This is a genomic window from Tessaracoccus coleopterorum (assembly GCF_011174705.1).
GTDB lineage: Bacteria > Actinomycetota > Actinomycetes > Propionibacteriales > Propionibacteriaceae > Arachnia > Arachnia coleopterorum.
Map to the genome: position 1 here is coordinate 109987 of NZ_JAANIJ010000001.1, position 56988 is coordinate 166974.

Genomic DNA, 56988 nt, shown 5'->3' on the forward strand with positions numbered 1-56988 from the left:
CGGTCGTGTCAATGGTGGCGCATCCCGTCACCGCGAGGAGCACCAGCGCTGCCACCGCCGCAACTACGCGTCTCATCGGCTCGGCCTCGCGGCATCGTCTGCGGGGATCACGGCCAGTGGTGACCCGGACAGCTCGTGCTCCGGCAGGCGGGCAGCGTCAGCCGGAACTGGGCTCCCCGGCCCGGTCTCCCCCACGCCGTCAACCAACCGCGGTGGAGTCGCGCGTCCTCCATCGAGATGGACAGGCCGAGCCCGGAGCCTCCGATGAGGCGGGTCCGGCTGGGGTCTGCCCGCCAGAACCGGTCGAACACGTGTGCCGCGTCCTCCGCCTCGAATCCCACCCCGTAGTCGCGCACGGTGACCGCGACGGCGACGTCATCGGAGGCGACCGTGATGCGCACCGGGCGCCCCTCCGCGTGCTCGAGGGCGTTGGTGAGCAGGTTGCGCACGATGCGCCGGATGCGACGCGAGTCGACCTGGGCGCTGTTGTCGGTGGTGCGAACATCGGCGGTCAGTTCGACCCCCAGCCGATCGGCAAAGCCCCGGTTGACCTCAACCTCGGCGAGTACCAAGGTGGCGACGTCGGTCTCGTCGAGCGCCAGGACGGCCGCTCCCGCGTCGAACCGGGAGATCTCGAGCAGGTCCGCGAGCATCAGGTCGAAGCGGTCGATCTCGGAGCTCATCAGCTCGACGGAGCGGCGTTCCATTGGTTCGAACGACTCCTTCGACTCGTAGAGCACGTCGGAGGCCATCTTGATGGTGGTCATCGGAGTCCTCAACTCGTGGCTGACGTCGCTGACGAACCGTTGCTGCAGGGTCGAGAGCGTCTCGAGCTCCCGGATGCGCTGCTGCAACTGGGCCGCCATCCGGTTCATCGACTTGGCCAGCGACGCCAGGTCGTCGGTGCCACGCACCTTGAGGCGCAGGTCGAGCTCACCGGAGGCCAGCTTCAGGGCGGCCTGGCTCGCCTTCCGCACGGGCCTGACGACCTGGGCGGTGACGAGGTATGCGAGCATCGACAGGGCACCGGTCATCGCCGCACCCGTCAGGAGGACCGCCGTCTGGAGCGACCTGAGAGTCCGCACCTCCGCGGTCATCGGAAAGATGTAGTAGACGGGTACCTCTCGCCCGTAGGGCCGATCAGCGACGTGCCGACCGCCCAACCCGGCTCGGATGCGGCGTCGGGATCAGTGAACACGACGCGGGTAGGACTGACGAACATCCCCTCACGCTGCTCCACCTCGGCGCGGAGGTCGGCGGGGACCGACTCGTCCCTGATGCCGACGGACACGAGGCTGGAACTCGGCCCCTGGATCACCACCCGGTACTGGGCCGCCTGCGCGTCGGCGAGGTCGGCAAGGCGGTTCAATGTCTCGTGGATGGCCACACCGCGCACGCTGGGATCCCGCAGCTGTGCCTGCATGAACCCATAGACGCCGGCCGCCTCGTTGAGGGAGGTCTCCTTCTTCGTCTGCACCACGCCCGCGGTGGCCTGGTTCATGAGAAGCACCCCGCCACGAGCAGGAGGAGGATCGACAGGGAGAGCGTGCTGAACAGGACCCTCAGCGGCAGGGAGCTCCACCACAGTTGGGCCCATCCCCGCGAGCTGTTACGCGACCTTCTCACCGGCGCGATATCCGATCCCTCGGACCGTGATCACGATCTCAGGCTTCTCGGGTCACGTTCCACCTTCGCCCTGAGGCGCTGAACGTGGACGTTGACGAGGCGGGTGTCCGCCGCGTTGCGGTAGCCCCACACCTCGTCGAGGAGGGCCTCGCGGGTGAAGACGTGGGAGGGCCGCTTCGCGAGGGCGAGGAGGAGGTCGAACTCGAGCGGGGTGAGGAGAAGCTGCTGGGTGCCGCGACGCACGACGTGTGAGGAGACGGAGATGCTCAGGTCGCCGATGAACAAGGTGTCGGTGCCGCTCTCACCGGAGTCACGCCGCAGGCGGGTGCGGATCCTGGCGATCAGCTCCTTGGCCTTGAAGGGTTTGGCGACGTAGTCGTCGGCGCCGGCCTCGAGGCCTGAGACGACATCGGCGGTGTCCGACTTGGCGGTCAGCATGATGATGGGCACGCCGGACTCGGCGCGGATCTCCTTGCACACCTCGACGCCGTCCCGGCCTGGCAGGTTGAGGTCGAGCAGCACGAGGTCGGGACGCGACGTCCGGAACTCTGTCACCGCCACGTCGCCGGTCGCACAGCGCACCGTGTCGAAGCCCTCCTGTCGAAGGACGATCTGCAGCATCTCGGACAGCGCGGCGTCATCATCGACGACGAGAATCCGGGCCCTGCCCTTTGCATCGCTCACTGGTGCCCCTCCCTAAAGCTCCTGAGTCACCATCGTAGCCAGACAGCCAAGGGAAGGGCCGCTGCGTGCGGCTACTTCCTGAGTGCTCCGCTCAGAACATGGGCATGGCCGCGAACCTGGTGAGCCTGAGCCTCGTCACGAGATCGGAGAGCTGGGCCCCGTTCTCGGTGAAGATGTCCGCCAACCCGTCGGCCTGGCCACTCCACCCGCGCCCCCGCGGACGGCCTCATACTCGGAGGCGGCGCGCTCCAGGCGGAGGCGGTGGACCTGACCCGCGCGTTGAGCGCGAAGATCCCGTCCAGACCGACGGGTTGCGGCGGGCGGAACCCCGCGCGCTGGTGAGTTCCTGATCGAGCGTCAGCCGGAGGTCCTGGAAGACGGCCTTCATCACGGTGCGGGTCTTGGCGCAGCCGTGGCGCAGTGCGCCCGTGATCTCGACGAGTTGTTCCTGCGAGGCGAGCTGCCTGGCGGCGCGTCCGCTCTGCTCCTCGGCGCCCCTCCGGTCCACTCGCGCGACTGCGAGACCACGCCACGCATGGCGTCACGGGCGTTGACGGCGCCCTTGTTCGCCGTGGCCCACGCCTCCACTCCGCGCTGGAGTGCGTCGAGCGACTCCTCGGACTGGCTGAACCACTGGTGACAGGACCTGAGCCTCGAGGTGGCGTCCTGGGTGCGGGCCCACGCCTGCTGGGCGTCGTTCCTGGCGTAGCCGGCGTAGATCTCGACGCCGGGAAGCTTCGCGGCGCGCGCAGCCTGGATCACGAGGTACGACTCGATCGCGTCGAGGTTGCGGGCCTCGTGACGAAGCGCATCCAGCTTGGAGAGGGTCCCCGTCAGGCTCGTGTAGCTGATGGCGCTCACTTGTTGATCCCTTCTGCGATCTGGACTGCGAGTTCCTCCTGCTGGTCGAAGTTCGCGGCGGTCTCGGCGAGCCGTTCGGCGATCTCCTCCTGATGGTCGCTGGACTGCTCGACGAACGTGCGCGAGTTGTCGAAGGCCACCTTGTAGGCCGGAACCGGGGCCCGCATGTGGCCGAACATGACGGCGGGGCGGGTGCGTCGAGCATCGCGTCGACGATCGGTGCCGAGAGATCGGCGACCTCGGCCCACTGCTGCGAGTCGCGGCGCAGGTCAGACGAGGCGACCGTGTAGCCCGCTCCAGGGCCGCCGTTGTAGGTCGGGGTCCCTTGGGTGAAGGTGGGCCGGAGCCCACCGTGGAGGTGTCGTCCCAGCCGGACGGCGACGGGCCATTGGTGGTGGGGTCCACCCACCGGTGTCGCTCCCGTTGGATCCGTTCGAGCCGGTGCTGCCGTTCGACCCGGAGGAGCCCGTGCTGCCCGACGTGCCGGTGCTCCCGCTCGTGCTCGGCCCGGTGCCGCCGTTCGAGCCGGTCGCGCCGGTGCTCCCGCTCGTGCTCGGGCCACCGCCGCCACCGGTCGAGCCGCCGGGGCTCCCACCGGGTCCCGTCACGCCCGGATGGCTCCCGCCGGGGCCGGTCGAGCCGCCCGGGGCGCTCCCCACGGGGAGGCCGGGAACGGCACCGCCCGTGGCGGTCGACCTGGAGTCTTGGGCGCGCCGCGGGTCGCCCTCTTCCCCGACGGACTCCCCGGCCGCCGAGGTGGGTCCGCCTCGTCCACTCCGAACCCGTTCTGGTGCAGGGCCTGTCGCACGAGCTCGGGATCGTAGGCGCCGGGCGCAGCGCTCGCCGCCTGCAGGCCGCCCGAGAGCGGTGGCGCGAAGGCCGGGCCCGCAGCGACGCGGCCCGAGCTCTGGGCGTTGCTGATCAGGGTCACGGGCATGGAGCCGGCGGCGCTCTGGACTGCACCCGCGGACTGCAGCGCCGACGCGGGGCACCCGGCAGCATGCCACCTGGGGCCATCGCGCCGGGCGCTCCGGCCGCGGCGGGCGATCCGACGCCCCGACGGAGGCCGCGGGCGCCATCATGGGCGCGGGTCCTCCCGCAGCACCGCTGCCTCCGCTCCCCCGCGGGTTCCGGAGCCACGCACCGCGGCGCCCTGCCTGGCGCGTCGCTTCCTCTCCTCCTCGGAGTCGTCGGCGCGCGTGACGGCGCCGGGCACGAGGTCGGCATCGTCACCAAGGCCCCACGGGTCATCCTCGGCGCAGCGGAGACCGACGCGTGGAGGTCCTGCTCCATGAACACGACCGCCGCGGTGCCGGCACCTGCGCTGGCCATCTGCACCCCGTCGACCGGCAGGAACGGCCTGCCGACGCTCTTCGGGTGCTTCTTCTCCGCCTCGGCGACCCGCTTGTAGTGCAGCACCGCCTCGTCGGTCAGACCGTCGTCGACGGCGTCATCCCTCTCGTCTGCCACGTCAGATTCCCTTCGACATGATCGAGCGGAGCGCGCCCCGCGCCTCCGCCAGTTCCCTGGCCAGTTCCTCATGTTCACCGGGCACGAAGACGGGCGGCCGGTATCTCGCGTATGCCTTCTCGTGGGCGCTGAGCACGGCCTCGGCGATCTCGCCCATGCGGGCGTGCTTCAGCCAGGCCTTGTCGAGCTTCAGTGTGTCGGTCAGGCCCGCCAGTGAGAGTGTGACGGTGGCATGGCCGTGGGCGCTGGTGGCGGTGACCGTCTCCCCGCGGAAGTCGGCCCAACGGACCTCCTCCGCAGGTCGGTCGGCCAGCTCGGCGGAGCGGTCCAGCAGCTCCTCGATCCTGGCGCTGATCCTCGGGTGGTCGTCCCAGGTGAGCGTCGGATCCCCTCGGGGACTTCGATGGTCGGGGCCGCGAGATCGTCGATCCCACCGACCCTCGCATTGGCAAGGAAGAACGCCTCCGCGAACGCATCCTCCAGGCGTGCAGTGCCGAGCCGCTCGCGCCACCGGGTGGACAGCCGGACCCTCCGGAGCCGCCTGGTGTCCTCATCGACCCAGATCCGCACTGCGCGGCGCGTGTCCGGGAACCCGTGCGCCGGCTGCCAGTCGCCGGCGAACTCGTCGGCGTCATCGTCCTCGGCGCCTGTCGCGACACCCTTCGGTGCCAACAGGTCGTCATCCTCGATCGCGTCGTACTGCACTGCACCCTCCCTCATACCAGGGCAAGTCTTTCAGAGACGGAGGTCAAACCGATGGGCGTTCGACGCGTCGGGTTGAGCCAGGAATCAGTTGAGGACGGGCTGCTCGGCCCAGGTCGACCACCGTCCGGTCGTTCCCCCATGCGCCGGAGCACCCGCCGCCACAGACCCTCGGGATCACCGAACACATCTTCGGGGCGCACCGTTGTGCGGAACCATGATCCGCGGATGAGTTCGCCCTCCAACTGGCCGGGCGACCATGCGGACAGCCCACGAAGATCCTGAGTTGCGTGAAGGACGATGCGAGCAGCTCGCTCGGGTAGTTGACGTCGACCACCCCGATGTCGCCGGTGATGGGCTCCCAGCCCGGAGGGTGGACTCCGATGCGGGCTCACCCAGGGCAACCACCACGTCCTGATTGACGGGCCTCCCTCGAAGACCCGGGCAGGCGGGCTCATCAACTCGGTGAAGTCGGCGAGCACGTTGTGGACGGGGATCTCGGAGACGACGTTGAGGCAGACTCCCACGGTCGCCTCGCTCTGATGCTCGATCAGGAGGACGACGGCGCGGTCGAAGTAGCCGCCGCGCCCGGGCTGGGTGGCGACGAGCAACTGGCCGACGGCCAAGGCTCCGGTGTGGTCCACAAGGCTCACTCTACAAGCCGGAGCAGGCTTTCCCGGGGAACATCTCGCTCCCACCCGGCGGCGCCGGACGGTGCGGGCCGGGGCCCGATCGGCGTGTCCGGTGCCGTGCTGACGTTGACCGCCACTGGCCCGACCCGGTGCTGCCCGCCTGCGCACACGGGCACGTGGAGGTTGTGCACCGCCCGGCAGCTTCTGCCCCATGAGTCAACTCTGACTTGGGGCTTTATCCTCACAAGGCGAGTAGATTGGCCTCATGACCGGATTTACCCAACTTTCCAGTTCTTCCGTGATGCGCGCCACCGGCGCAGCCTTCGTGATCGTCGGCGGGATGATCGCAGCCGCCACCGGACCTTTGAAGTGGCCCTGGGGAGCTGGGCGGCCGCCTTCACCGTGCTGGTGCTGGGCGTCGCCCAGGTCGTGACGGGCTCCGCGCGGGCCTACTGGCAGGGTCGCGACGCCCAGCCCGGAGGCTGGTGGGAGTTCCTCGTGTGGAACCTCGGTGGCCTCACCGTGATCGCGGGCACCCTTCTCGGCTCCGTCGCGACCGTGGCCATCGGATCCGCGCTGCTGGTGGCCGGCCTGGTGTTGGCCCTGCTCGCCACACTCCACCCGACAAGCGGAGTTCGCGGAGGCTCCTGGTCGCGTACCGCATCCTGCTGGCTCTGTTGGCCGTCAGCGCATGCATCGGCATCGCGATCTCGGTGGTGAGCAACTCCTGACCCACCGCCAGCTCGCGGGTCGGATGCGTTCCCAGATCCGGCCTCGAGCGGCACTCTCACAAGAGGCCGCGCAGGCCGGTGTGCTCCCGGAGCGCACGGATGACGTGGAGGATGACGGCCCATCGGAGCGCCCTTCAGCGTCATCTTCAACCCGGACATGAAACGACTCGTCCTCCGCCCAGGGGCAGAGGACGAGTCGGGTGCTGACAGCTCGTCCGTCGTCGGTCGGACGACGAACCAGGGGTGGAGGTGATCGGCGCTTCGCGCCTCAAACCTCAGCCTCGGCAGAGCGAGCTCGCTCTGCTCTCGGCTTTCGTGGAGGTGGCGGGAATTGAACCCGCGTCCTCAAGAGATGAACCAGGGCTTCTCCGGGCGCAGCCGACCAGGCGTTTTACTCGGTCCTTGCACTCACGTCGGCATGTCGCAAACGGACCCAGTATCAGTTAAGTCCCGAACCGCCCCTGACACACAGGCGGCTCAGCAAGCCTTCTAGATGAGGCCAGGAATCAGAGGGAAGGCACCCCTGAGCTGACCCTTCGATCGCTGATCAGGCAGCGAGAGCGAAGTTAGTGCGGTTGTTGTTGGCACTTATTGGTTTCCACGCAGCGTTTACGAGATAAACGTGGATCCTCGGCCCGCTTCTCCTGGGACTACCGTCCCGAGTCGAAACCAGTCACCCCTGTTGAGTTGTCGCCACCCAGTCTAGCGGGTGATGGAGGGCGGCTGCACCGGCAGATGCGGCCGCGCCAGCAGGAAGGGCTCCGCGACCCCCGTCGAGGGCTTGCCGTTGAAGGCACGAACCGACGCCCAGATGGTCGCGCCGAACCAGGCTGCCCAGGCGAGGAACGCCAACTGCCCGATCCCGGTGATCCAGCCCACGACCGTGAGCGCGACCCCGATGGCCAGGAAGGTGAGCTGCAGGCTCATGGCCCGCCCGGCCTCCCACCAGAGCCGGCTGCCGGGCTTGCTGGCCGTCTTGACGATGGCGGGCCGACGAAGGACGTCATGAGCCCCGACAGGTTCACCAGCCCCGCACCCACGTTCTCGGCCGGAGAGGGCTGGCCGGGTGCGCGGGGCGTGAGCATCACCGGCGCCATCCGGGCCAACCCCTGCAGGGAACGACTCAACTCGACCCGGTCCCGTGCCCCGAGCACCTTGTCGAGCCGGCGATCGAGCTCCGACTCGTTGATCAGGTTCCTCGCGTAGAGATCGTTGAGGTGGGCGATGGCACGGTCGCGCATCTCCTCGGTGAAGCCTGCGAATGGGGACTGGCCTGGAACGCTCATGCATCCATTGTGCTCGGCCCACGGGCCGGGCCAACGGGGCAGTCCCTGATTCGTCCCCGACGCCGGGTCAGCGGCGGTTGTACCGGTTGCGCACGGCGAGGGCACGCTCGGCCTCGCGTTTGGCGTCGCGTTCGGCGAGGTCGCGGCGCTTGTCCCAGTCCTTCTTGCCGGTCGCGACGCCGATCTCGACCTTCGCGTAGCCGTCCTTGAAGTACAGCGACAGCGGGATCAGGGTGCGCCCGGAGTTCTCGAGGGCCCGTGTCAGCTTCGCGATCTCCTGCCGGTGCAGCAACAGCTTGCGGGTCCGACGCGCGGAGTGGTTGCGCCAGGTGCCGAACTCGTACTCAGGGATGTTGGCGTTGATCAGCCAGGCCTCACCGCTGTCGTCGATCGACGCGTAGGCGTCCCCGATCGTCGCGCGACCCAGCCTCAGGGTCTTGACCTCGGTTCCGGTCAGGACGAGCCCGGCCTCGTACGTGTCACCGATCTGGTAATCGTGCCGGGCCTTCTTGTTCTGAGCGACGAGCTTTCGTCCGATCTCCCTGGGCATCGCCCAGTATGGCACCTGCCGACTCAGCCGAACCACTTCGCCATCGGGTTGACCAGCCTGCCGTTCTCCCACACCATCAGGTGCAGGTGGCACCCGGTCGAGTATCCGGTGGACCCGACGTAGCCGATCAGCTGGCCCTTCTTGACCTTCTGGCCGACGCTGACGACGTACCGGTTCGCATGGTTGTACCCGGTCGTGACGTACGAGCCGTTGACGTAGCCGTGGTCGATCATGAGGCGGTTGCCGTAGCCACCGTTGTAGTAGCGCTCCTCCACCACACCGTCGGCCGCGGCCTTGATGGGGCGTTGCAGCCGGCCCCGAAGTCCGTGCCGTCATGGAGCTTCCAGTACCCGAGGACCGGGTGGAGACGCATCCCGTACCTCGACGTGATCCGACCCGAGACCGGGTAGACGAAGCCGGAACTGCTCGAGCTGGAGCCCCACCGCTTGAACCGCCGCTCGAGCCGCCGGTGGAGCCGGACGGCTTTTCGGGCTTCTTCGCTGCCGCGGCAGCGGCCGCGTCACGGGCGGCCTTGTCTGCGGCGGCCTTCTTCGCGGCCTCGATCCGCGCCTGGATGCGCTGCTCGACGCTCTGGTTCTCCGCCTCGAGTTCCCGCTGACGGTTCTCCTCGTCGGCCACCTCGGTGGCCGCGGCGCGTTGGGCGGCCTCGGCCGCGGCCGCCAGCCTTGTCACATCGGCCTCGAGATCCTCGGCCCGCTGGGTCGCGTTCTGGGATGCGGCGAGCTGTTCGGCCGCCGCCTGGCGGGCCTCGGTGGCGGCATCCTCGGCCGCATCGGCCTCCGCCTCGGCGTCCTCGAGGGCCAGCCGGCGGGTCTCCAGCTCGTCGAGTTCCTTTGCCGACGAGTCGAACAGCGTCTGGGCGAGCTGGGCACGCTGACTGAGGTTGGTCGCGTCGACGTCGGTGAAGATCAGCGCGAGGTTCATGAGTCCGCTGCTCTGCTGTGTGGTGACGAGGATCTCCTCGTTCAGGCGTCGGTCGACCGATGCGAGTGCAGCCCTGGCCGCGGCCACGTCTGCCTCTGCCTGCTTGAGCTTGTACTCGGCCGCCGCGAGCTCCGCGGCACGCTGCTCGTCGAGGTCCTCTGCGACCCGCTGGGCCGACTGTGCCTTGGCCAGTGCGGCCTGGGCGTCGGCAAGCTTCGTGCGAGCCTCGGCGGCGGCGGCGACGGCGCCGTCCATCTTGGCGTGGGCCTCGTCGACGACCTCGGCCTGCGCCGCGATCTGGCGTTCGAGGTCCTTCTTTCGGGCATCCAGATCGTCGGCCTGGGCCGGTGCCCAGGTTCCGCAGACCATCGTGACGGCGCACGCGGCGGCGACGATGCCGCGCACGATGCGGTTGGTCAGTCTGCGACGAACGGGCGCCGGGGAAGATCCCTGTCCACGCTGAAACTCCAATCGGTCCTAGATGCGAAGGTACTTGCGGGTAGCGAGCAGTGTGGGTACGACGGCGAGCGCGACGCCCACGGCCGCAATGACAACAATGGCAGTTGCGAGATCGCCCAGCCAATCCATGGTAAAGCGGTGATCGAGGTTTGAGCGTTCTGAACCACGACGAAGTAGTAGCCCGCGGCGAGCGATCCCGCTGCGATGACGACCCCGATCAGGCCGGCCACGAGCGACTCGAGGAGGAACGGCAACAGGATGTAGATGTTCGAGGCACCCACCAACCGCATGATCCCGATCTCGCGGCGCCGCGTGAACGCGGCCATCCGGATCGTGTTGGCGATCTGCAGGGCACCCGCGAGCAGCAGAAGAGCGCTCATGGTGATGGTGGCCCATTGGAGCGCGCCCAACCATTTGAACATGGGTTCGAGGACGGTATGGAGGTCCTGGACGGCCTGCACCCCTTGGAGCCCTTCGCCTCGGACACGACACCCGCATAGTTCTCGGGGTTCAGCAGACGCACGCGGAACGAGTCCTGCATGTCGTCGACGGTGCGCGAGTTGAGCACCGGCGAGTCGGCGAAGACGCGCTGGAACTCCTCGAAGGCGACCTCCTTCGAGTCGTAGATCACCTCACTGACCTCCGGGTTCGCCTCCAAGGTCTGCTGGATCTGGGCCCGTTGGGCCTCGGTGGTCCCTTGTCCGGGGTGCACCGTCCGCCCTTCGTGTTCTCGGTGCAGAGGAACACGGAGATCTCGATCTTGCCGTAGAGGCTCGACTTCGCGAGATTCACCTCCAGGGCGGTGAGGACCCCGGCGCCGAGTAGCGAGAGGGACACCGCCATCGTGACGATGACGGCGATGGTCATGGCGAGGTTGCGCCTCAGCCCGGACCAGGTTTCGCGGAGTGTGTGTCGCATGCTTGGTTTCTGTCTCCTGGTCCTACGCCGTGCCGTAGACGCCCTCGGCCTGGTCCCGCACGAGCTGGCCGGAGCGCAGCTCGAGGACCCGGCGACGCATCTGGTCGACGATGGACGAGTCGTGGGTGGCCATGATGACCGTCGTGTCAGCCTTGTTGATCCGGTCGAGCAGCTTCATGATGCCGATCGAGGTCTCGGGGTCGAGGTTGCCCGTCGGCTCGTCGGCGATCAGGATCTTCGGACGGTTCACGAAGGCCCGCGCGATCGCGACGCGCTGCTGCTCACCGCCCGAGAGTTCGTCGGAGGGGCGGTCGCCCTTGCCCTCGAGCCCGACCAGTTCGAGAGTTTCCGGGACGATCCTGCGGATCTCCCTGGCAGGGCGTCCGATCACCTGCAGCGCGAACGCGACGTTCTCGTAGACGGTCTTGCCCGGAAGGAGGCGGAAGTCCTGGAAGACGGTGCCGATCTGGCGGCGCAGCGCCGGTACCTTCCACTGGTTGAGCGTGCCGAGGTCCTTCCCAGCCACGTACAGCGTGCCGCTGGTGGCGCGGTACTCGCGCAGGATCAACCGCAGGAATGTCGACTTGCCGGACCCCGACTGGCCGACGAGGAAGACGAACTCCCCTTGCCGATCTCAAGGTTGATGTTGCGCAGGGCTGCGCGCTCCTGCCCTGGGTAGAACTTGGTGACGTCCTCGAACGTGATCACTCGGTGCACTCCGACAAGCTTGGGGAAGACATCTGAGAAACTCTCAGACGCATGAAGAGTCTAGGTGCTCCCCTGACGGGCCACCTAACGCGACACGCGCCGCGCCGGATTCCTCAGGCGTGGGTCTCCGCCGTCTTGCGCCACCGGATGCCCGCGTCGATGAAGCCGTCGATGTCGCCGTCGAAGACGGCGTCAGGGTTGCCCACCTCGTGCTCGGTGCGGAGATCCTTGACCATCTGGTACGGGTTCATCACGTAGGACCGCATCTGCGCACCCACGAGTTGCCCCGTCGCCCTTGAGGGCGTTCATCTCCTGCTCACGCTCCTGGCGGACACGCTCGAGCAGGCGGGACTGGAGGACGCGGAGCGCAGCGGCCTTGTTCTGCAGCTGCGACTTCTCGTTCTGACAGCTCACCACGATGCCCGTGGGCAGGTGGGTGATGCGCACGGCGGAGTCGGTGGTGTTGACCGACTGCCCCCGGGACCGGACGAGCGGAACACGTCGATGCGCAGGTCGCCTTCGGGATGTCGATGTGGTCGGTGTCCTCGGTGACCGGGAGCACCTCGACACCGGCGAACGACGTCTGCCGTCGCCCTGGTTGTCGAACGGCGAGATCCGCACGAGCCGGTGGGTGCCCTGCTCGACCGAGAGGGTGCCGTAGGCGAAAGGAGCCTTGACTGCGAACGTCACCGACTTCAGACCCGCCTCCTCGGCGTATGAGGTGTCGTAGATCTCGGTGGCATAGCCGTGACGGTCGGCCCAACGCATGTACATCCGCATCAGCATCTCGGCAAAGTCGGCGGCATCCACGCCGCCGGCCTCGGCCCTGATCGTGATCAGCGCGTCGCGCGGGTCGTACTCACCAGAGAGGAGGGTACGGACCTCGAGGGCCTCGATGTCGGAGCCGAGCTTCTCCAGGTCGTGGGCCACCTCAGCCCGGGCGTCGGCGTCGCCCTCCTCGTCTGCGAGTTCGAGCATCACCGTCGCGTCCTCGAGGCGTGAGCGCAACCCGACGATGCGGTCGACCTCGCTCTGCTTCGCAGAAAGCTGTGAGGTGACGCGTTGTGCGTTGTCCTGGTCGTCCCACAGATCGGGGCGGCCACCTGCTCCTCCAGCAGGGCAATCTCGGAGCGGAGCTTTCCGAGGTCGGCGACGGCCTCTATCGACTCGAGGGAGTGATCGAGTTCGGAGATGCGAGCGGTCAGGTCATCGTTAGCCACAATCCACGATCTTAGCGCCGCAGGTCCGATCCCCACCCTCGCGCGGAGGGGTGCCAGAATGGACACCTAGAGAAGGGACCCCATGGGCTCAAGCAAGGACCGTCTGAAGAAGGATCTGGCAGCGGCGATGCGCGCGAAGGATGAGGCGGCGAAGTCGACCATCCGCATGGTGTTGGGCGCGATCGGGGTCGAGGAGGTCGCCGGCGCCACGCCCCGCATACTGAGCGACGCCGAGGAACTGGACGTGATCCACAAGGAGCTTCGCAAGCGCCGTGACTCGGCCGAGACCTATGCGGCCGCGGGACGCCGGGAGCTGGCCGACAAGGAGACCGCGGAGGCGGAACTGATCTCCGGGTACCTCCCTGCACCGCTGACCGCAGACGAACTCGCGGCGCTGGTCGAGGAGGCCTTCTCCGAGTTGGACGAGGCCCCGACGATGAAGCAGATGGGCGCCATCATCCGCACTGTCACAGCGAAGGCCGACGGGCGCGCCGAGGGCAAGGAGATCGCGGCTCTGGTCCGGCAGCGTCTCTCCTGAACCGCACGGGAACCTCAACCCCTCCTTCAGGGCGCACTTCCGCTCCGGGAGGGGTTGATTAGCCTCAGGGACACCCGATCCCTAGGAGTGTCGACGTGATCCGTCGCTGGTTGGCCCTGACCACCGCAGCCCTGCTCGGCGCTGTCGGCGCACTGACCGCGGTTCCTGCGAGTGCCGACTTCGACGTGTACACGACGCCCGGCACCCACACCGTCAACGGCAGGCAGTGGAAGACCGACTGCTCCATGTACTCCTCGAACGTCGAGCGGTGCACCACCGACATCTGGGCCACGACCATCCGCTTCGACGGTCGCGCATATGTGCAGTCCAACGGCTGGGTGTTCAACAACCTGACCTACAAGGAGAGCAACCGCACCACCTGGCAGGAATGGAACCCGCTGGTCACCCGGGCACCCACATCATCGACGGGCGCACCTGGAAGACGGAGTGCGACACATCCTGGACCGGCGGCAACGGATGCCGTTCACAGATCATGGCGACGGTGATCGAGAAGACCCCACCGGTACAGGACCGTCAACAAGTTCGTGTTCAACAACATCGTGCGCATCACCCCGGTGGCGTGTCCCGTCAGCCAGGCCCAGGTCCGCACGGCGACCGGCCAGGCGGAACCGTCGTCCAGTCGTGCGAACGCTCAAAGCAGAACAACACCTGGACCGCGACCGACTTCGTGGTGACGCACCCCTCCGGCGAGCAGTTCTACTCGACGGCGTTCTTCAGGCTGTCAGGCGGCAAGTGGACCTACGCGGCACATGCCGGGGCCAGCACCTCCACGATCTGCGACTGGGTCAGCCGGGCCAACGTGCCGTCCGACCTGCGCGACCACGTCCCTACTGCGCGGCCTAGGGACTGGCCGTCGGGCCTCACCTCCGGCTAACCTTGGTTCGCCCGCGGGCGCATAGCTCAGTTGGTTAGAGCGCTTCCCTTACAAGGAAGATGTCGGGGGTTCGAGTCCCTCTGCGCCCACCGCGACCGCAACCCCTTGTCAGCATTGTTTTGACAAGGGGCTTTGCTATCCCAGGCTTGCGCCTGGAACCGGGTCCGGTCCGGCCCGCGTAATCTCGCGTGGTCCTGAAGAGTGGGGGTCTTGTTTGGGAGTTCTGGGGGATTCCCGCGTGCTCGGATGTCCGGTGCCCGCGGCAGACGCGGGTCTGCTCTCCCCTCCCCGCCAAGCGATCCGACACTTCGACCTCCCGATTGACGTTCGCTCGCCCGGTCGGGACGAGCGACCTGGACGGCCGAAGGCCGCCGAACACGTCGCACACCAAGACTCATCAGCGGCGACGCGCCACCAACCCAAACGCTCACTCCAGACGCACCGGGCGTGACGGGTACGAACGGTCCTGCACGCTAGCTGGCGGTGAGGGCGAGGGTTCGGTGATCTCCTTCTGCGGCGATCGTGTCGATGTTGAGGTAGAGCCGTTCGTGCCGGTCGACCGCTGCGTACGGTGTCGTGGTGGTGGTGACGGGCCGCAGGTTCAGCGCGGTGGCGCTCCATGTCGGCGACCGCCGACCACTCCCGCTACAACGGCCTGGGCGGCATCGCTGATCCGGCTGCGGATGCCGCGCCGGCCGTGGGCCCCGCAGGTGCACTCCACGGGTGGTCCCGGCCGGGCGCGCCTTCCGACCGGTCGCGACCGCACACTGGCCACAGGTGAGTGGTCGGCCACCCGGGAGCTGGCGCTCTTCGCAGGTAGCGTCTGTCCGGTCCCCCGAAACCAGTGTGCGGCCGTGCCGCCGAGGAGAACCCATGACCATGCCGCCGCAGTACCACGGACCCGCCCTGTCCCCGCAACGCCGAGGCGCGCCTCCGTGCTCCCCTGGGTTCTTGTGGTGGTGGTCGCGGTGCTCGTCTTCGGCGGGCTGGCTGCACTGTTCGCGTCCCGCGGCCCCGGCGGCGAGGCCCCGGCACGACCGAACCACCGGTGCAGCGCCCCTCGGCCGCAGTCCCGTCGGCAGTCGATCCGAGCACGTACAACACGGAATGGCCGCCCAGGAGAAGTACCCGACGGAGGTGCTCGGCTGGACCATGTCGTGGAGCGACGGTCTCGCCGACTACATCTCCCGGACGGGACCAAGGTGATGCTCGTGCTGCCCTGGGGCCGCTCGAGCTTCCCCTCGAGAAGGAGGTCGAGCTGATGACCGATGGGCCGATCGCGGAACCCCAGCCCGACATCTTCTGCTACGACGTGCCCGACGCGCACGGCGATCCCTACCGGATCTGCCTGGGGCCACCAGGTCCGGCGAGTTGGTCAGCGCCGGCGCGCCCTATCTCGACTTCACCGACGCCGAGCTGGCGGCCTGGACGCGGGCGCTGCTGGACAGCGTCGACTTCTGACGCGACCGCCCACCGCCACTTTTCGGCATCGGCGCCCGGCGACTCCCGACGCCGACCCTCCATCGACCCCGCCCCGGCAAGCACCGATCCGGGTGTATCACCGGGCCTCCTCCCGCTCCTGAAGGGTGTCATCCGGGTCGGCGCCGCGCCGATCCACCGAGAAGGGAGCGGTGATGAACAACGAGTTACTGGCTGCCGCCATCCGGCCGGTCAAGGCCCGCGTGGAGGACGAGCTGATCGCCATCGACGGCGTCAACATGGTCGACATCGCGGAGAAGGTCTCGAAGGGTCGGCCCACGGGCGAGATGGCGATCGTCGTCTTCGTCGACAAGAAGCTGCCGCTCGGCAAGCTGTCCGACGCCGAGAAGATCCCGGCGGAGATCAACGGGATCAAGACCGACGTCCAGGAGCTGACCATCGAGCTGCAGCCGAACTGGGTGCCGCTGGACGACGCCGCGCTGGTCGACCCTGCCGCCTACCCGACATTCGTCGGCGGCATCTCGATGGGCCCCACCCGCACGTTCTTCCTGTCACCTCCCGAGGTGCCCGCACCGGGCAACTACACGATGGTCGGCACCTTCGGGCCCTCGTGAAGGACAACGCCACGGGAGCGACCATGGCGTTGTCGAACTTCCACGTCGCGGCGGTCAACACCTCGTGGTCGGCCACGGACCGTCAGGTGCAGCCGGGCGTCCCGACGGCGGCAACCCGTCGACGCAGGAGTTCGGCACCCTGACCCGGGCAGTCCTCTCCGAGAACGTCGACGGCACCGTCACCACCCTCGACGCGGGCAAGGCCTGGAGCGCCGAGATCCAGGGCATCGGAAACGTGAAGGGCACCGCCCTCGCAGTGGCAGGCATGGCGGTCCGCAAGCGCGGCCGCACCACGGAGCTCACCTACGGCAACGTCGTCTCGGTCGACGCCACCGTGCAGCTCAACTACGGGCACGACATCGGCCTCCGGACGCTCAAGAACCAGGTCCGCATCGCCACCGACACCGCGCAGAACCCGCGCTTCTCCAACGGGGGCGACTCGGGTTCGGTCGTCGTCAACGCCAACAACGAGGTTGTCGGCCTCCTGTTCGCCGGCTCGACCGACGGCTCGACGACGTTCGCCAACCCGATCGCGGCTGCCCTCGCGGAACTGGACGTGACGCTGCTCATCAAGCCGGTGATCAAGCCGTCGATCGTCTGTGCCCGTCACGGCCGGTCGCAACCTGCCTCGACGTCCCGACGCTCAAGTCGCGGCTGATCTGTCCGTCCGTCCACTACATCTGCATCACGAAGTCCGTGGTGTGCAGGTCGCGCCTCATCTGTCCCACCGTGCACCACCTCATCTGCGAGGGCTGGCAGGAATGGCCCGGCCAGATCGGCCCCGGGAGGACCGAGGACTACGGCTACGGGGCGGCCGCCGACGAGGACGAGGGCCGGTCCGCCGCCTACCAGTCCGGCTACGCCGACGGGGTTGCCTCCGTGCGTGAGGAGGCGGGCGACACCACTCAGGCGCAGATCAACTACCCGCCGAGCATCTTCACGTGCCCGTCGGCGACCGTCGTGTGCCCGTCCACCCGGTTCGACTGCCCCACCAGGTTGTTCTGCCCTCCAGGTTCGACTGCCCCACCAGGTTCGGGTGCCCGACCCGGTACGGCTGCCCGAGCATCGGCCTGTGCCCGAGTTACGCGTTCTGCCCGAGCCTGGCGGGCTGCCCCAGCCTGGCCGGCTGCCCGAGCTTCGCGGGCTGCCCCAGCCTGGTGTGCGGAGGGCTGCCGATCGAGGACGTGACCAACCCCGGCTTCCAGGGTGAGGTCGCTCCCGACCAGGCCTTCTGGGCGGGCTACCTCGCCGCCCTCGAACAGCAGGGCGAACAGGAGCAGTGAGACCCATGCCCGGCGACCCACCGTCGCCGGGCAGCGGTTCGCGGGTTCCGGGCCGCTGAGCGACCCGGAAGGCGACAATCGACATCGGGAAGAACAGGAGCCGACAATGGCTATCTCCGAGAAGGACAGGGCAAGGATCCGTGAGGTCAAGGCCCGCGTCGAGGACGACCTGCTGAAGATCCCGGGGTGACGGGCGTCGACATCGACGAGAAACTCACAGGCGGCTCCCCACCGGAATCGCCGCCCTCGTGGTCTTCGTGACCCGGAAGCTCGCCCGGACGAGGTGCCTGTAGGCGGGCTCATCCCTCCGCAGATCGACGGCGTGCCCACCGACGTGCGGGAGCTGACCGTCGTTCCGCAGGGCGGTGCCGGGTGACGCAGGCCGCCGCCGTCCTCGCGCGGGCCGTGTCGGCGGGCCTGGTCGACGCGACGGCGGCCCTTCAGGGGCGCGTGTCGATCCACTCCATCGGGGCCTCCAACCTGGTGCACCGGGTCGATCGCGACGGTGTCCCGGTCGCCTTCGCCAAGAGCACCGGGCAGGCCGCGGCGATGGACGGGGATGACAGTGTCGCCCGGGAGTCGGTGGTGCTCGGCCTGATCAACGGGCTGTGCCCTGCCCGGAGGTGCTGCCGTTCGGCGACGGCGATGACCTGTGGCTCGCCCCTGTGCCAGGCACCGGGCTGGCCGAGCTGACGGCCTCCGGGGACGTCGGCAGGATGTCCGACGCGTTCTCGGCGCTCGGGAAGGCGCTCGCAGCCCTGCACAGGATCCCGGTGGTTCCCGCGGCTCCCGTGCTCCGGCTCCCTGGCCCTGCTCGACGCGTTGCCGGGGCACATGGAGACGGCCCGCTTCCATGAGGTCCCGACCCGGGTGATCGAGACGGCCGCGCTCTGGCCGACGTCACCTCCGCGGCGCGGGAGCAGTGGCAGGGGCGGCGCTGGACCCACGGGACGTGAGCCTGATGAACGCCTTCCTGGGCGGTGACGGGTGGTGCGCCTGATCGACTGGGAGGGCGCGGGCATCGGTGAGGCCGCCTGGGACCTGGCCGGGGCGAACCTGATGGTCCGCTCGGTGGCGCCCGGCTGGCATCCGATCGCCTGGGCCCGCCTCCTCGACTCCTACCGGGCTGCGGGTGGCCCGGCCGACCCGCCGGGCACCGCGCTGCTCTGCGTCCGGACCCTCGTGGCGGCCTACCAGCAGGCGGTCGGCGCCTTCGCGGTCGGCTCGACGCCCGACGCCGACGGCATGGTCACCCTTCTCCTCGGTCAGGTGCACACCCTCGTCGAGCGATTCCGTGCGGAGGCCGCGCATGTTCCGCCTGAGGACGCCGCCGCGATCGGGGCGGCCCACGCCGCCTGGCTGGGGATCGATCCGGACGGCCGCGACGCGGACGCCCTCTACGGCCGCTGGTGGGCCGCCCGCGCGACGTCGTCGTGCCGGACGAACCCCCGGCACCCCGCCGCTCGCCGGTCGCCTTCGGGCCGCCCATGCGGGAACCCGGGCGTGGGTGGCCGGCTGCCGGGTGGAGGCGCTCGGCGCGGCGGGCACCGTCGTCGTGTCCACACCCGCGGGCACGCGTCGCGCCCTTTCCCGGGGCGACCACTGGTCACCGACCCGGCCGGGGTTACCTCCCGGGTCAGCGACGACGTCGTCGCCGTCGACCGCTCCGGGGATACGAGTCCGACGGCTGGTGGCGGGCGTGGGGAGGAGGCTGGGACCTGACCCGGACCATGCCAGGCGTCACCAGGATCTACCTGGCCGTCGACCCGGCCCGGATCCTCGACGTCGCCCGCCTGCTTCCCCCGCCCTTGACGGTGCCCGGATCGCCTGGACCCTGAAGACCCCGCGGCCGCCCCTGCGCTCACGAGGCCCGACGCGGCCGTCTGCTACGTCCGCGACACCGACCGAGGGTCGCGGTGCCCTTGGTGACGGCAGCCATGTCGGGCTGCCTCAGCCCGGGTGGAAGGGTGCCGTTCACCGCGACCCTGGTGCCTGGGATCTCCTGGTCCGAGGACCCTGGCGGAGAGGACAGCTTCGGGCAGACCCGCTGCCGCCTGCTCGCCGACGCATTCACGCGCGGCGGTCCACCGGTGGCCGCAGCGGAGGCGGCATTCGTCAGCGCCGGCCTCGATCCCGCCCGCCCGCATCTGAGGGCGCGCGGTGAGCGGCGGGCCGGAGCGCTCTCCGACGCCGCAGGGCGCTGCGCCGGCGTCCTCGCCGCCAGCGCGGTCACCGACGGCGCCAGGGTCGGCTGGGGCACGTGGGAGTTGGACTCCGACGCGGAGCCGGTGAGCCTGAACGCGGCCGCGGATCGCTCTACGACGGCAACACCGGCATCGCCTGGGCGCTGCGGCTGCTCGGCGACGACCCCGGCCAGGCGGTCGAGGGCGACGCGGGCCCGGGTTGCTCGGTGGCGCAGCGGGCGCCGCGCTGGCCACCGGGCGTCACCTCCCGTCGACGAGGACGACCGCGGCAATGACCTGGGTGACGGGTTGGCCGGCGACCTGCTCGCTCTCATACGCACCCGCAGCGACGACGTCGAGCGCGTCCGTCGGCTCGTCGACAGCCTCGCCCGGTCCGCCACCCGCCTCGACGATCTGGTGTGGTGGGCCGATCCGCGGCTTCCCGGTGAGCGACCCCTGTGTGGGCTCGCCCACGGCGCCTCCGGGGTCGCCCTGGCCCTCGCCGAGGCCGCGGTCGCGCATCCGGGCGTGGCCGACGTCGCTGCTCCACTGATCGCGGGTGCGCTGCGCTGGGAGTCGGCCTGGCACGATCCGGGCCTCGGCTGGCCCGATCTCCGCGGCGACGATGGCGGCCATCCCGTGCTGTGGTGTCATGGCGCGGCCGGCATCGGCGCCGTCAGGCTCCGACTCCTCGAGTTGGTGGGCGCCGGGCTGGTGCTCGACTACCCACCGACGCCATCGCGGCCGAGGCGTCCGCGTCGGTCATGGCCTGCGGCAGGGTCCTCACCCAGGCGGTCGGCCTCGCCCGGCAGGCCGGGCTGGGCGGAGTCCCGCAGGGGCTGACCCTCTGCCACGGCTTGGGAGGGCCGCTCGACGTGCTGGTGCAGGCGACCGAGGTCTGGGGTGAGCCGGCCCATCTGGAGGCCGCCCGCAGGATCACCGTCGACCTGCTTGCCACCGCGCCGGCGGACCCCCTCGACTGGCCGTCCGGCCTGAAGGCGCCGGGCTGTCTCGGGCTGTTCGTGGGGCTGGCAGGCACCGCGCTCGTGCTGGCGCGGCTCGCCGACCCGGGCCGGATCGGGCCGCTCAGCATCCTCGACCCGACCCGGGCGGCCGTCGTCTGAGCGACCCGGGTATTCGGTGGCTTGAGCCCTCCCCGATTGTGGCAAGCTTGGTCCGGTTGCCGAGTACTGGGGAGGTGCACGCGATGGCAGAGGGCGTCGGCCGCCGCGGGGTGCCCTCGGGCGACTCCCCGGCCAGTCGGGCGGACTCCCTTCCGGGATCACGACCCGGGGCTCCCAACGCCGGGTCGCCGTGCCACGACAGAGAGCCCGCTCCGGGCATGTCCACCGACGACCCGCGGACGGACACACCGACCCCGGCGCCCACGGGCGAGGCGCGCTGGACCGCCGTCGAGCCGCGCGGCCGCTTCGCCGCGACCGATGTTCGCGACGTCGCGGATCCGCCGCCCACCCCGGGCCACGCTGTCCCCGAGCCTGCCACCGACCCCGTTCCCCGCACCCGGGCATGGGACGGCGCGGGTCGGCCGACCCGGCACGGACGGTTCACTCCCGTCCGCGAGCCGCCGGGCATCCCCTCGGGTTCCGACACCCCCGTCGCTCCACCGTGGGCGGGCCGGCGTGCCCTGAGCGACACACCCGGGTCGCTCCCGTCCGCCGGCCGCCGCGGCGCCCCGGCCTCCGCCGACGATCTGGTGGCCTCGTTTCCCTCGGCCAGCAGGCGCGGCATCGTCGGACACGATGACTCCTGGTCCCCCGCCCGGCCCGCCGCTCGGCGGAGCAGCCGATGCTCACCGGTTTCTCCGGGGAGACACCCGGGTCGTCCGCCACCCCGGTGCGCTCCCCCAGCCCACCCCCACATTCCCCGAGGCCCAGGATCCACTCGACTTCGGCATCTCCCGGCCCCATCGCCAGCGGAGGTGCCCTGGACGCCCGACCCCGATCCGGTCCGCCCGGAGCGCGACACCGACGGCCCGACCGGGAACGACCGGGAGCCCGGACGCCGACGCTGGTACCTGCTGGGGCACTCGGCATGGTCGTGGCCCTGGCCGTCTTCGTCGCGTTCATGGCCGGCTCGGGTGACGGCGGAACCGCCGCCCCCGCACCGACGCAGTCGGTGACGACACCCGACGGGGCGCGACGAGCCCCGCCACGATCCCCCGACACCCGACGGGTCGGCCACCGCCTCCCCTCACCCACGCCGTCGGTGACCACCGACCTGAACGTGCTCGACCTCGGTGATGCGAAGATCGAACTTCTCCCCGGGTGGCAGCTCTACGCCGACGAGGTGGTGCAGGACGATCGCCGCCTGGTGCGCATCAAACAGGTGGCGACCGACACCCGGATCCAGGTCGTCACCCTCACCTCCGTGACCGGCCCCCTTGCGTCGGCCTGCGAGGATCTCATCGCCGACCACCGCCCCAGTACTCGAACGTGGTCGAGTCGGCGACCGTGGCCGTCGCCGTCAACGAGGGTGCCGAGGGGTCGGCCTGCAGCTTCACGGGCACCAGGGTCAGCGACAACGTCGCCTCCAAGGTCGACTTCACCGTGCTGCGCCGCACGGCCGACGGCGTCGCGCTGGTGTTCCGCGACATCCTCCCGCAGGCCGTACCTGCGGATTCACCCGCGCGGGCGGAGCTGGCCACCATCGAGTGCGGCGCCGCCCTGTCCTTCGGGGTGACCATCGGCCAGTGCGCTACTCCTGGCCAGGGCGACGGCTGAGCTGCTCGAACACGGGCGGAGCTTCATCCACCACTGTTCGCGGGGGCGCTGGTTGTCCCAGTCCATGCCCGCCGTGACCTGGCGCAGCGGTGCCAGCAGCCCGGGTGAGCCGCTGGAGGCCGCGACGTACTCGGAGCGACCCTCCGTCAGCTGGGCGTCCAGGTTGGTGATGGCCATGTAGGCGAGCCGCGTGGCGTTGATCCGGTCGAACGGTGAGGGACACCACCCTGCTGGACGTGGCCGATCACGGCATCACGCACCGAGTACAGGCCTCGGCCCTCGGCCTCGAACAATTTGGAGATGACGTCGCCGGTGTAGAACTCGCTCGCCTCCTCACCCATCACGGCCAGGTAGAAGGAGCGACCCGATTCGAATGCGTCCACCAGGGCGGCGACATCCGTGGTCAACTGCTCGAGCGAGATGCCCGTCTCCGGCAGGTACGCCTTCTCCGCACCGCCGGCGAGCGCCCCAGGAGGGGCAGGAAGCCACAGGTGCGGCCCATCGTCTCCACCACGAACGCGCGCTTGGACGCGGACGCGGACATGCGCACCATGTCGATCGAGCTCACGATCGTGTTCAGCGCCGTGTCCGAACCCACGGCCATCGGCCAGTCGGGAAGGTTGTTGTCGATACTGGCGGGCAGCAGGGCGATCGGGATGTTGAACGCGGGATACCTGCGGCGTTCCGCCTCCATCATCTCGACGGTCGCGTAGGCGTGGAAGCCTCCCATCACCAGCAGCGCGTCGATCCGGTTCTCCTCGAGGGTGCGCGCCATCTTGTAGAGGTCGGCGTCGACGGGGACGTAGCGACGGGTGCCGAAGTTGGCGCCACCGGTGTGCGCCATGCCCTCGACGTCCGACCAGGCCACCTCACGCAGGTCACCATCGATCAGTCCCGGGACGCCACCCTGGATGGCGAACAGGTCGTAGCCGCGGTCGAGTCCGGTGCGCACGGCAACGCGGGCCAACTGGTTCATGCCGGGAGCCAGCGCGCCGGCGTGCATGACGGCGATGCGCTTCGCGTCGGCGCTGGGCGCAACCGAGGGCCTCGCCTCGGAGAGCATCCGGTAGATGTCGACCATCGTGGTGAACCCGTGGCCGCGGGCCGAGATGGCCGAAGCGTAATCGCCGTCGGCCACGTAGTCGGCGATCTTGTGGGTCGCCTCGACGGCCTCCAGCAGAGGGGTCGCGTATACCTCGTCTCGACGCACGCCGACCAGCATCGGCTCGGAGAGTTCCCGGCCTGCAGCACCTGGCGGACGGCCTCGACGCCGCAGACCGTGGCCATCCATCGGTCGTAGGCGGACGGGGTGCCGCCACGCTGGACGTGCCCCAGGATCGTGATGCGTGCCTCCTCACCGGTCTTGTCGCGCAGCACGTCCTGGATGCGCTCGGCGGTGATCCGCTCGCCGTCCCGGTCGGCCGCACCCTCGGCGACGAGGATGATCGAGTCACGACGGCCGGCGTCGCGGCCCCGCCGCAGCACCTCCACCATCCGGTCCTCCCAGCCGGGCCGCGGGGGGACTCGGGCAGGAAGGTGTAGTCGGCGCCGCCGGCGATCGCGGTCATGAGCGCTAGGTATCCGCAGTGGCGGCCCATCACCTCGACGATGAAGGTCCGCCGATGCGACTCGGCGGTCGATGAGATGGCGTCGATGGCCTCGGTGATGCGGTGCATGGCCGAGTCGGTGCCGATCGTCATGTCGGTGCCGACCATGTCGTTGTCGATCGAGCCGACCAGGCCCGCGATGTTCAGGTGCGGGTGGGCGGCCGCCTGCTCCGGAGTAATCCGGCCGGCCTCCGCCAGTTCGGCGACGTAGCCCGGCCAGCCGAGGCACAGGGCACGGCTGCCGTCAGGGATCCGTCGCCGCCGATCACGATGAGCCGGTCGATGCCCGCCCTGACGAGGTTCTCGACGGCGAGCAGCTGCCCCTCACGGGTGCGGAATCCGGTGGAGCGGGCGGTGCCGATCACCGTTCCACCCTTGTTGAGGATGCCGGATACGTCACTCCAACCGAGGTGCGCGATGTGTTCACCGCCCTCGATGGCGCCCTGCCAGCCCTCCCTGATCGCGAAGACCTGGGCGCCCTGATGGATGCCTGCGCGCACGATGGCCCGCACAGCGGCATTCATTCCCTGAGCATCCCCGCCCGACGTCATGACGCCGATGCGGGCCGTCATCGACGAGAGCCCTTGGGCGCAGCACCTTGGTCGCCTGCCAGTCGGCGGCGACGCCTGCGGTCGTGGTGAGGGTGAGCCCGGCGACCGTCACCCCCTCGGCGAGGGAGGCGGCGGTGATGAAGCCGGGGCGGCCGACCTTGGGGTCATCAACCAGATGCAGCCGGTGCTGGAGAGATCGGTCATGCTGTCCACGAGCCCGTCGGCGACGTCACCGTCCTCGTCGCGCCACCAGAGAACCACCACGTCCACCGCCTCGAGCGGGTCGTCGACCATCTCCGCGTCGATGCTGTCCATGATGTCGTCACGGAGGTCAGCATCCACATCCTCATCCCACCCGAGCTCCTGGACGACCAGTCCGGGGTGAGGCCCAACAGGTCTGCGCCCGTCAGTGGTTCGTTGGTCGACTTGCTATCTGCCATGTCCACGACCCCAAGCCTGCCAGATGTGGCGGCCGATTTCACGGCCGACCCCCGTAAACGGGCAGACGGGGCCGGTCCCTGAGGACCGACCCCGCCTGCTGGAGCTCACTGTCAGGCGTCGCCACCGGCGTTGCCGGAGGATCCCGCCGTCACGTCATCGAGTTTGTACCTGGCCGCGGCCTCGGTTGCCCACTCGCGGGTACCTCACCGTTGGCGGCAAGGCTCTGCAGCACCGCCACCGCAATCGACGGTCCGTCGATGTTGAAGTAGCGTCGGGCGGCCGCACGCGTGTCGGAGAAGCCGAAGCCGTCCGCGCCGAGTGTGGTGTAGTCGCCCGGCACCCACTGCCGGATCTGGTCGGGGACGGCCCGCATGTAGTCGGACACGGCCACGACCGGGCCGGGGGCGCCCTCGAGCTTCTGCTCGATCCACGTCTTGGGGTGCTCGCCGAACGGGTCGTGGAACTTCGCCTCGTCGAGGGCGAGACCCTCGCGGCGCAGTTCACCCCAGGAGGTGACGCTCCACACGTCCGCGACGATCCCGTAGTCGGCCTTGAGGAGCTCCTGGGCCTCGATGGCCCAGGCGAGGCCGACGCCGGACGCGAGGATCTGCGCCCGCCGCGCGTCCTCACCGACGCCCTCGGAGGAGCCTGGCCTGACCAGATACATGCCCGCGTGATGCCCTCGATCTCGATGCCCTCGGGCTCGGCCGGCTGGACGATCGGCTCGTTGTAGACCGTCATGTAGTAGATGACGTTCTCGGGGTTCTCGCCGTACATGCGGTTGAGGCCGTCGCGGACGATGTGTGCGATCTCGTAGCCGTAGGCCGGGTCGTACTGGACCATGGCGGTGTTGGTCGAGGCGAGGATCGGCGAGTGGCCGTCCATGTGCTGCGTTCCTTCACCGGTCAGGGTGGTACGGCCGGCCGTGGCGCCGATCATGAAGCCCCGGGCCAACTGGTCGGCCGCGGCCCACATGGCGTCGCCGGTGCGCTGGAACCCGAACATGGAATAGAACACGTAGATGGGCACCATCGGCTCGCCGTGCGTGGCGTACGAGGAGCCTGCGGCCGTGAACGAGGCCACGGATCCGGCCTCGTTGATGCCCGTGTGGATGATCTGGCCCGACTTCGACTCGCGGTAGCTGAGGAACAGTTCGTTGTCGACCGGGGTGTAGTTCTGGCCGTGCGGGTTGTAGATCTTGATGGTCGGGAAGAACGCGTCCATGCCGAATGTGCGCGCCTCGTCGGGGATGATCGGGACGACGCGCGGCGCGAACTGCTTGTCGCGCATGAGGTCCTTCAGGAGGCGGACGAAGGCCATCGTCGTGGCGACCTGCTGGTTGCCCGAACCCTTCCTGGACGACTCGTAGGCCTTGTCGCCTGGCAGCGAGATGAACTTCCGGTCTCCGCGGCGCTCAGGGAGGTAGCCGCCCAGCTCGCGCCTGCGCTCCTGCAGGTACTGGATGCGGGGGTCGTCCTGGCCGGGTGGATGTACGGCGGCTGGTACGGGTTGGCCTCGAGCTGCTCGTCGGTGACGGGCACGTCGACGCGGTCACGGAAGCCCTTGAGGTCGTCGAGGGCGAGCTTCTTCATCTGGTGGGTCGCGTTGCGGCCGGCGAAGTGCTGGCCCAGGAAGTAGCCCTTGATGGTGTGGGCGAGGATGACGGTGGGAGCGCCCGTGAACTCGGTTGCGGCCTTGTAGGCCGAGTAGACCTTGGAGAAGTCGTGGCCGCCGCGGGTGAGGCGCCAGATGTCGTCGTCGCTCCAGTCGGTGACCATGGCCGCGGTGCGCGGATCGCGCTCGAAGAAGTACTTGCGCACGTACGCGCCGTCATTGGCCTTGAACGTCTGGAAGTCGCCGTCCGTGGTCGAGTTCATCAGGTTGACGAGCGCACCCTCGGAGTCGTTGGCGAGCAGCGGATCCCAGCCACGGCCCCAGACGAGCTTGATGACGTTCCAGCCCGCGCCACGGAAGAAGGCCTCGAGCTCCTGCACGATCTTGCCGTTGCCGCGGACGGGGCCGTCAAGGCGCTGCAGGTTGCAGTTGACGACGAAGGTGAGGTTGTCCAGTTCCTCGTTGGCCGCGAGCTGCAGGGCACCGCGCGACTCGACCTCGTCCATCTCGCCGTCGCCGAGGAAGGCCCAGACATGCTGCTGCGAGGTGTCCTTGATGCCGCGGTTGTGCAGGTAACGGTTGAACTGGGCCTGCCAGATCGCGTTGATGGGGCCGAGGCCCATCGAGACGGTCGGGAACTCCCAGAAGTTGTCCATCTGGCGCGGGTGCGGGTAGCTGGGCAGCGCCCGGATCTTCCCGTCGACGTAGTGCGAGTGCTCCTGCCGGAAGCCGTCGAGGTCGTCCTCGGCCAGACGGCCCTCGAGGAAGGCACGCGCGTACATGCCGGGCGAGGCGTGACCCTGGAAGTAGATCTGGTCTCCGCCGCCGGGGTGATCCTTGCCGCGGAAGAAGTGGTTGAAGCCCACCTCGTAGAGGGTGGCCGATGAGGCGTAGGAGGCGATGTGGCCGCCGACACCGACGCCGGGGCGCTGCGCCCGGTGCACCATGATGGCAGCGTTCCACCGGAGCAGGCGGCGGATGCCGCGCTCGAGGGTCTCGTCCCGGGGAAGGCGGGCTCCCTGCCCGCGGGATGGTGTTGACGTAGTCGGTGCCCGTCAACGACGGCACGCCGATGTGGCGCTCGCGGGCGCGTTCGAGGAGCTTGAGCATCACGTAGCGGGCCCGGTTGCGCCCGCCTGCGTCGATGACCCCGTCCAGGGATTCAAGCCATTCCTCGGTCTCCGCCGGATCGATGTCGGGGAGATTGGTCGGCAGACCGTTGAGGATCGGTCCCACCTCGTTCTGACTCACGAAGAATTCCTCTCGCTGTCGGGCAACTGGAACATTCGGCCATGGCCGATATCAGATGCCACCCTACCGCGCTTCACCGGAGCCCGATAACCCGTACCGGGGCCCGAATCACCCCTGAGGAAGGCCGGATGGGCGTCGAGACCCGCCGGGCTAGGCCCGATGAGGTGACACGGAGCCGTAGCCTGCGCCCGGAGACGCTCCAGGATTGCCCCAAATACTTTGTGCAAACACTGGAGAAGGCGCGGTCCCGGGGTCCCGCCCGCCGGGAATCGCGGCTACGGAGTCGCCTGGCACCCGAGGGGAGATCGAGATGGTCCACGTCCCCGGCCGACCGGACGGCGCGGGGCACCCTCAGCGGTGGCGGCCCGCATGACCGAGGAGCCGTTCGAGGGGCCAGGTGGTGATGATCCTCTCCGGGGCGATGCCCGCCTCGACGGCGCGGGCCGCGCCGTAGGTGAGGAAGTCGAGCTGGCCGGGCGCGTGGGCATCCGAGTCGATGCTGAAGAGACAGTCGGCCTCCCTCGCCACCAGCAGCAGGTCGAGGGGCGGGTCGCGACGTTCGGGCCGCGAGTTGATCTCGACGGCGACTCCGAACATCGCGCACGCGGCGAACACCAGCTCGGCGTCGAACCGCGACTGGTCGCGCCACGTCCCGTCGGGTCTGAGTCTCCTGCCGGTCGGGTGTCCCAGCACCGTGGTGTGCCGGTTGGAGACCGCCCCGACCATCCGGCGCGTCATGGTGTCGCGGTCGGCGTCCAGATCGGAGTGGACGGAGGCGGTGACGATGTCGAGCCGGTCGAGCAGGTCGTCGGCCTGGTCGAGGGCACCATCGGCGAGGATGTCCACCTCGATCCCCTTGAGGATGCGGATCTCCCGATCCTCCTGGACGGCGGCGATCTCCTCCCATTGGGCGATGAGCCGTTCACGGGTGAGCCCACGGGCCACCTTCAGGCGGGGCGAGTGGTCGGTGATGGCCATGTACTCGTGCCCGAGGGCCTCCCCACTGCCGTCATCTCCCACAGCGGGGAGCCTCCGTCGGACCAGGTGGTGTGGGTGTGGAGGTCCCCCGGAGCTGGGCGCGGAGTTCGTCCCGGCCGGGTCCAGGGACACGGCCCCTTCGACGCGGCGCCGGGCGAGGGCCTCGGGGAGCCGTCCGGCCGCGGCCTCAGCTGCGATGGCGGCGGTCTTGGGGCCGAAGCCGCGCAGTGATCGCCACGCCGCCTCGCCCGTGGGCGTCTCCTCGAGGCCCTCAGCGATGGCGGCCGCCTCACGGAATGCGCGGACCCGGTAGGTGTCCGCCAGTTCCCGTTCCAGCCAGAACGCGTACTCGCGCAGGGCCTCGGAGGGGCTGAGGCCGGTCACGTCAGTTCCAGGCCCGCAACGGCCCCGATCACGCACACCGCGGGAGGCGAGATGGCGGCGTCCTCCGCCACGGAGGCGATCGATGCGACGCCTGCGCGGACGACCCGCATGGTGGGAAGACCGGCGTCGGCGATGACCGCGGCCGGTGTGTCCGCCGCGAGGCCGGCGGCGACCAGTGTCTCGGTGATGGCGGGTAGGTTCTTCACTCCCATCAGGATGACGATCGTGGTTCCGGTGGTCGCGATGCCGGCCCAGTCGACGTCGTTGCGTTCATCGTGCGGCCCGACATGCCCGGACACGACGGTGAAACCGGTGGAGACCCCCTGTGGGTGACGGGGATGCCTGCGAGCTCGGCGGCGGCGATCGACGAGGAGATGCCGGGGATGACGGAGACCGGAATACCGGCCGCCCGGCAGGCGAGCCACTCTTCTCCCCGCGACCGAAGACGAAGGAGTCGCCGCCCTTGAAGCGGACGACGTCGCGGCCCTCGAGCGCCTTGCGGATGAGGATCTCGTTGATCCTCTCCTGGGGAGTGAAGGCCCCCCTCGGCACCTTGCCGACCTCGATCAGTTCGGCGTCGCCCCGGGCCTCCTCCAGGAGTGCGAGCGGCACGAGCCGGTCGTAGACGATGACATCGGCGCGCCGGAGGGCCTTCAGGCCCGCAACGGTGATCAGGTCGGGGTCGCCGGGGCCACCCCCGAGGAGGGTGACGCGGCCGGTCGCCGCGCCACCCCGCTGGGATTCAGTCATGCGCGAAGACTAGGCGTCGACGGTCTCTCCGGCCATGAAGTCCTCGATCTGTCCACGCTTTGCGCGCAGCTTCGGGTCGTTCCTCAGATAGTGGGCCGTCTCGCGGGCGATGAGTCCGGAGAGCACCAGCAGGCCGATCAGGTTCGGAAGCGCCATCAGGCCGTTCATGATGTCGGCGAAGGACCACACGATGCCGAGCGGGATGGTGGCACCGACGTAGACCACGATCGTGAAGGCGATGCGGTACCAGAGGGTGGCGCCGGCCCCGAAGAGCCGCTCGACGCAGCGGTCGCCGTAGTAGGACCAGCCGAGGATCGTCGAGAATGCGAACAGGACCACGCCGATCGCGACGATGTAGCCGCCCCATTCGCCGGGCAGGCCGTGGCTGAAGGCCATCGACGTCAGAACCGCCGGGCTCTCGCCCGAGTTCCACACGCCGGTGGTGACCAGCACGAGGCCCGTGCACGACACCACGATGATGGTGTCGATGAACGTCTGGGTCATCGAGACGAGGCCCTGCCGCACGGGATGGGTGGTCTTGGCCGCGGCCGCCGCGATGGCGGCCGAGCCCATGCCCGACTCATTGGAGAAGATGCCGCGCGCGACGCCCATCTGCAGCGCGATCAGGAAGCCACCCATCGCGCCACCGACGGCCGCCTGCCCGGTGAAGGCCTGGGAGAAGATGAGTGCGAAGGCCGCGGGCACGTCCACGATGTTGACAGCGAGGATGTAGACGGCCCCGAGCACGTAGAACACGATCATGAAGGGCACCAGTGCCGAGGTGACGGTCCCGATCGCCTTGATGCCGCCGAGGATCACAAGGCCCACGAACACGACCATGACGATGGCGGTGATGCTCTGCGGCACGCCGAACGAGTCGTGCACGTTCTCCGCGACCGCGTTGGCCTGGGTCATGTTGCCGATGCCGAAGCTGGCGAGCACGGCGAAGATCGCGAACATGACGCTGAGCGCGACACCCCATTGGCCGGGCAGCGCCTTCTTGAGGTAGTACTGCGGCCCACCGGAGACCTTGCCCTTCGCGTCGACGGTGCGGAAGCGGACGGCGAGGAACGCCTCGGAGTACTTCGATGCCATGCCGAGCAGGCCGGTGACCCACATCCAGAACAGCGCGCCGGGGCCGCCGACGGAGATGGCGGTGGCGACACCCACGATGTTGCCGACGCCGACCGTGGCGGCCAGCGCGGTGGTGAGGGCCTGGAACTGTGAGATGTCGCCGCCCTCGGCGTCGTCATCCTTGCGCTCCCAGAGCGCCAGCCGGAGGGCGGCCCCGAGGGTGCGGAACTGGATGCCGCGCAGCTTGATGGTCAGCCACAGGCCCGTCAGGAGCAGCAGCGGGATCAGGAGCCAGGGGCCCCACACGAATGAGGAGATGGTGTCGAGTAGCTTCTGAAGGTTCTCCATGGGTTGCGCACCTGTCGTCGGTTGTCTGGTGGCGACAAGTTAGCAACGTCGGATCCACCGCGCAGGAGATCTCACGAGAGTTACGCGGCCGTAACGCGGGCTCGGGGAACGGATCAGGACGTCGGACGCAGGAGATATGTCTCCTGGATCCAGCCGTGGTGCCCGATCAGACGCGCGCGCAGGTCGAGCAGGTCGGCGGTGACGGTGCCGAGTGGCCCGTTGGCCAGGACCTGCTCCGGGTGCCGAGGTATGCACCCCAGTACAGCTCCACGTCCGGGAACTCCTCGACCAGCCCACGGCACGCGAAGTCGTGGTCGTTGAGCACGACCACGTCGCCGAGGCCACGGTTGTATTCCTCGAGCAGGCGCCGACCCGTGGTGAGGTGGACGCTCCTGCCTCCGCTGTTCAGCGTGATCTCGTGGGCCGCGGCGAGAAGTTGCGGTGCCGAGACACCGGGGATGACGGTCAGGTCCATGGTGATGGTGACCCGGAGGGCCTCGATCACCTGCAGGATCGAGTCGTACAGGGCCGGATCCCCCACACGAGGAAGCCGACGACCTCACCGTCGGGAAGCCCGCTGAGGATCTGCTGGTAGGTGGCCAACTGGGCACCGTCGGGTTGGGTCTCGTCCTGATGGCTGTGCACCGGATCAAGGACCGTGATGACGCGGTGGGCCCGCTTGACGTTGCGTCGGATCAGTTCGCTGCGCCGCCACACCTGGTCGGGCTGGTCCTCGTTCGAGTCGGCCACCAGGAAGACGTCGACGGAGTTCATGGCCTCCACGGCATCGAGAGTGAGCTGTCCGAAGCCTCCGGGCCGAGCCCGATCACCAATACCCTGCGCGCCATGCCGACAGCCTAGCCAGGGTGGTGGCAACCCAAGGCGCGGCCCGCACCCGCGGCACCACCCGTCCCGGATCACCCGGTAGAATCGGCCAGTGGCCCATTCCGGTCGGTCCGCCTCCAACTATCGGCCACAGACCGGCCCGGGAACAGCCGACGGCCCCTGCACCGTGGCGCATCCCCACGTGGCCGACGCCGAGGGCGGTCTCCGCGCCGACCCCGCCCCGGATCTCGCTAGGCTTGCGGGATGGAACCACGCCCCGGCACAGCGCCCGCCCTCATCGCGTCGGCCCGGGTCCGCACTGCGCTGGTGAAGCGGCTGACGGCGGCCTCGTCGGAGATGAACACCGCCACGCTGGCCGCCATGACGGAGCGCCACGACTGGTTCACCCAGCTCGATCCCGAGTCCCGCTCCTGGATCGGTGTGCTCGCCCGCTCCGGCATCGACGGCTTCGTCACCTGGTTCTCCGGCGAGGAGTTCGAGCCGGAGTCGATCTTCGATGCAGCGCCCCGCGCGATGGCCCGTCGCATCACGCTGAGGCAGACGGTCGACCTGGTGCGCACCACGACCGACGTGGTCGAGGAGCAGATCCAGCACCTGCTCCCCCGCGGAGACCGGCAGCCCCTGCAGCTCGGCATCGTGCACTACTCCAGGGAGGTGGCCTTCGCGGCCGCCGCCATCTACGCCCGCGCCGCGGAGGCCCGCGGGCGTGGGACTCGCGCATCGAGGCGACCGTGGTGGATGCCGTGGTGCGGGCCGAGACGGACGAGTCCGTCATCTCACGCGCCTCGACGTTGGGCTGGAACACCGAGTCGAAGGTCGTCGTCGCCATCGGCGGGGCCCCGGAGGCCTCACCCGATGGGAGCATCCTCGACGGGCTGCGCCGTGCTGCGGCGAAGCTGAAGCTCGACATCCTGGCCGCCCCCAGGGCGATCGCCTCGTGTGCATCGTCGGCGGCACGGGGGTGACCGAGCCGGTCGAGACCTGCGAACGGATCGCGCGGCTGCGGGAACACTTCGCGCCGGGGCCCGTCGTGATCGGCCCGACCGTCGACGGGCTCGCGGGCGCACCGCGGTCTGCCAGGGCGGCAGCCTCGGGCTACCGCGCGGCCAAGGCATGGCCCGAGGGCCCACCGACGCTGCTCGCCGTCGACCTGCTGCCCGAGCGTGCGCTCGCCGGAGACGGCCACGCGCGCCGGATCCTCGCGGGCGAGATCTACCCGGCGCTCGCCGCGAACAAGGAACTGCTCGACACCTGCGTCGGGTTCCTCGATGCCGGTTCCTCGATGGAGGCGACCGCCCGCGCCCTGTTCGTGCATCCCAACACTGTGCGTTACCGCCTCAAGCGGATCCAGGATGTCACCGGCTACAACCCGGCCGATGCGCGCGAGTCGTATGTGCTGCGCATGGCCATCACCCTCGGACGTCTCCAGGACTGAAATCACAGCCGTGTCATTGACCGCACCTCACAACCCTGGAGGCGGGGTTCGGGGCTCACGGCCGTCGTTGTTGTTGGTTTCCCACAACAGCGCGGCGGCCATTTTCGTGTGATCCGGTTGCGCCCCACTTCGTGGCAGCGGGCAAGGTTGGATTGTGCTTGCAATCGTCGCGCCCGGTCAGGGCGCCCAGACTCCCGGCTTCCTCGCCCCGTGGCTCGAGGACGCCTCACTGGCCGCCCACCTGGCGGCCCTGTCCACGGTCAGCGAGCTCGACCTGGCCCACTTCGGCACCGACGCGGACGCGGACACCATCCGTGACACCGCGATCGCCCAGCCGCTTCTGGTCGCCTCGGCCCTGCTGACGGCCCGCGCCCTGTTCGGCGTCGACACCAGCGCCGTGGGCGTCGTCGCGGGCACTCCGTCGGAGAGTTGGCCGCAATGGCCATCGCGGGCGTCATCACGGACGAGGAGGCACTCGTGCTCGTCCGCGAGCGCGGCCGCGCCATGGCGGAGGCCTCGGCCATCCGACCCACCTCGATGACCGCCGTCGTGTCCGGTGATCGCGACGAGGTGCTCGCCGCGATCGAGGCGGCCGGCCTCACCCCGCGAACAACAACGGCACAGGCCAGATCGTCGCCGCCGGCACCGTGGAGGAGCTCGCCGTGCTTGCGGCGAACCCGCCCCACCGCGCCAGGCTGGTGCCGCTCAGCGTCGCCGGCGCATTCCACACGATCCACATGCAGCCCGCCGTCGCCCACCTGCACCGCATCGCCGCAGATGTCACCCCCGCTGCGCCGCTCGTGCCGCTGATCAGCAACGCCGACGGCACCGTCGTCACCTCCGGGCCGAGGCGCTGGAGCGGATGGTCAACCAGGTCGCCAACCCCGTCCGCTGGGACCTGTGCATGGACACCATGCGCGACATGGGCGTGACGGGCCTGCTCGAGCTCGCACCCGCAGGCACGCTCACCAAGATCGCCCAGCGCAACCTGAAGGGCATCGAACTGTTCAACCTCAATGCCCCGACCAGCTCGACGAGGCCCGAGCCTTCGTCGCCATCCACGCTGCCAGGCAGCCCGAATCCGAGTGAGAAGACAAGTGGCACTGAAGACCTCAGCAGGCGCACAGTTCGCGCGCATCATGGCCGTCGGCGGCGCCCGCGGCAGCCGCGTCGTGAGCAACGAAGAGATGTGCACGATGATCGACTCCACCCCTGAGTGGATCCAGCAGCGGACCGGCATCACGGAGCGGCGCTGGGCAGCGGAGGGTGAGGACGCCGAGTCGCTCGGGCTCGCCGCCGCCGCCACGGCGATCGAGCGGGCCGGGCTGCAGGCCTCCGACATTGACGCGATCCTCGTCTCGACCGTGTCGCACTACCAGCAGACCCCGTCGCTCGCCTGCATCATGGCCGAGCACCTCGGCCTCGAGGCCCGGCCGCCTTCGACATCTCCGCCGCCTGCGCAGGCTTCTGCTACGGCGTCAGCCTTGCGGAGTCCATGGTGCGCAGCGGCTCCGCGCGACACGTGCTCGTGCTCGGCGTCGAGGTGCTGTCGCGTTACACCGACTTCACCGATCGCTCCACCGCGTTCCTCTTCTCCGACGGCGCGGGTGCCGTCGTGGTCGGTCCGTCCGACGAGCCGGCCATCGGCCCGACCGTGTGGGGTTCGAAGCCCGAGGCGTCCCGCGTCATCGAGATCGACGACTGGCGCACGGTCGACCCCGCCGTCGAGGGCCCGCACATCCACATGGAGGGCCGCGAGGTCTTCAAGTGGGCCACCACCGCCATCGTAGAGAAGGCGGTCGAGGCCCTCACCGTGTCGGGTCTGACCCCCGACGAGCTCGACTGCTTCATCCCCACCAGGCCAACAACCGGATCACCGATTCGATGTTGCGCCACCTCAAGCTGCCCGAAAGCGTCGTCGTCAGCCGCGACATCATGCAGATGGGCAATTCGTCGGCGGCCTCGATCCCGCTGGCGATGGAGGCACTGCTCGAAAACGGGCAGGCCAGGAGCGGCGACAGTGCACTGATCATCGGTTTCGGCGCGGGCCTCGTGTTCGCCGGCCAGACCGTTATCCTGCCCTGATCTCCACCGTCCACCACATAACAAGTCAAGGAGCCACCATGGCAAGCACCGAAGAGATCCGCACCGACCTGTCCGAGATCGTCAACGACATCGCCGGTGTCGCCGCCGAGGACGTCCAGCTCGACAAGTCGTTCGTCGATGACCTGGGCGTCGACTCGCTGTCGATGGTCGAGATCATCTACGCCTGCGAGGACAAGTTCGGCGTCAGCATCCCCGACGAGGACGCCAAGAACCTCAAGACCGTCGGCGACGCCGTCGCCTACATCGAGCGCGCCCAGAACTGATGCGGCGGGCGGCCCCGCACGGGCCGCCCGCTCACCCCTTCCCCTCCACCTTTCTGACGTTTCAGGAGCCCGCATGTCCCGCACCGTCGTCATCACTGGTTTCGGCGCCTTCACGCCGCTCGGCAACGATGCCCCAGCACCTGGGAGGCGATGCTTGCAGGTCGCTCCGGTGTGCACACCCTGACGCAGGACTGGGCGGCCGATCTGCCCGTGACCTTCGCTGCAGAGACCTCCGATCCGCTCGAGCACCTCGACCGTCTGGTGGCCCGCCGCCTCGACCGCTCGTCGCAGCTCGCGATGATCGCGGGCCTTGAGGCGTGGGCCGACGCCGGCTTCGGCCTCGGCGAGGCCAACCCCACCGACCCTGACCGCACCATGGTGTCGGTCGGCACCGGCATCGGCGGCCTCCACTCGCTGCTCGGGCAGTGGGATGTGCAGAAGGACAAGGGCCTGCGGCGCGTCTCACCGCTGACCATCCCGATGCTGATGGCCAACGCGCCCGCCGCGAACCTCGGCCTGACCATCGGAGCCGCGGCCGCCGTGCACGCCCCGGTCAGCGCCTGCGCCTCGTCGAATGAGGCGATCTCGCTCGCGTACGACCAGCTCCAGCTCGACCGGTGCGACATCGCGCTGGTCGGCGGCACCGAGGGCGTCGTGCACCCGCTCCCGCTCAATGCGTTCGCGCAGATGCAGGCTCTCAGCCGCCGCAACGACGATCCGGAGCATGCCTCGCGCCCCTGGGACACCGGCCGTGACGGTTTCGTGCTCGGTGAGGGTGCCGCCCTGATGGTCCTCGAAACCCTCGAGTCGGCGTTGGCGCGCGGCGCGAAGATCTACGGCACTCTGGCAGGCGCCGGAATCAGCAACGACAACCACGACATCGTCCAGCCCGAGCCCACGGGCCGCGGGCAGTCGCAGGCGATGATCAAGGCGCTGCGCAACGCCGGGCTGGTGCCCCGCGACATCGTCCACGTCAACGCCCACGGCACGTCGACCCCACAGGGCGACATCACCGAGGCCAACTCGATCGCGACCGCGCTCGGCACGGCTGTCGACGGTGTCGTCGTCACGTCGACCAAGTCGATGACCGGGCACCTGCTGGGCGGCGCAGGCGCGCTCGAGACGTTCGCGACCATGATGGCGCTGCGCGACCGGGTCGTTCCCCCGACCATCAACATCGAGAACCTCGAGCCGGGCCTCCCGATCGACGTCGCCGTGAACGCGACGCGTCCACTCGGCGGGGGCGACCTCGCGGCCGTCAACAACTCGTTCGGCTTCGGAGGGTCCAACGTGGCGGTCGTCGTCACGAACCAGCACGCCACCAGTTGACCCCGCGCAACGTGAAACCGCCGCCGATCTCTCCGATCGGCGGCGGTTTCACGTTGTTGCTGCGGGAGCGACCCGGTCAGCCGACCTGGTGCAGCCAGCGGACGGGTGCGTCCTCGGAGGCGTACCGGAACACGTCGAGTTCGTCGTCCCAGGGAACTCCGAGCAGCCGCTCGAGGGACTTCAGGATGGGTTCCCCGCCGAGCGCGTCGGTGGCAACGGCGTGCTTGAGACTGTCCTCCGGGATCAGCACGTCACCGTGCACGCCGACCACCGAGGCAAACGAGCCGAGGGTCGGGGTGAAGCAGTAGCGCTGACCGTCGGAGGCCGCCGTCGGTTCCTCGGTCACCTCGAACCGGATCTGGGCGAGCCTGGTGAGGGCGGAGGCGAGCTCCGCTCCGCGGCCGGGGATCCCGGTCCAGGAGTACTCGGCGCGCTGGCTGCCGGGCTGCGCGGGCTGGCGGGTCCATTCCAGGTCGGTACGGGAACCCAGCACGGTGCCCACCGCCCACTCGATGTGCGGGCACAGCGCTGCCGACGCCGAGTGGATGAAGATCATCCCACGCGTCAGGTGACTCGAGTCGGGTCGAGCAGACATCGGTTGTACCTCCTGGTTGGGCCCATTGCCTTCCCCTGCGATGAGGCACTACCAGGTCGCTCCCCATTGAAGCATCAGACCCGGTGCGGCGCAATCGTCAGCAGCCGTAGTAGTGGTCGGCCAGAGCCTCCCTCGCCCGGACGGTGACGATCGGGTCGCTCGGGAGCATCGTGTCGGGGTTGTCGTCCCAGGCCTTGTAGAAAAGCAGTTCCCTGGCTCCCTCGCGCAACGATGCGGCGAGGAACGGCCCGCCCTCGCCGTTGCGGGTCACCATGGTGATGCGTCCGGGGAAGGCATCCTTCAGCTGGGCGAGCGTCATCCCGACGCGGAACTTCGACTCGCCGAGGCTGCTGCCGATCTTCGTCGTCGGGCTCGAGGTCCAGAGGTTGCCGACGGTGCCATCGAGGTAGTTCATCAGGTCGACACCCCGGGCCCGGACCGCGCTGGAGGCGCGGAAGTCGCTGCAGAGATTCCCCGGGCGAGGTAGGCGCCGTGCATGACCGACAGCGGGGTGCCGAGCTGCAGCGGGCCGAACCCGGTCGGCGTGAGCACCGCGCGGTCGAGGATGTTGGCCGGGATGGCTGTGACCGGCCTGATGCTGGCGCTCGAGAACAGCACCAGGTTGTTGAACACCCAGCGCATCTCGGTGCGGTAGCCGCCGCCGGAGGCGACGACGACGCTGGCCTTGACGTAGGTGCGGCACCCACCCATCCCGGTGGTGGGGGTGTCGCACTCGGTGCGCCACATGCGCCCGATGCATCGGTCCACGCGGCCGTCCGGCCGAGGTTGTTGGAGGCCCACGCCGCGCGCGGGCTCGGCAGGTAGCTGAGGTTGTTGAAGGCCCAGCCGTTCACCTTCTTGTAGGTGGCTCCGACCCTGACCACCTGGGTGGCCCAGATCTCGGTGCGGCACCGCACCACGCTGGAGGAGTACATCGCACAATCGGTGCTCCAGGCCCGGTTGCCGACGAACTGGACACCGGGGTGTTGTAGACCGTGACCAGGGGCACGGGCGGGGCGTAGACGGGAGCGGCATGCGCGCTCGGAGCGACGGATGCCAGCAGCGCGGCCGCGAACAGCGCGGCGGCGAAGGGACGCGGGAATCTCATGATTTCTCCTCAGCTCAGGGCCGCGTGGGCGGCCGATCCGGCCATGATTCATCCTGCGCCGCCCCGGCCGTCGGCGCAGCCTGTTGCCGGATCCGGTCCAATCGGATATACAGCGTGGATGCGCACCCCCATGCCGATCGATGACGTTCTCAACTACCCCGATGCCGTCTCCCAGGTCCGCGCGACCGGTGAGGCGGTCTTCTGGCTCGCCACCATCGCGGCCGAGGACGGCCGCACCACGGTGCGCCGGCTCCGCGACGGCGAGGTCGTCGACCTGACCCCCGACGCGGCCGTGCGCTCCCGCGCGATGGAGTACGGCGGCGGCGCCTATGCAGTCGACGGGCAGAGCATCGTCTACTGCGACGACCGCACCCGCCGCGTATGGCTGTTGCACGACGGCACCGCGCGGCCGATCACTCCGGAGGGTGGCTCCTTCGTGTACGGAGGGCTCGCCCTCAGCCTGGCCGACGGCATCGCGCTTGCCGTGCGTGAGGACCACTCGGCCAGCCCGAGCCCCGCACGGAGATCGTCGCTCTGACGCTGGAGGGCGGCAACGCCGACGGCGGCAGGGTGGTGGCCACCGGTGCCGACTTCTACGCATCCATCGCGCTCGGGCACGGGCGATTCGCCTGGCAGCAGTGGAACCACCCCGACATGTCGTGGGACACCTGCGCGGTCTGGAGCGCGTCGCTGGCAGACCCCTCCGCCGCCGCTCCTGTGTGTTCCCGGGACGGCCTCGCCGCCGGCTACCCCGTCTGGCTGCCGTCGGGACGCCTCGCGTACGTCTCCGATGAGTCCGGCTTCTGGAACTGGCGGATCGAGGACGGCGGGTCCTGGGCGGTCGAACGCGACTGCTCGCGTCCCCTGTGGGTGCTGAACCCGGCCGCAGCGGCGGTTCTCTCCGATGACCGGATCGCAAGCCTGTGCTTCGAGGACGGGGCCGGGACACTCAGTGTCTGGTCGCCCTCGAGCGGCGAAGTGGCCAGGCCTCTGCCCGGCACCACCGACATCGAGTCGCTCGCCGCCGTGGGTGACTTCCTGTATGTCGTGGCCGAGTGGCCGGACCGGCCCTCGTCCCTTGTGGAGATCGCCCCTGACGGCGGGTGCCGGACCATCGCGGGCGGGGTGGAGCCCGCGCCCGACGTCGCCGTGGCCGAGTCCATCTGGTGTGACGGCGAGGCGGGCCCGGTCCAGGCATGGCTCTACCGCCCGGAGGCGGGACTCCCCCGCTGCTGGTCATGACCCACGGCGGACCCACCAGCATGGCCACCTCCGGGCTCGACACGACGATCCAGTTCTGGGTGTCGCGCGGCTTCGCGGTGCTCGACGTGAACTACTCGGGATCGACCGGGTTCGGCCGCGCCTACAGGGACCGGCTCCGTGGGAACTGGGGCCTGCTCGACGTGAGCGACACAGTTGCCGCGGTCGAGGCGGTGACGCGGCGCGGGCTCGCCGATCCGTCGCGGGTCGCCATCACCGGCGGCAGCGCGGGCGGTTACACGACGTTGAGATCGCTGACCACCACGGGCCGCTACGCGGCCGGAATCAGCCGCTACGGCATCGGCGACCTCACGACGCTCGTCACCGACACCCACAAGGCCGAATCGCGGTACCCGGAGGGGCTGATCGCTCCGTGGCCCACCGGCCGCGCCGTCTACGAGGACCGTTCCCCGTCAACCACCTCGACCGGTTGTCGACGCCGATGCTGATTCTGCAGGGCACCGAGGACAAGGTCGTGCCGCCGAGCCAGGCCGTGCAGATGGCCGACGCGGTCCGTGCCACCGGTCGGCCGGTCGCGCTCGTGATGCTGGAGGGTGAGGGCCACGGGTTCCGTGCCATGGCGACCCGTCGGCTGGCGCTCGAGGCTCAGGTGTCGTTCCTCGAGCAGGTGTTCGGCATGCCTCCGAGCCCGGACGTTCCTGTGCTGGAGATCGAGAACCTGTAGCCGCCATGGAGCAGCGGTGGTTCTCCACTGGTGAGGCGGCGGCCGCCCTCGGCGTGCTGCCCGCCACCCTGATCAACATCGACCCGCTGCTTCGATCCTGTCAGGATCGTGGGCATCATCCACCGCGCATCCATCGCCGAGCGGTACCGCTCCTTCGCCCTCCAGCAGGCGGCAGGCTCGTCACCCTCAGTTGGGGGCCTCCGCCGGCCTCTGCCTGATCCCCGACAGGTACAGCTACCGGTACGGCGCCTGGCCGGGGCTCGATCCCGACGACGGGCCCAGGGCGATCCGAGGGACCTCGCCTGGCTCCGGGCGCTCGTGTGGCCCGAGCATGCCGACCGCAGGCTCCGCCTCGACGCAGCCGCAGCCCTGGCCGCACGGGAGCGGGTGAACGTGCTCAGGCGGATCTGCTCGACGGATTGGAGCGGTTCATCGACGACGTACCCGTGGGAGCGACACTGGTCGTCACGCACGCGGCAACGTTGGCCTACCTCGATGAACGGGATCGGCGTCGGGTGGCCGAAATCATCGCGGCCACCGGAGCCCACCGGATCAGTATTGAGGGCCGGGGCGTCGACCCGCAGGTGTCGCCGGTCTCCGGGCCCGAACGGTCGGGACGATCTTTGTCTCTGCCCTCGACGGGCTGGCCTACGCGTTGAGCGACGCACACTGCACCCGGATCACGTGCGTCGACGCACCGTGACCGGAGTCCCGGATCAGGCGACGGCTGGTCGGCCACCGAAGACGGCGGTGCCGATACGCACACAGGTGGAGCCCTCGCGGATGGCGATCCGGAAGTCACCGGACATGCCCATGCTCAGCTCGTCCCAACCCTCACCGAACTCGTCACGGATCCGTGCCTGCGCCCGCACCAGGCGCCGGAAGCAGGCGGCCACGTCGTCGTCGATGGGGCTGTTGACGGCCATCGTCATCAGCCCGCGCGGTTCGAGTGCGTCGAACGCCGCCAGGCCCTTGGCGTAGCTGACGGCGTCGGCGGGGTGATGCCCGACTTGGCGGCCTCCCCCGACGTGTTCACCTGCACCAGTACCGGCAGTCGGCGGCCGAGGACGTCACAGCGCCGTTGCAGCGCCTCCGCGAGCTTGAGGGAGTCGAGCGAGTGCAACTCGGCGGCGTGTTCGGCGATCAACCGCGCCTTGTTGGTCTGGACCTGCCCGATGGCCGCGAAGCCGATGCCCTCACCGCCCAACTCACCCGCCTTCATGGCCAGTTCCTGCGGCCTGTTCTCACCGAACAGGTCGTATCCGGCCGCGTGGGCCTCGCGGATCGCATCGATGCCCTGGTACTTGCTCACCGGCAGCAGCCGCACCGAACCCGGGTCGCGCCCGGCCACCCGGCACGCATCGTCGATCTCCCGCCGGATGCTCTCCAGATTCGCGGTGACGGTCACGGCCACCGCGCCCCGAGTGAGATGACGCCCAGCGCAGCCAGGACCGCGAAGATGATCGCGAGGCCCGCATAGCGGTCGGTGATCTCCATCGGCACCTTCTCGGTGCCGACCGACTCGCGAATGGCGTCGTAGACCTCGCGGAGTTGCCCGCTGGACTCAGCGGAGTACTTCTTGCCCCGGAAACCCGGGCTATCTCGCTCAACTCGTAGTGGTCGACGGCTACCCGCTGCCGCTGCCCATCCTGGACGACAAACCCGTTGTCGGTACCGTAGGCGATCGTGTACACCGGCACGTGCTGGTCGGCGGCGGCCTGTGCGGCACCCGCCGAGCCGCGCCCGATGTTGGTGGCACCGTCGGAGAGGAGCACGATCGCGGCGGGAGCGACCTCGTCCGGGTTCTCCGGATCGGGGGGACCAGCTTGAGTGCGGCGAGGCTCTTGTAGATCCCCTCACCGACCGCGGTCGACGGCGCGAGCTCGAGGGCGTCGATCGCGCGACTCACCGCACCCCTGTCGACTGTGGGTGGCACGACGGTGTCTGCGGTGCCTGCGAACGTGACGAGGGCGACGTTGAACCGCTCCGGGAGGGACTCGACGAACGTCTTTGCCGACGCCTGCGCGGCCTCGAGCCGGCTGGGGTTCACGTCCTGTGCCTCCATCGACCAGGACACGTCTATGGCCACCACGATGGTGGCACGGTCGCGTGGCTTGTCGGCGTAGGCCTTCGGGATCGACCATGCGACGATCAGGGAGGCGAGGCTCAGCAGGGCGAGCAGCACGGCGCCATGGCGCTTCCAGGCCGCATCCTTGGGACGACGAGTTGAAGCCTCGAGCTCATGGGGCGCTTGTGGTGGCCTCCCCTGCTGACCAGCAGCACATACAGCAGCGCGATCACCGGGATGATCGCAAGGGCCCACAGGCGCTGAGGGGCGAGGAACTCCATGGCGAGAAGTGTCATCGCGGCCACCGCGCGGCCATGAACACCGCACCGAGCGCGGCGACGATGGCGAACCCGAGCGCGACCGCGGCGTAGGTGGCGGTGATCGGCTTCTTCACGTCCTCGTAGCCGATGACCGATCCGATCTGCTTGTAGGCACCCTCCAGCTGGCCCGCGCTCTCGGCGTCGACGGCCTCACCTCCCGACGCATCGGCGATCGCCTTCAGGGTGGCCGTGTCCGGGGCGACGTTCTCGCGCTGCCCATCCACGTCGACGAACCCGTTCTGGGTGCCGTAGGCGATGGTGAAGATCGGGATCTCCCGCGACTTCGCCTCGCGTGCCGCGTCACCGGGCGGGTCACCCTCGGTGTTGGTGCCGTCGGAGAGCATCACGATCATCGCCGGGCCGCCTCCTCCTCGTCGCCCTGCGGTGCCTGGTCGACCGCCTTGAGGGCGCTCGTGATGGAGCCTCCGATGGCGGTGCCGTCAGCCAGTTCGAGCGCGGCGATGGCCCGTTCGGTCGCTCCGCGGTCGGTGGTGGGCGGGATGGCGATGGAGGGTCGACCCGACATGGCCACGACAGCGACGTTGTACGTGTCGGGCAGCGAGTACATGAACTCGGTGGCCGCCTGCTTGGCCGCGTCGAGCCGGTTGGGCTCGACATCCTCAGCCGACATCGACAAAGAGGTGTCGACGATCATCACGACGGTGGCCCGCTCCCTCGGCACCTTCTCGGTGCCGAGCGGGTTGGCGTACGCGAGGCCGAGCGCGACCAGCGAGGCGAGCGACATGGCCACGAACAGGTGCCGCGTCCAGCGCCGCTGCGAGCCGACCACGCGGCCGAGCACACCGGTGTTGGTGAACCGCAGTGCGCGTCGGCCCTGAGTCGCAGGATGATCAGGTAGGCGATGATCAGGACGGGCAGCAGCGCGAGGGTCCACAGCCGCTCCGGGTTCTGGAACTCGGGCACCCAGCTCACCTGCTCACCCCTGCGGGGGTTGATGCAGCACGGACGCCGTCCGGCGGTAGTTCAGCACGAAGCGGGCTATGTCGGCGACCCAGTCGCGGTCGGTGCGCAGCTGGATGTGGCCGGCGCCCGCGCGGCGCAGCGCCACCTTGATGCGTTCACGCTGCGCGGTGGTGGCTGCGTCCATCCGCCTACGCGCGGCCTCGTCGGAGGTGTTGATGTAGCGGGAGAAATCGGTTTCCGGGTCGCGGATCAGCATCTCGCCGACATCGGGGAACTCGATCTCGTGCCGGTCGACGACCTCGACGGCCAGCACCTGGTTGCGCACTGCGAGGCGCCGGATGGCGCGCTCCCACTCGGGTGCCACGTTCGGGTCGAGCTCGGAGTCTCCGGGGTGAGGAAGTCGGAGACGACGACCCTCATGCCGCGGCGCCGCTCGGCGCGGGTCATCTGCTCGATCCCGTCACTGAGTTCGTTGGTGCCTATCGCATGGTCGGGCACGATGGGTTCCGTCAGGAGCTTGCGGAGCAGCCCGTAGAGCGCCGTGCGACCCGACCTGGCCTGGAAGCGTTTCACCTTGTCAGGGAGCATCACCATGCCCCGAACCGGTCGCCCATCTTCTGGCTGAGGAAGCCGATGGTGGCGATGGCCGCGATGCCGAGGTCGCGCTTGGTGATGCCGTCCGTCCCCCAGTTCATGGACGGCGTCGCGTCGAGCAGCGCCCACACCTCGAGCTCCCGGTCGGCCATGGTGTCGCGGACGTGCGGGACGGTGGTGCGTGCCGTGACGGCCCAGTCCATCTTGCGGACGTCGTCCTGGCCTGGTTGGTAGACGCGGGCGTCGTTGGTGTCGGAGCCTGGCCCGGGCAGCAACCCGAGGTGGTCACCGTGCAGGAACCCCTCGAGCCTGCGCACGATCGTCAACTCGAGCCGACGCAGCGCCGCCTCGGGAGCCAGCTTGTTGAGCGGGATCGTCGGCCCCGAGGGGGACGCAGCACGGACATGGCCGCACCGCGACGATCGTCGGGCGCAAGCATGGGCGGCCCTGCGGGGGCCGTGGAGGGTGAAGTCCGGCTGCTGGGGCACGGGTTCCTACGCGCGTCCGGGCTGGTGCGCGTGCTGGTCGTGGCTGGCCTTGCGCTGCTCCTGGTTCCAGACCGGGGTGGGCGCCGGCACCATGGCCAGGATGCGCTCGACGACGTCGATCGGGTTGATGTTGTCGGCGATCGCGTCGAAGCCCAGCACGATGCGGTGGGCCATCACGTCCTTCGCGACGACCTGGACATCCGTGGGCAGCACGTAGTCGCGACCGTTGATGAGCGCGAGAGCACGCGAGGCGGCCACGAGGCCCAGCGTCGCACGCGGCGAACAGCCGATCTGGATGACGTTTTCGAGATCGGGCATGTTGAAGTCCTTCGGAGCCCGGCTCGCGAGCACGAGGCGCACGATGTACTCGGCCACCAGGTTGTGCACGAACACGTTCGACGCCATGTCCTGCAGGTGAAGCACGAGGTCGGAGTCGAGCACCCGCTCGGCCTCCGGCGGCCGCACGCTCATCCGGCGGAGGATCTCGAGTTCCTCGTTACCGTGTGGGTAGGGCACGTCGACCTTCATGAGGAACCGGTCGCGCTGTGCCTCGGGCAGCGGGTAGACGCCCTCAGACTCGACGGGGTTCTGCGTGGCGATCACGATGAACGGCTTCGGCGCCGGGTAGGTCTTGCCGCCGATGGAAACCTGCTTTTCGGCCATCAACTCGAGCATCGCCGACTGCACCTTGGCGGGCGCGCGGTTGATCTCGTCGGCGAGGACGAAGTTGACGAACACCGGGCCGAGTTCAATCTCGAAGGTCTCGGAGGACGCCGAGTAGATGCGGGTACCGACGATGTCGGAGGGCACCAGGTCGGGGGTGAACTGGATGCGCGCGAAGTCGCCGCCGACCACGGTGGCGAACGAACGGACGGCCAGGGTCTTCGCGACGCCGGGGACGCCCTCGAGGAGGCAGTGTCCCTTCGCGAGCAGCGACACCATCAACTGCTGGACCATGTGTTCCTGGCCCACGATGACTCGCTGGACCTGGCTGACGGCCTTGCCGAGAACCTCGGCCGCCTCAGCCACGGTGCGGGGCATCGCTGCGTTATCGGTCGACGCTTTGCTCACGCGACGCTCCTTACTCGATCGGTACCGCGTCAACGATAGCGCCCAACGCTGTGCAGCCAACCGGGACGACGCGGGGCAGGAACGGGACAGCCTGCTTGGCCCGATGTGGTTCGATAGGTGGCGATGAGCACTGACGATCGGCCCGGAGAGGGCGCGCACGAGGCCGATGAGGCCAGGCGCGCCCTGCCCTATGAGACCTTCGACGAGGTGGTCGAGCCCGATGGACCGGCTCTTCTGGATACTCCGGAAGGCCGGTTCGGTGCCCCTGCGGAGTACGCGGCGATGCACCCCTGGATGAGAAGGACCCCGTCCGGGTCGGCGACTTCTGGCTCGATGCGCGTCTTGTGGCGACCCCTGCCGGCACGGCGTTCGTGGCGCATGAGGACGGCGGAGACTCCGTCATGGTGCTCCTCCTGTCCGCAGGTGCCGCGACCGACGCGGCGGCCCGCGCCCGCTTCTCGGGCGAGGTGAACGCCATGCACATCGACACGGTTGTGGCCCGCGGCGGACAGGGCCAGGCCGACGGCCGGATGGCCGTCCGGTTCCGCGGCGAGGAGGACGACCCGCAGCTGCCCTCGAAGGCGCCCCTGGCCCCCTGGGCCGCTCTCGCATTCGACGGCTCGAAGACGGCGGTGGATGAGGCAGCGCGCATCCTGCTGGCAGTTGACCTCACGACCGCGCCCCCACTCAGCGAGCCGTCCGGCCCCGGCTTCCGGCTGCACTGGATCGACCGGACCCAGCACGGAGCGACGCGCGTGTGGCCCTCCCGTGGCCGGGCCGCACCGACCGCGCGGGCTGGATCACGATGCTTGTCAGCTTCCTGCTGATGGCGCTGATCTCCGCGTTGGCTCTGCTGCTGGCCATCCTTCTGTTTCAGAACCAGCCGCTGGTGGACGCCCCCAGCCGATCCCGTCGCCCGCGTCGGGGAGCGGCTCCGGATCGCCCATGTCACCGAACCCGAGCCAGAGCGGCGGCCAGGGCTCCGTCTCCCCACGCCCGGCGATGGCGGCGGCCCGTACAGCGAGACGCCGTCGATGAGCCGTCCCGACGGAAACGAGTCCGGGCCCGGTAAGCCCTCCCCGAACCCGAAGCTCTAGCTCCCGCTATGCTGTCGGACTGTGCTGGGGGCGTTAGCTCAGCCGGTTAGAGCAGCGGACTCATAATCCGCCCGTCGCGGGTTCGAGCCCCGCACGCCCCACCCCGAGGCGCAATTGCGCCGTGACCCCGCCGGCAGGAGGGTGTCCTACCGCCCGGTGAGGCTGAACCGGGTCAGGACGGCCTTGTGGTCGGTCGGCCACGGGCCCTCGGCGTCAGGATCTCGTCGGAACTGTCGTCTTCCACGCGTTCGCTCCGGACGATGGAGGACTGCGGCCCGACCACCGTTGACGAATCGATCGTGAGCCGCTCATCCGGCAGGGCGAAGATGTAGTCGATGCGGTCGCGCTCGTCCGCCTCGGGTGCCCACGTGAGCTTGTCGATCGCGAAACCCTCGTTGTCCGACGGCCAGGTGAAGCCGGGGTTGGCCACCGGATCCGGATGAACCTGCCGGTAGGTGTCCACCAGGCCCGCGTCCAGCAGCCTCTGGGTGGTCTGCCACCTGATGATCACGCCGTTGTGGTCGAAGAGGTCGGCCGCCTCGGCCGTCCAGTCCTCTGCCGACGGCTCATTGAAGTCACCACCGAGGATGACGATCCGGCCGGCAGTGCGCTCGACGTCGATGTCCGCGAGCACCTCCTCTGCCGCTGCCGGGCGCCCGGACGCCTCGTTGGCGGCGAGCACCTGCCCGACATCGGTCACCGGGGCGTCCAGCCGGTCCCAGCCGCCCCAGCCGTCCGGCCAGTCTCCCTTGATCTTCCCGCCGTAGCCACGTGGCAGGTAGGTCGTGTACCAGCGGTACTCGAGGTGCCCGCCGTAGACGGCGACCTCGGTGCCGTTGACGTTGATGACCGCCTTCGACCACCACGGCCCCACCTCCGCCGTGGAGATGATCGGGTAACGCGAGACGATGCCCACGTCGGTGCCGATGAAGTGGTCGTAGCCGAGCAGCCGGCCCACTTTGGCCGGCGCACGCCCAACCTCGGGCATGAACGTCACATCGGCATCGGTCTCGCGGATGATGTCGGCGATCGCCTGTGCGCCGTCCCGGATCTGCGAGCCACCGTGCCACAGGTTGAAGGTGAGAACGTTGAGGCCACTCACGCCGTCGACCACCGGCCTCGGGGCGCGGGTTCCGCAGCAGGCAGACGCAGTTCGTCATACACGCGCCAGGCCCCCATCCCGGTGAGCACCACGAGCACGGCGGCGACCCCGAGAAGCAGCCATCGGACCACTCGTGGCGCGGTGCGGAGCATCCTTCACCAGCCCTTTTGATCAGGTGCCCGGAGGCTATCACCCCGCAGCGATGGCAGAGGTGTGGTGCGGCGAGGTCGATCCGGCCTCGGCAGGCAAGGAGGGCGCCGGTGACTTCTCGTCCTGTTCGGGGTGCCAGGGGTTCGGTTCGTCTTTGGCGGGAGTCGTGTGGGGGGTGGTGGGAGCAGAGTTCTCCGGTTGAGGGCGGGGCCGCCGCTTGGGGTCACATCACCAGCGGACGGTTGCTTCTGCTTCGACCCGGCCGGCGTCGTGGTTGGTAGGGGTGGGAGGGTCTTGCCTGGCCTCTGGTGTTTCTTGTGCCGTGTCGGTTTGCGTTCCGGGTCGATCGTGACCGGTGGATACAGCACGGGGAGCCCGTCTTCGGGTCGATGATCACCAACCACTGATACTCCGGTGCCTTGTTCGGGTCGGGTTCGACCACGCGGTGGTGGTGGGGGCACAGGAGGACGCCGTTGGTGAGTCTGGATCGGCCGCCTGCCCACCAGGGCACGATGTGGTGGGCGTCGCAGCTGGCCCAGGAGATGGTGCAGCCGGGGAACGCGCAGCCCTGGTCACGGCGGTTCAGGGCGATGCGGATGTGTTTGGGGAATGTGCGGCTTTCGCGGCCCACGTCCAATGGTTGTGATGCGGTCCCGAGGACGGCGGGGATGATCCCTGCGTCGCAGGCGATGCTTCTGGCTCTTGCGGGGTGATGTCCTCGCCTGTGCCGGTGAGTGTGGCGTGCCCGATCCCTTCGAGGAGGGTGTCGTAGCTGAGCGTGATGATCACGCGGGGCCGGTCGCCGCCGTTGTCGGGAGGTTCCCGGTCGCTGCGGCGATCCCGAGGAGTCGTTCCAGCGCGTCGGCGCGGCGGGCAGCTCTTGCGGGGCCGGGCCTGCGTCTTTGTAGGTGGCGGCGGAGGGCATCAACGCATCCAGCTGTGTCAGTAGCGTGGCGCCGACCACGGGGTGACTTTCCCTGCGATCCGCATCGATCCGTGATGATCGGGCTCCACGGTGAGGAACCGTTCCTGCTGCGCGAGCCGCTCCTCCCGCTGGAGGCGTTCGGCCTCCCGCTCCTCGGCGGCGTCCGGGTCGAGGAGTTCGGTGATCCGGCGGGCCATCTCGGCCAGGTCGATGGGGTCGAACCTGTCGGCGTGGTCGACCAGCAGCTCCTGTGCCCGGGTCATGTCGTCGACTCCCAGCGGGGAGTGTCTCAGCACGCGTACCACGGCCTGGACCTGGGACAACGACATGGTCCCGGCCCGTAATGCGGCGCCGATGCGCGGGTAGCGGTCGGCCAACTCGGCCGCGAGTTTGTACTGCGCGGTGGCTTCGCGGCGGGTGACTGTGTTCGTCTCGTGGAGGTGGTCGACGGCGTTGAACACGGCTGGTGGGGTGTCGAGGGACAGGTGGTGCAGTTCGTCGAGGTAGATCCCGCAGAGTTGGTCGGCGACCCGCTTCAGGTGGGTCAGTGCGGTGGCGCGGTGTTCGATGGGCATGTTGGACAGTCGCGCGGCCACGTCGGCGGGGAGGTGGTCGAGATCCTCCAGGCCATCGGTGACCACCGTGTCTTCCATGGACCTATTCTATCGGTATTGGAACGCGGATTGAAGACCTTGCCGCCTACTATCTTTACTATTTTTGATTTCGGTCTATTCGGTGTCTGCGCCCGTCATCGGTCTGTGTGGCTGGGTGTCGGGCGGATGATCCGGTTCTGATCCATGGTTTGTACGATTCGATGTTTCTGGTCGGGTATTCGATCACGGGCCGGGTGCTTGGGGTCGGTTTGTCTGGGTAAGTCGGCCCGTCGGTCGGCGTCAGGACCGTCGAGGTCCCGTTCCGCCGAGCGGGGCGCTATACGCGTCGCTACATCAGCGCCCCCTGGCCGCTCCGGGCAGTAGCGCGGTAGCGCCGGGGTGTCGTGCCGGTCTCGGCCCTGAACTGACGGTTGAAGTTCGACAGGTTTCCGAACCCGACCAGGTAGCAGATCTCTGAGATCGGCATCGAGGTCGAGGCCAGCAGGTGGCAGGCTCTGATGATCCGCAACCGTCGGACCATCTGGACGAACCCCGCCCTGCGGCCTCGGTGAAGAAGCGGGAGAACGCGGACGGCGACATTCCGACGATGGCGGCGACCTCCGGAGGCGGAGCTCCTCATCCAGATGTGCGGTGATGTGATCCAGTGCCGTGTTGATGCGCAGCTGCACCGTGGGATCGGAGGTGGCCACCGCCGACGTGCTCGACAACTCGCGCCGCTCATCCGAGGGGCAGCGGGACATCACGGTGAACAGGTGAAACAGGTGGTGCAGGCGCTCGATCCCGGCGGTCCTTCCGACCAGCTCAAGGATGCGCGCCCCGGTCGCCGCCGTTGCCCCGAAGTACTCCACTCCCCGATCGGCGGACTCGACCAGTCGGACCGCCTCCATGGCCTCCGGTGCCACCTCGGACAGGCCACGCAGACTGTCGGGATGGATCTGGAGCACGACGTCACGCCCGGGTAGCGACTCCCCGGCGACAGGTCGCTTATCCAGTTGTGCGGGAGATGCGAGCCGACCAGCGCAAGGTGCCCCGCCTCGAACCTCCCAACGTGGTCCCCGACGAATGCCAGCCCGGTGCCCGCCCGGATCAGGTGGATCTCCACCTCGGGGTGCGTGTGCCAGCGCGCAAGCGGATGCGGGTAGGCATGCTCGTGCCAGCGCACCATGCTGTCGATGTCGGGAACGACGACCTCTCGGCTCGGTGGGCGCAGCCCCGGCAGGGACGCCCCACCGGGTTGCGGGTCCGTTGTGCCCACGCCCTCCCCCTTCTCCCCGCGCGGGCCGAATGCCACCCGCGATGACAAAAACGTATCAGTTGATGGGCATCGGCGACGCTAGAAGCGGCGGCCGGACGGATCGAGATGGTGGCGATCCACTTCCATCGCGGCCATTGCAGGTCGCGGACCAATCCAGAGGTGATGCAATGTCGCTCGGCCTACCCCGCCCCCTCATCGTCGGCTACCTCGCCGTCGCCCTGTTCATGACAGGCGACGGCTTCGAGCTCACGTTCCTGTCCAAGTACCTCGTCGACCTCGGCCACTCCCAGGTCGATGCGGCCCTCGTGTTCAGCGTGTACGGCCTTCGGGTTGTCGGAGTGGATGCGGATCTGGGGCCTGATGTTCGCGGTGACCATCTTCACCAACATCGCCTGGGGCCGCATCGGCGACCGCTTCGGATGGATGCGCCAGATGCGCTGGTACGGCTGCCTCAGCTGCGCGGTCGCAACCCTCGCCTTCTACTACATCCCGCTCTGGTTCGGCCACAACATGGCGCTGATGAATGCGGCAGCCATCCTACTCGGTGTCGGGGTCTCGGCGTTTGTGCCGATGGGCGCGGTGTTCGCGGCGCTCGCCCCGGCGCATCCAGGGGCTGCGATCTCTGCGCACAACCTGGCGGCGGGTGTCTCGACCTTCCTCGGCCCGGCCATCGCCACGGTTCTGCTGCCCTCCGTCGGCGCGGCCGGCGTGTGCTGGACGTACGCCGTCTTGTACATCGTTGCCTCGGTGGTCACCTGCTTCATCCACCCACCGCAGCCGGGCATCACCGCAGGCCGTGCCCCGCGCACTGTGTCCGCCTCCTCACCGCGCGCCGGGCTCAACCTCGCCCCGGCCGCCTCCACCGTCCACCAGAACTGATCGGAACCCACCCATGACCGTCACCGCCACCCCGTCCCCAGCATCGCCTCCCATCAGCTCCACCATGCGCCGTGCGCTCGCCGAACCGCTGACCGGTGTCAGGATCGAGGAACATCGCATCCCCACCCCGCATCGGGCGAGGCGCTGATCGCCACGCGGCTGGTCGGAATCTGTGGCTCGGACACCCACGCCATCGCCGGGCATCATCCCTTCCTGACGAGCCCCTACGTGCCTGGGCATGAGGCCGTCGGGTCGTGGTGGGGCTCGGGAGGCCACCACCGGTCCCGAGGTCGGTCAGCGGGTGCTGCTCAAGCCGAATGTGGCCTGCGGCACGTGCGTCAACTGCATTGCCGGACGCAGCAACGCCTGCGAGACCCTGGCCTGGATCGGCTGCGATCCCTCCCGCAGGCTCTCGGGGCAATGGCCGACTACTTCGTCGCCCCGTCGGCAAACCTGTTCCCCATCCCGGAGGACGTGGACGACACCACCGCGGCGCTCATCGAATGCCTCTCCACCCCCGTGCATGCCGTGCGGATCGCGGGCGACCTGACGGGAGCACGCGTCGTGGTGCTCGGGGCCGGAACCATCGGGATCCTGACGCTGGTGGCGGCACGCCGGGCTGGTGCCTCAGTCGTGGCCGTCACGGACACGGATGCGGGCAAGCTCGCGAGGGCCCTCCGGGTCGGCGCCGACGCAGCCGTCGATGCGACCGCCGATGATGTGGACAGTCGGCTCATCGCCGCGCTCGGCGGCCCCGCCGATGTGGTGCTCGACTGCGTTGCTTCGGAGCGATCCATGAACCAGGGCATCTGCCTGTTGCGCCGCGCCGGGACCCTGCTGGTGGTCGGCGTGCCGCCCCGCTCAGCCGCACTGCCGATGCCGATCGTCCAGGACTGGGAGATCCGGATCCAGGGCTGCGCCGCATACACCGAGGAGGATGTCGACACCTCGATCGGCATCGCGCTGGCCGGCGGACTTCCGGTGGATGAGCTCGTTTCCGCAACGTACCCTCTCGACGACATCGGTCAGGCATTCCGCGCCGCCGCCTCCGACTGTTCGGGCAAGGTCCTCGTCGCACCGTGATGGCCGCTCCACCGCCTACCCGACGGGATCGGTCCCCTGCATCGCGGTGACGGGTTGGCGCAGCACCGTGCGCAGACGTTCGGGGCCGCCCTGCGGGCGTCGCTCAGGTAGATCTCGTGGTGCAGGCCCGCCATCCGCAGGCCGTGCTCCGGGATGAACCCGTGGTGCATGCGCTCGAGCACCGGGCCCTCGGCGTCGAACGGGCCGACATGCAGCGTCTGGACGCACAGCCCCTCCGAGAGGGTTTCGAGGCGGATGTCGTCAAGGCGCCTGGGCCTGTCCTTCGCCCCGGCCTGCCCGATGGCGGTCGGAAACGAGCCATCGTCGATCCAGCCGGGCACCATCAGCATCAGCGTCCAGTTCCAGCGTGACTTGTCACGCGCCACGGTGAACGTGTCCATGTCGTCGGCCCACCACAGGCCCTCGAGCGGTGGGACGACGTAGTCGCGCCCCAGTTCGCGCTTGCTGATGAACTTCAGCTTGTAGGCCACCGGATACAGCGCGCCGATGGCGTCCCGGTAGGCGGGAGAGGTGTTGGGGTCGCCGTGGCCGTCGACCATCAGATACCGCAGGTCGGGCACCTCGACGATGCGGAAGCCACCCGGGGAGCCTGATAGCTGTCGAGGGACTTCTTGAAGTCGATTTTGTCGATCACGTGGGCACCCGCTCCCTGGGTTCGGCTATCCCAACCCTAATGACCGCCGGGGCGCCCGGCGTTCCCGTCACCCGAGTTCCGGGCCGTGTTGCCTGAACACCGCGTCCCTGACCCGCTCGGCGGGTTCCCAGAGACCCCACCGGCTCCGCGTCTGGACGGGTTCGGCGAGCGCCACCGGGTCGGTGAGCACGAAGTGCTGGTGGGAGCGGCGTGCCCAGGGCGAGCACATCTGGATCGCGCGGCCGAACTGGTCCTCTCCGCACCACGAGGCGTCGTGACAGTCGACGAGGCGTGCCACCCGATGATCGCGCCGAGCTCGAAATGGCGCGGTGCGTCCACCCACGCCGGAGCGACCCGCGGGAGTTGCCGGAGCGCCGACACATCCGGCGAGTACGGCGCGAAGATCGCCACCATGCCCCGGTACGCGGTCGGGAGCAGCCGGTTCTCGACGTCCTTGTCCTCGTGGAGAATCTGCCATGCCCAGGGCTGCCGGACACTCAGCACGCGCAGCGGAACGCTCTGCTGCATCGGGCCGGTGGGCGTGGTCGCGGAGCTGGTCACTTCAGCCTGCCTTCCGACGCGGGCCGGAGACTTCCGGACATGCCGAGGGACGGCCCTTGATCAGTGTGGTTACAGTGCGAGGCCGGACCGGCCAAGACAGGCCGGTCCGGCCCGGACGACGTTGTCCTGCACATGCCCGTAGTCTAGGAAGCCCCTCGCGCCTGTCAGCCCGGGGTCGCCGAATGTCACCAAATCGTGACCTTGCACCCGCCGCCGTCCCTCTCAGGCCAGGGACGCCAGCCAGGCGGCGATGCCGTCGGGCCGTCGGCGAGGATGTCGGCCGAATCGTCCATGGCCGCCTGCTCCGGCGAGGCGCTCACCACCCGACACGTCACGAGGCCCTCAGCGCGCAGCGAGACGAGTTCCTCGAAGGCGGGCAGGTCGCCCAGGTCGTCTCCACACATGGCCACGACCCGGGCGCCGGTCTCTTCCACCAGAGCGCGGATGGCGTCACCCTTTGTCACGTTCGAGGAGCGCAGTTCGATGACGCTGCGCCCTGGCTCGACGGTGAGCCCATGCGCAGCTGCGATCTCACGGAGCCGGGGCAGGAGCGCCGCGTAGGCGCCCTCCGGGTCGTCGCTGCGCCGCGTGTGCACGCCCAGCGCACGCCCCTTGTCTTCCAGCACCACGCCCTGGATCCCGCACGAGGCGATGGCCTGCTCGACCAGGGGAAGAGCCTCCTCGACGGCGGCCGGACGCGCCGGCGCCTCGACCTGCCCGTGCCCACCACCCAGGTCTCGGCGCCGTAGCCGCCGACCACCAGCAGACCGTCGAGCTCCGGTCGCTCGTCAAGGCGTGCGAGGCGGCGCACCGTCTCCACGTTGCGCCCGGTGATGACTGCCATCTGCCCGACGCGTCCGATCAGACTTCCCAGCGCGGCGGCGGAGCCATCGTGCAGCCGGGAGTCCTCGGGGTCCGGGACGATCGCCGCGAGGGTGCCATCGAAGTCGAACGCCAGCAGCGTGTCCCCAGGTCGCTCCCGCAGCGCATCTGTGAAGATCCGACCCGCATCCGTGACAACAGTCCACTTCTCCATGGCTCCACCTTGCCAGGAACCTGGGAACCGGGTCATCGGTAGGCTGGAGGTGTTCCTAGGAGGATCCCCATGTCAAGTCGCTCGCACTTTGTCGTGATCGCCAACCGGCTGCCGGTCGACCGTGTCACGGACGCGGACGGAGGTACCGACTGGCGCACCTCCCCAGGCGGGCTCGTCACGGCACTCGAGCCCGTCATGCGCAAGCAGGGAGGCGCGTGGGTCGGGTGGCACGGCGCGCCGGACGAGACAGTCGCCGCGTTCGATCATGACGGGTACAGGGTCGTTCCCGTGCCGCTGAGCTCGGAGGAGTACGAGGAGTACTACGAGGGTTTCTCGAACGCGACGCTCTGGCCGCTGTACCACGACACCGTCGCGTTTCCCGAGTTCCACCGCGAATGGTGGGACGCATACGTCGTCGTCAACAGGAGGTTCGCCGAAGCGGCCGCCGCGGCGGCGGACGATGGCGCCACCGTCTGGGTACAGGACTACCAGCTCCAACTGGTGCCGAGGATGCTGCGGGAGTTGCGCCCGACCTGCGGATCGGCTTCTTCCTGCACATCCCGTTCCCCCGGTCGAACTGTTCGCCCAGCTGCCGTGGCGCACCAAGATCATCGAGGGGCTGCTGGGCGCCGACCTCGTCGGCTTCCAGGTGCCCGGGGCGGCCGCCAACTTCCTGCGGCTGGTGCGCGGACGCACCGACCATCCTGTGGAGCGCGACCGGGTGAGCCTCGGCGACCATGTGTGCCGGGCGCGGGCCTACCCCATCTCGATCGACACGCAGGGGTTCGCCGAGCTCGCGGCCTCCCCGAGGTGGTCGCCGAGTCGGAGGAACTCCTCGACGACCTCGGCCACCCCGAGCTGATCCTGCTCGGCGTCGACCGGCTGGACTACACGAAGGGCCTGAGGCAGCGGATGCGGGCCATCGGGGAACTGTTCGAGGAGGGGAGGCTCGATCCCGCGAAGGCGATCTTCCTGCAGGTGGCCACCCCTCCCGCGAACGGGTCGAGGAGTACCGCAGGCTGCGCGACGACATCGACCTGCTCGTCGGCCGCATC

The 56988-nt window shown here is 69.1% G+C and carries 49 protein-coding genes, 2 tRNA genes, 1 other RNA gene and 20 pseudogenes (2 of these 72 cut by a window edge); 28 read left to right on the forward strand and 44 right to left on the reverse strand.

Annotated elements, in window-relative coordinates:
- From G7085_RS00760 to G7085_RS00805, 10 genes and pseudogenes are all read right to left on the reverse strand, one after another.
- Window positions 1-76 carry the 5' end (the start) of a hypothetical protein gene (locus G7085_RS00760; RefSeq protein WP_197509657.1) on the reverse strand. Its footprint begins 431 nt before the window's first position, so the window shows 76 of its 507 coding nt (coding positions 1-76); the start codon lies at window positions 74-76; the stop codon falls past the left edge of the window.
- Between the two features lie 31 nt (window positions 77-107).
- On the reverse strand, window positions 108-1085 hold the full coding sequence (gene mtrB, locus G7085_RS00765) for an MtrAB system histidine kinase MtrB (RefSeq protein WP_197509658.1): 978 nt from the start codon (window positions 1083-1085) through the stop codon (window positions 108-110).
- 8 nt (window positions 1086-1093) lie between these two features.
- Window positions 1094-1501 (reverse strand): hypothetical protein, encoded by a 408-nt coding sequence (locus tag G7085_RS00770; protein WP_197509659.1) that lies wholly within the window; start codon window positions 1499-1501, stop codon window positions 1094-1096.
- Window positions 1502-1609: 108 nt separating this feature from the next.
- Window positions 1610-2247: pseudogene (gene mtrA, locus G7085_RS00775) on the reverse strand (MtrAB system response regulator MtrA).
- A 450-nt stretch (window positions 2248-2697) separates the two neighbouring features.
- Complete coding sequence (locus tag G7085_RS00780; protein WP_197509660.1) at window positions 2698-3171, reverse strand: hypothetical protein; 474 nt, start codon at window positions 3169-3171, stop codon at window positions 2698-2700.
- Window positions 3168-3350, reverse strand: a complete 183-nt coding sequence (locus G7085_RS00785) for a hypothetical protein (RefSeq protein ID WP_197509661.1) — start codon at window positions 3348-3350, stop codon at window positions 3168-3170. Before G7085_RS00785 ends, G7085_RS00780 begins: the two co-directional genes overlap by 4 nt.
- Window positions 3351-4098: 748 nt before the next feature.
- Complete coding sequence (locus G7085_RS00790) at window positions 4099-4641, reverse strand: hypothetical protein (protein ID WP_197509662.1); 543 nt, start codon at window positions 4639-4641, stop codon at window positions 4099-4101.
- 1 nt (window position 4642) lies between these two features.
- Window positions 4643-4798: a hypothetical protein gene (locus G7085_RS00795; RefSeq protein WP_197509663.1), complete on the reverse strand. Its 156-nt coding sequence runs from the start codon at window positions 4796-4798 to the stop codon at window positions 4643-4645.
- A gap of 44 nt (window positions 4799-4842) precedes the next feature.
- Window positions 4843-5346 (reverse strand): hypothetical protein, encoded by a 504-nt coding sequence (locus G7085_RS00800; RefSeq protein WP_197509664.1) that lies wholly within the window; start codon window positions 5344-5346, stop codon window positions 4843-4845.
- An 11-nt stretch (window positions 5347-5357) separates the two neighbouring features.
- Complete coding sequence (locus G7085_RS00805) at window positions 5358-5969, reverse strand: YqgE/AlgH family protein (RefSeq protein WP_197509665.1); 612 nt, start codon at window positions 5967-5969, stop codon at window positions 5358-5360.
- A 375-nt stretch (window positions 5970-6344) separates the two neighbouring features.
- Between G7085_RS00805 and G7085_RS00810 the strand changes: the two genes are divergently transcribed.
- Window positions 6345-6695 (forward strand): hypothetical protein, encoded by a 351-nt coding sequence (locus G7085_RS00810; protein WP_197509666.1) that lies wholly within the window; start codon window positions 6345-6347, stop codon window positions 6693-6695.
- 324 nt (window positions 6696-7019) lie between these two features.
- Here G7085_RS00810 and ssrA read toward each other — a convergent pair.
- From ssrA to prfB, 7 genes and pseudogenes are all read right to left on the reverse strand, one after another.
- Window positions 7020-7387, reverse strand: a transfer-messenger RNA (tmRNA) gene (gene ssrA / locus G7085_RS00815).
- A gap of 21 nt (window positions 7388-7408) precedes the next feature.
- Window positions 7409-7633, reverse strand: coding sequence for a hypothetical protein (locus G7085_RS00820; protein ID WP_197509667.1), 225 nt, complete (start codon window positions 7631-7633; stop codon window positions 7409-7411).
- Window positions 7630-7947, reverse strand: a complete 318-nt coding sequence (locus G7085_RS00825; RefSeq protein ID WP_197509668.1) for a DUF1707 SHOCT-like domain-containing protein — start codon at window positions 7945-7947, stop codon at window positions 7630-7632. The genes G7085_RS00820 and G7085_RS00825 overlap by 4 nt, the downstream gene beginning before the upstream one ends.
- 112 nt (window positions 7948-8059) lie before the next feature.
- On the reverse strand, window positions 8060-8542 hold the full coding sequence (gene smpB, locus G7085_RS00830; protein ID WP_197509669.1) for an SsrA-binding protein SmpB: 483 nt from the start codon (window positions 8540-8542) through the stop codon (window positions 8060-8062).
- A gap of 1422 nt (window positions 8543-9964) precedes the next feature.
- Window positions 9965-10864: pseudogene (ftsX, locus tag G7085_RS31710) on the reverse strand (permease-like cell division protein FtsX).
- Window positions 10865-10886: 22 nt separating this feature from the next.
- Window positions 10887-11572: pseudogene (gene ftsE, locus G7085_RS00850) on the reverse strand (cell division ATP-binding protein FtsE).
- 113 nt (window positions 11573-11685) lie between these two features.
- Window positions 11686-12792, reverse strand: a pseudogene (gene prfB / locus G7085_RS00855) (peptide chain release factor 2).
- Window positions 12793-12874: 82 nt separating this feature from the next.
- On the opposite strand from prfB, the gene G7085_RS00860 reads away from it, so the two are divergent.
- The 12 genes from G7085_RS00860 to G7085_RS00915 all read left to right on the forward strand — a co-directional run bounded on the left by G7085_RS00860 (window position 12875) and on the right by G7085_RS00915 (window position 22445).
- Window positions 12875-13330 carry a GatB/YqeY domain-containing protein gene (locus G7085_RS00860; protein WP_197509672.1) on the forward strand — a complete coding sequence of 152 codons (456 nt, stop codon included), beginning with the start codon at window positions 12875-12877 and terminating at the stop codon, window positions 13328-13330.
- A 95-nt stretch (window positions 13331-13425) separates the two neighbouring features.
- Window positions 13426-13836 (forward strand): hypothetical protein, encoded by a 411-nt coding sequence (locus G7085_RS00865; RefSeq protein ID WP_197509673.1) that lies wholly within the window; start codon window positions 13426-13428, stop codon window positions 13834-13836.
- Window positions 13833-14225, forward strand: coding sequence for a hypothetical protein (locus G7085_RS00870; protein WP_197509674.1), 393 nt, complete (start codon window positions 13833-13835; stop codon window positions 14223-14225). The genes G7085_RS00865 and G7085_RS00870 overlap by 4 nt, the downstream gene beginning before the upstream one ends.
- Window positions 14226-14240: 15 nt before the next feature.
- Window positions 14241-14314 (forward strand) — tRNA-Val (locus tag G7085_RS00875).
- 1545 nt (window positions 14315-15859) lie between these two features.
- On the forward strand, window positions 15860-16279 hold the full coding sequence (locus G7085_RS00880; RefSeq protein ID WP_197509675.1) for a hypothetical protein: 420 nt from the start codon (window positions 15860-15862) through the stop codon (window positions 16277-16279).
- Between the two features lie 64 nt (window positions 16280-16343).
- Window positions 16344-16937 (forward strand): chymotrypsin family serine protease, encoded by a 594-nt coding sequence (locus G7085_RS00885; protein WP_197509676.1) that lies wholly within the window; start codon window positions 16344-16346, stop codon window positions 16935-16937.
- Between the two features lie 71 nt (window positions 16938-17008).
- Window positions 17009-17467 carry a hypothetical protein gene (locus G7085_RS00890; protein WP_197509677.1) on the forward strand — a complete coding sequence of 153 codons (459 nt, stop codon included), beginning with the start codon at window positions 17009-17011 and terminating at the stop codon, window positions 17465-17467.
- Between the two features lie 467 nt (window positions 17468-17934).
- Entirely contained in the window at window positions 17935-18255 is a 321-nt protein-coding gene (locus G7085_RS00895) for a hypothetical protein (RefSeq protein ID WP_197509678.1), read from the forward strand.
- Window positions 18256-18552: 297 nt separating this feature from the next.
- Window positions 18553-19284: a hypothetical protein gene (locus tag G7085_RS00900; RefSeq protein ID WP_197509679.1), complete on the forward strand. Its 732-nt coding sequence runs from the start codon at window positions 18553-18555 to the stop codon at window positions 19282-19284.
- Between the two features lie 215 nt (window positions 19285-19499).
- A complete protein-coding gene (locus G7085_RS00905) occupies window positions 19500-20588 on the forward strand; it encodes a lanthionine synthetase LanC family protein (protein WP_197509680.1) in 1089 nt (362 codons plus the stop codon).
- A gap of 38 nt (window positions 20589-20626) precedes the next feature.
- Complete coding sequence (locus G7085_RS28915) at window positions 20627-20869, forward strand: hypothetical protein (RefSeq protein WP_331715388.1); 243 nt, start codon at window positions 20627-20629, stop codon at window positions 20867-20869.
- A gap of 934 nt (window positions 20870-21803) precedes the next feature.
- Complete coding sequence (locus tag G7085_RS00915; protein ID WP_197509682.1) at window positions 21804-22445, forward strand: hypothetical protein; 642 nt, start codon at window positions 21804-21806, stop codon at window positions 22443-22445.
- 56 nt (window positions 22446-22501) lie between these two features.
- On the opposite strand, the pseudogene G7085_RS31715 reads toward G7085_RS00915, so the two are convergent.
- From G7085_RS31715 to G7085_RS00955, 8 genes and pseudogenes are all read right to left on the reverse strand, one after another.
- Window positions 22502-24665: pseudogene (locus G7085_RS31715) on the reverse strand (6-phosphofructokinase); the annotation flags it as partial.
- Between the two features lie 10 nt (window positions 24666-24675).
- A pseudogene (locus G7085_RS00925) lies at window positions 24676-25019 on the reverse strand (DUF3052 domain-containing protein); the annotation flags it as partial.
- 176 nt (window positions 25020-25195) lie between these two features.
- Window positions 25196-27950: pseudogene (gene aceE, locus G7085_RS00930) on the reverse strand (pyruvate dehydrogenase (acetyl-transferring), homodimeric type).
- A gap of 351 nt (window positions 27951-28301) precedes the next feature.
- Window positions 28302-29312: a PHP domain-containing protein gene (locus G7085_RS00935; protein WP_331715389.1), complete on the reverse strand. Its 1011-nt coding sequence runs from the start codon at window positions 29310-29312 to the stop codon at window positions 28302-28304.
- Window positions 29309-30062, reverse strand: a pseudogene (cobA, locus tag G7085_RS00940) (uroporphyrinogen-III C-methyltransferase). Before cobA ends, G7085_RS00935 begins: the two are co-directional and overlap by 4 nt.
- 9 nt (window positions 30063-30071) lie before the next feature.
- Complete coding sequence (locus G7085_RS00945) at window positions 30072-31484, reverse strand: alanine/glycine:cation symporter family protein (RefSeq protein ID WP_197509683.1); 1413 nt, start codon at window positions 31482-31484, stop codon at window positions 30072-30074.
- A gap of 166 nt (window positions 31485-31650) precedes the next feature.
- Entirely contained in the window at window positions 31651-31989 is a 339-nt protein-coding gene (locus tag G7085_RS00950; RefSeq protein WP_197509684.1) for an SAM-dependent methyltransferase, read from the reverse strand.
- A complete protein-coding gene (locus tag G7085_RS00955) occupies window positions 31986-32258 on the reverse strand; it encodes an SAM-dependent methyltransferase (RefSeq protein WP_197509685.1) in 273 nt (90 codons plus the stop codon). The genes G7085_RS00950 and G7085_RS00955 overlap by 4 nt, the downstream gene beginning before the upstream one ends.
- Before the next feature lie 408 nt (window positions 32259-32666).
- Here G7085_RS00955 and G7085_RS00960 point away from each other — a divergent pair.
- The 5 genes and pseudogenes from G7085_RS00960 to G7085_RS00980 all read left to right on the forward strand — a co-directional run bounded on the left by G7085_RS00960 (window position 32667) and on the right by G7085_RS00980 (window position 37463).
- Window positions 32667-33765 (forward strand): annotated as a pseudogene (locus G7085_RS00960) (PucR family transcriptional regulator).
- 154 nt (window positions 33766-33919) lie between these two features.
- Window positions 33920-34854, forward strand: a pseudogene (locus G7085_RS00965) (ACP S-malonyltransferase).
- Window positions 34855-34904: 50 nt separating this feature from the next.
- Window positions 34905-35850 (forward strand): annotated as a pseudogene (locus G7085_RS00970) (beta-ketoacyl-ACP synthase III).
- A 38-nt stretch (window positions 35851-35888) separates the two neighbouring features.
- A complete protein-coding gene (locus G7085_RS00975) occupies window positions 35889-36134 on the forward strand; it encodes an acyl carrier protein (protein ID WP_197509686.1) in 246 nt (81 codons plus the stop codon).
- Window positions 36135-36207: 73 nt separating this feature from the next.
- Window positions 36208-37463, forward strand: a pseudogene (locus G7085_RS00980) (beta-ketoacyl-[acyl-carrier-protein] synthase family protein).
- Between the two features lie 76 nt (window positions 37464-37539).
- On the opposite strand, the gene G7085_RS00985 reads toward G7085_RS00980, so the two are convergent.
- The 4 genes from G7085_RS00985 to G7085_RS01000 form a co-directional block, all read right to left on the reverse strand.
- Window positions 37540-38019, reverse strand: a complete 480-nt coding sequence (locus G7085_RS00985; protein ID WP_197509687.1) for a DUF3145 domain-containing protein — start codon at window positions 38017-38019, stop codon at window positions 37540-37542.
- 136 nt (window positions 38020-38155) lie between these two features.
- The gene (locus G7085_RS00990) at window positions 38156-38473 is read right to left on the reverse strand and encodes a hypothetical protein (RefSeq protein WP_197509688.1); all 318 of its coding nucleotides are present in this window, start codon (window positions 38471-38473) and stop codon (window positions 38156-38158) included.
- The gene (locus tag G7085_RS00995) at window positions 38473-38805 is read right to left on the reverse strand and encodes a hypothetical protein (protein ID WP_197509689.1); all 333 of its coding nucleotides are present in this window, start codon (window positions 38803-38805) and stop codon (window positions 38473-38475) included. The genes G7085_RS00990 and G7085_RS00995 overlap by 1 nt, the downstream gene beginning before the upstream one ends.
- 103 nt (window positions 38806-38908) lie before the next feature.
- On the reverse strand, window positions 38909-39166 hold the full coding sequence (locus G7085_RS01000) for a hypothetical protein (protein ID WP_197509690.1): 258 nt from the start codon (window positions 39164-39166) through the stop codon (window positions 38909-38911).
- 130 nt (window positions 39167-39296) lie between these two features.
- Between G7085_RS01000 and G7085_RS01005 the strand changes: the two genes are divergently transcribed.
- The 4 genes and pseudogenes from G7085_RS01005 to G7085_RS33685 all read left to right on the forward strand — a co-directional run bounded on the left by G7085_RS01005 (window position 39297) and on the right by G7085_RS33685 (window position 41770).
- Window positions 39297-39704: a hypothetical protein gene (locus G7085_RS01005; RefSeq protein ID WP_197509691.1), complete on the forward strand. Its 408-nt coding sequence runs from the start codon at window positions 39297-39299 to the stop codon at window positions 39702-39704.
- A gap of 35 nt (window positions 39705-39739) precedes the next feature.
- Complete coding sequence (locus G7085_RS01010) at window positions 39740-40408, forward strand: hypothetical protein (RefSeq protein WP_197509692.1); 669 nt, start codon at window positions 39740-39742, stop codon at window positions 40406-40408.
- A gap of 20 nt (window positions 40409-40428) precedes the next feature.
- A pseudogene (locus G7085_RS23055) lies at window positions 40429-41111 on the forward strand (S9 family peptidase).
- A 108-nt stretch (window positions 41112-41219) separates the two neighbouring features.
- Window positions 41220-41770: pseudogene (locus G7085_RS33685) on the forward strand (DUF2332 family protein).
- A gap of 57 nt (window positions 41771-41827) precedes the next feature.
- Here G7085_RS33685 and G7085_RS01030 read toward each other — a convergent pair.
- The 6 genes and pseudogenes from G7085_RS01030 to G7085_RS01050 all read right to left on the reverse strand — a co-directional run bounded on the left by G7085_RS01030 (window position 41828) and on the right by G7085_RS01050 (window position 46546).
- Window positions 41828-42519, reverse strand: a pseudogene (locus G7085_RS01030) (YggS family pyridoxal phosphate-dependent enzyme).
- Window positions 42516-43484, reverse strand: a pseudogene (locus G7085_RS01035) (VWA domain-containing protein). Before G7085_RS01035 ends, G7085_RS01030 begins: the two co-directional pseudogenes overlap by 4 nt.
- Window positions 43472-44244: pseudogene (locus tag G7085_RS33690) on the reverse strand (VWA domain-containing protein). Before G7085_RS33690 ends, G7085_RS01035 begins: the two co-directional pseudogenes overlap by 13 nt.
- Window positions 44154-44423 carry a hypothetical protein gene (locus tag G7085_RS33695; protein WP_408647011.1) on the reverse strand — a complete coding sequence of 90 codons (270 nt, stop codon included), beginning with the start codon at window positions 44421-44423 and terminating at the stop codon, window positions 44154-44156. Before G7085_RS33695 ends, G7085_RS33690 begins: the two are co-directional and overlap by 91 nt.
- A 13-nt stretch (window positions 44424-44436) precedes the next feature.
- A pseudogene (locus G7085_RS01045) lies at window positions 44437-45423 on the reverse strand (DUF58 domain-containing protein).
- 88 nt (window positions 45424-45511) lie between these two features.
- Complete coding sequence (locus tag G7085_RS01050; RefSeq protein WP_197512682.1) at window positions 45512-46546, reverse strand: AAA family ATPase; 1035 nt, start codon at window positions 46544-46546, stop codon at window positions 45512-45514.
- 401 nt (window positions 46547-46947) lie between these two features.
- On the opposite strand from G7085_RS01050, the gene G7085_RS01055 reads away from it, so the two are divergent.
- Window positions 46948-47403 (forward strand): hypothetical protein, encoded by a 456-nt coding sequence (locus tag G7085_RS01055; RefSeq protein WP_197509695.1) that lies wholly within the window; start codon window positions 46948-46950, stop codon window positions 47401-47403.
- A gap of 297 nt (window positions 47404-47700) precedes the next feature.
- Window positions 47701-47774, forward strand: a tRNA-Ile gene (locus G7085_RS01060).
- A gap of 71 nt (window positions 47775-47845) precedes the next feature.
- Here the strand turns inward: G7085_RS01060 and G7085_RS01065 are convergent.
- The 6 genes from G7085_RS01065 to G7085_RS01085 all read right to left on the reverse strand — a co-directional run bounded on the left by G7085_RS01065 (window position 47846) and on the right by G7085_RS01085 (window position 52096).
- Window positions 47846-48775 (reverse strand): endonuclease/exonuclease/phosphatase family protein, encoded by a 930-nt coding sequence (locus G7085_RS01065; RefSeq protein WP_197509696.1) that lies wholly within the window; start codon window positions 48773-48775, stop codon window positions 47846-47848.
- A gap of 373 nt (window positions 48776-49148) precedes the next feature.
- Complete coding sequence (locus G7085_RS33700) at window positions 49149-49850, reverse strand: HNH endonuclease signature motif containing protein (RefSeq protein WP_408647012.1); 702 nt, start codon at window positions 49848-49850, stop codon at window positions 49149-49151.
- A gap of 17 nt (window positions 49851-49867) precedes the next feature.
- Window positions 49868-50503: a DUF222 domain-containing protein gene (locus G7085_RS01070; protein WP_197509697.1), complete on the reverse strand. Its 636-nt coding sequence runs from the start codon at window positions 50501-50503 to the stop codon at window positions 49868-49870.
- A 289-nt stretch (window positions 50504-50792) separates the two neighbouring features.
- Window positions 50793-51185: a helix-turn-helix domain-containing protein gene (locus tag G7085_RS28935; RefSeq protein ID WP_331715391.1), complete on the reverse strand. Its 393-nt coding sequence runs from the start codon at window positions 51183-51185 to the stop codon at window positions 50793-50795.
- 18 nt (window positions 51186-51203) lie between these two features.
- Window positions 51204-51719, reverse strand: a complete 516-nt coding sequence (locus G7085_RS01080) for an AraC family ligand binding domain-containing protein (RefSeq protein WP_197509699.1) — start codon at window positions 51717-51719, stop codon at window positions 51204-51206.
- Between the two features lie 179 nt (window positions 51720-51898).
- A complete protein-coding gene (locus G7085_RS01085; protein WP_197509700.1) occupies window positions 51899-52096 on the reverse strand; it encodes a hypothetical protein in 198 nt (65 codons plus the stop codon).
- Between G7085_RS01085 and G7085_RS01090 the strand changes: the two genes are divergently transcribed.
- The 3 genes and pseudogenes from G7085_RS01090 to G7085_RS01095 all read left to right on the forward strand — a co-directional run bounded on the left by G7085_RS01090 (window position 52089) and on the right by G7085_RS01095 (window position 53681).
- On the forward strand, window positions 52089-52598 hold the full coding sequence (locus tag G7085_RS01090) for an MFS transporter (RefSeq protein WP_197509701.1): 510 nt from the start codon (window positions 52089-52091) through the stop codon (window positions 52596-52598). The genes G7085_RS01085 and G7085_RS01090 overlap by 8 nt on opposite strands.
- A gap of 238 nt (window positions 52599-52836) precedes the next feature.
- Window positions 52837-52977 (forward strand): annotated as a pseudogene (locus G7085_RS33705) (hypothetical protein); the annotation flags it as partial.
- A 41-nt stretch (window positions 52978-53018) separates the two neighbouring features.
- Window positions 53019-53681, forward strand: coding sequence for a zinc-dependent alcohol dehydrogenase (locus G7085_RS01095; protein WP_197509702.1), 663 nt, complete (start codon window positions 53019-53021; stop codon window positions 53679-53681).
- Here the strand turns inward: G7085_RS01095 and G7085_RS01100 are convergent.
- The 3 genes from G7085_RS01100 to G7085_RS28940 form a co-directional block, all read right to left on the reverse strand.
- Window positions 53624-54262, reverse strand: a complete 639-nt coding sequence (locus tag G7085_RS01100) for a GyrI-like domain-containing protein (protein ID WP_331715392.1) — start codon at window positions 54260-54262, stop codon at window positions 53624-53626. The genes G7085_RS01095 and G7085_RS01100 overlap by 58 nt on opposite strands.
- A gap of 110 nt (window positions 54263-54372) precedes the next feature.
- Window positions 54373-54897, reverse strand: coding sequence for an ASCH domain-containing protein (locus G7085_RS23070; RefSeq protein WP_231979096.1), 525 nt, complete (start codon window positions 54895-54897; stop codon window positions 54373-54375).
- Between the two features lie 185 nt (window positions 54898-55082).
- Complete coding sequence (locus G7085_RS28940; RefSeq protein WP_331715393.1) at window positions 55083-55526, reverse strand: trehalose-phosphatase; 444 nt, start codon at window positions 55524-55526, stop codon at window positions 55083-55085.
- Window positions 55527-56002: 476 nt separating this feature from the next.
- Between G7085_RS28940 and G7085_RS01120 the strand changes: the two are divergent.
- Window positions 56003-56988: pseudogene (locus tag G7085_RS01120) on the forward strand (alpha,alpha-trehalose-phosphate synthase (UDP-forming)) (it continues 405 nt past the right edge of the window).

Coding starts and splice junctions, on each gene's coding strand:
- G7085_RS00990 (WP_197509688.1), bottom strand. CDS start 38,473: ATGAACTACCTCGATGGCACCGTCGGCAACCTCTGGACCTCGAGCCCG.
- G7085_RS00945 (WP_197509683.1), bottom strand. CDS start 31,484: ATGGAGAACCTTCAGAAGCTACTCGACACCATCTCCTCATTCGTGTGG.
- G7085_RS00860 (WP_197509672.1), top strand. CDS start 12,875: ATGGGCTCAAGCAAGGACCGTCTGAAGAAGGATCTGGCAGCGGCGATG.
- G7085_RS01005 (WP_197509691.1), top strand. CDS start 39,297: ATGCCGATCGATGACGTTCTCAACTACCCCGATGCCGTCTCCCAGGTC.
- G7085_RS00795 (WP_197509663.1), bottom strand. CDS start 4,798: ATGGGCGAGATCGCCGAGGCCGTGCTCAGCGCCCACGAGAAGGCATAC.
- G7085_RS00770 (WP_197509659.1), bottom strand. CDS start 1,501: ATGAACCAGGCCACCGCGGGCGTGGTGCAGACGAAGAAGGAGACCTCC.
- G7085_RS01085 (WP_197509700.1), bottom strand. CDS start 52,096: ATGGTCACCGCGAACATCAGGCCCCAGATCCGCATCCACTCCGACAAC.
- G7085_RS00995 (WP_197509689.1), bottom strand. CDS start 38,805: ATGTGGCGCACCGAGTGCGACACCCCCACCACCGGGATGGGTGGGTGC.
- G7085_RS00825 (WP_197509668.1), bottom strand. CDS start 7,947: ATGCGCGACCGTGCCATCGCCCACCTCAACGATCTCTACGCGAGGAAC.
- G7085_RS00955 (WP_197509685.1), bottom strand. CDS start 32,258: ATGAACTCCGTCGACGTCTTCCTGGTGGCCGACTCGAACGAGGACCAG.
- G7085_RS00880 (WP_197509675.1), top strand. CDS start 15,860: ATGAACAACGAGTTACTGGCTGCCGCCATCCGGCCGGTCAAGGCCCGC.
- G7085_RS00985 (WP_197509687.1), bottom strand. CDS start 38,019: ATGATCTTCATCCACTCGGCGTCGGCAGCGCTGTGCCCGCACATCGAG.
- G7085_RS28935 (WP_331715391.1), bottom strand. CDS start 51,185: ATGAGCGGCGCGAGTTGTCGAGCACGTCGGCGGTGGCCACCTCCGATC.
- G7085_RS01000 (WP_197509690.1), bottom strand. CDS start 39,166: ATGAGATTCCCGCGTCCCTTCGCCGCCGCGCTGTTCGCGGCCGCGCTG.
- G7085_RS01070 (WP_197509697.1), bottom strand. CDS start 50,503: ATGGAAGACACGGTGGTCACCGATGGCCTGGAGGATCTCGACCACCTC.
- G7085_RS00820 (WP_197509667.1), bottom strand. CDS start 7,633: ATGAGCCTGCAGCTCACCTTCCTGGCCATCGGGGTCGCGCTCACGGTC.
- G7085_RS01050 (WP_197512682.1), bottom strand. CDS start 46,546: ATGCCCCGCACCGTGGCTGAGGCGGCCGAGGTTCTCGGCAAGGCCGTC.
- G7085_RS00905 (WP_197509680.1), top strand. CDS start 19,500: ATGTCGGGCTGCCTCAGCCCGGGTGGAAGGGTGCCGTTCACCGCGACC.
- smpB (WP_197509669.1), bottom strand. CDS start 8,542: ATGCCCAGGGAGATCGGACGAAAGCTCGTCGCTCAGAACAAGAAGGCC.
- G7085_RS33700 (WP_408647012.1), bottom strand. CDS start 49,850: ATGCCCTCCGCCGCCACCTACAAAGACGCAGGCCCGGCCCCGCAAGAG.
- G7085_RS01095 (WP_197509702.1), top strand. CDS start 53,019: ATGGCCGACTACTTCGTCGCCCCGTCGGCAAACCTGTTCCCCATCCCG.
- G7085_RS00975 (WP_197509686.1), top strand. CDS start 35,889: ATGGCAAGCACCGAAGAGATCCGCACCGACCTGTCCGAGATCGTCAAC.
- G7085_RS00785 (WP_197509661.1), bottom strand. CDS start 3,350: ATGTTCGGCCACATGCGGGCCCCGGTTCCGGCCTACAAGGTGGCCTTC.